Origin of the sequence: Streptomyces sp. NRRL F-6676, assembly GCF_000725625.1 — a bacterium.
Lineage (GTDB): Bacteria > Actinomycetota > Actinomycetes > Streptomycetales > Streptomycetaceae > Streptomyces.
Genome location: NZ_JOHS01000001.1, coordinates 228074 through 285744 on the forward strand (window position 1 = coordinate 228074; position 57671 = coordinate 285744).

General features: G+C 72.9%; 47 protein-coding genes, 1 pseudogene and 1 riboswitch (2 of these 49 running past the window's edge). Of the genes and pseudogenes, 22 read left to right on the plus strand and 26 right to left on the minus strand.

Annotation, left to right across the window (positions count from 1 at the left end; genetic code table 11):
• A protein-coding gene (locus tag IO29_RS00945; RefSeq protein WP_030378228.1) for an MMPL family transporter crosses the window boundary here: on the plus strand, window positions 1-441 show its 3' end. Its footprint begins 1731 nt before the window's first position; the window shows 441 of its 2172 coding nt (coding positions 1732-2172); the start codon falls outside the window, past its left edge; it ends in the stop codon at window positions 439-441.
• A 148-nt stretch (window positions 442-589) separates the two neighbouring features.
• Here the strand turns inward: IO29_RS00945 and IO29_RS00950 are convergent, their stop codons facing one another.
• From IO29_RS00950 to IO29_RS35415, 7 genes are all read right to left on the minus strand, one after another.
• Window positions 590-1405, minus strand: coding sequence for an ABC transporter permease (locus IO29_RS00950; protein WP_030378229.1), 816 nt, complete (start codon window positions 1403-1405; stop codon window positions 590-592).
• Between the two features lie 39 nt (window positions 1406-1444).
• Window positions 1445-2344: an ABC transporter permease gene (locus IO29_RS00955; protein ID WP_030378230.1), complete on the minus strand. Its 900-nt coding sequence runs from the start codon at window positions 2342-2344 to the stop codon at window positions 1445-1447.
• A gap of 1 nt (window position 2345) precedes the next feature.
• Window positions 2346-3548 (minus strand): ABC transporter substrate-binding protein, encoded by a 1203-nt coding sequence (locus IO29_RS00960; RefSeq protein ID WP_030378231.1) that lies wholly within the window; start codon window positions 3546-3548, stop codon window positions 2346-2348.
• A gap of 33 nt (window positions 3549-3581) precedes the next feature.
• Window positions 3582-4658, minus strand: a complete 1077-nt coding sequence (locus IO29_RS00965) for an ABC transporter ATP-binding protein (RefSeq protein ID WP_030378232.1) — start codon at window positions 4656-4658, stop codon at window positions 3582-3584.
• Window positions 4659-4919: 261 nt separating this feature from the next.
• Window positions 4920-5687: a hypothetical protein gene (locus IO29_RS00970; protein WP_030378233.1), complete on the minus strand. Its 768-nt coding sequence runs from the start codon at window positions 5685-5687 to the stop codon at window positions 4920-4922.
• A gap of 297 nt (window positions 5688-5984) precedes the next feature.
• Window positions 5985-6422: a response regulator gene (locus tag IO29_RS00975; RefSeq protein ID WP_030378234.1), complete on the minus strand. Its 438-nt coding sequence runs from the start codon at window positions 6420-6422 to the stop codon at window positions 5985-5987.
• The gene (locus IO29_RS35415; protein WP_051707094.1) at window positions 6419-6793 is read right to left on the minus strand and encodes a hypothetical protein; all 375 of its coding nucleotides are present in this window, start codon (window positions 6791-6793) and stop codon (window positions 6419-6421) included. Before IO29_RS35415 ends, IO29_RS00975 begins: the two co-directional genes overlap by 4 nt.
• Before the next feature lie 108 nt (window positions 6794-6901).
• Between IO29_RS35415 and IO29_RS00985 the strand changes: the two genes are divergently transcribed.
• From IO29_RS00985 to IO29_RS00995, 3 genes are all read left to right on the plus strand, one after another.
• On the plus strand, window positions 6902-8500 hold the full coding sequence (locus tag IO29_RS00985; protein ID WP_051707096.1) for a sensor histidine kinase: 1599 nt from the start codon (window positions 6902-6904) through the stop codon (window positions 8498-8500).
• Window positions 8497-9738 carry a PP2C family protein-serine/threonine phosphatase gene (locus tag IO29_RS00990; protein WP_030378237.1) on the plus strand — a complete coding sequence of 414 codons (1242 nt, stop codon included), beginning with the start codon at window positions 8497-8499 and terminating at the stop codon, window positions 9736-9738. The genes IO29_RS00985 and IO29_RS00990 overlap by 4 nt, the downstream gene beginning before the upstream one ends.
• A gap of 196 nt (window positions 9739-9934) precedes the next feature.
• Entirely contained in the window at window positions 9935-12472 is a 2538-nt protein-coding gene (locus tag IO29_RS00995; protein ID WP_030378238.1) for a discoidin domain-containing protein, read from the plus strand.
• A gap of 84 nt (window positions 12473-12556) precedes the next feature.
• Here the strand turns inward: IO29_RS00995 and IO29_RS01000 are convergent, their stop codons facing one another.
• From IO29_RS01000 to IO29_RS01010, 3 genes are all read right to left on the minus strand, one after another.
• Window positions 12557-13183, minus strand: a complete 627-nt coding sequence (locus tag IO29_RS01000) for a GNAT family N-acetyltransferase (protein ID WP_030378245.1) — start codon at window positions 13181-13183, stop codon at window positions 12557-12559.
• 194 nt (window positions 13184-13377) lie between these two features.
• Complete coding sequence (locus tag IO29_RS01005) at window positions 13378-13677, minus strand: hypothetical protein (RefSeq protein WP_051707098.1); 300 nt, start codon at window positions 13675-13677, stop codon at window positions 13378-13380.
• 68 nt (window positions 13678-13745) lie between these two features.
• Window positions 13746-14555: an SDR family NAD(P)-dependent oxidoreductase gene (locus IO29_RS01010; RefSeq protein WP_030378239.1), complete on the minus strand. Its 810-nt coding sequence runs from the start codon at window positions 14553-14555 to the stop codon at window positions 13746-13748.
• 86 nt (window positions 14556-14641) lie between these two features.
• Between IO29_RS01010 and IO29_RS01015 the strand changes: the two genes are divergently transcribed.
• Window positions 14642-15496, plus strand: a complete 855-nt coding sequence (locus IO29_RS01015; RefSeq protein WP_030378240.1) for a helix-turn-helix transcriptional regulator — start codon at window positions 14642-14644, stop codon at window positions 15494-15496.
• 7 nt (window positions 15497-15503) lie between these two features.
• On the opposite strand, the gene IO29_RS01020 is transcribed toward IO29_RS01015, so the two are convergent.
• The gene (locus IO29_RS01020) at window positions 15504-16373 is read right to left on the minus strand and encodes an NAD-dependent protein deacetylase (protein ID WP_030378241.1); all 870 of its coding nucleotides are present in this window, start codon (window positions 16371-16373) and stop codon (window positions 15504-15506) included.
• 60 nt (window positions 16374-16433) lie between these two features.
• Window positions 16434-17147: a GntR family transcriptional regulator gene (locus IO29_RS01025; RefSeq protein WP_030378242.1), complete on the minus strand. Its 714-nt coding sequence runs from the start codon at window positions 17145-17147 to the stop codon at window positions 16434-16436.
• 110 nt (window positions 17148-17257) lie between these two features.
• Here IO29_RS01025 and manD point away from each other — a divergent pair, with 110 nt between their 5' ends.
• The 7 genes from manD to IO29_RS01060 all read left to right on the plus strand — a co-directional run bounded on the left by manD (window position 17258) and on the right by IO29_RS01060 (window position 25941).
• Entirely contained in the window at window positions 17258-18466 is a 1209-nt protein-coding gene (manD, locus tag IO29_RS01030) for a D-mannonate dehydratase ManD (RefSeq protein ID WP_030378243.1), read from the plus strand.
• Window positions 18467-18473: 7 nt separating this feature from the next.
• Complete coding sequence (locus tag IO29_RS01035) at window positions 18474-19952, plus strand: mannitol dehydrogenase family protein (RefSeq protein WP_051707100.1); 1479 nt, start codon at window positions 18474-18476, stop codon at window positions 19950-19952.
• 208 nt (window positions 19953-20160) lie between these two features.
• On the plus strand, window positions 20161-21549 hold the full coding sequence (locus tag IO29_RS01040; protein ID WP_030377076.1) for an MFS transporter: 1389 nt from the start codon (window positions 20161-20163) through the stop codon (window positions 21547-21549).
• The gene (locus IO29_RS01045; RefSeq protein ID WP_030377077.1) at window positions 21546-22604 is read left to right on the plus strand and encodes an L-idonate 5-dehydrogenase; all 1059 of its coding nucleotides are present in this window, start codon (window positions 21546-21548) and stop codon (window positions 22602-22604) included. The genes IO29_RS01040 and IO29_RS01045 overlap by 4 nt, the downstream gene beginning before the upstream one ends.
• Before the next feature lie 229 nt (window positions 22605-22833).
• Window positions 22834-23053: riboswitch (cobalamin riboswitch) on the plus strand.
• A gap of 58 nt (window positions 23054-23111) precedes the next feature.
• A complete protein-coding gene (locus tag IO29_RS01050) occupies window positions 23112-24125 on the plus strand; it encodes an ABC transporter substrate-binding protein (RefSeq protein WP_030377078.1) in 1014 nt (337 codons plus the stop codon).
• The gene (locus IO29_RS01055; RefSeq protein WP_030377079.1) at window positions 24122-25135 is read left to right on the plus strand and encodes a FecCD family ABC transporter permease; all 1014 of its coding nucleotides are present in this window, start codon (window positions 24122-24124) and stop codon (window positions 25133-25135) included. The genes IO29_RS01050 and IO29_RS01055 overlap by 4 nt, the downstream gene beginning before the upstream one ends.
• Window positions 25132-25941, plus strand: a complete 810-nt coding sequence (locus IO29_RS01060; RefSeq protein WP_030377080.1) for an ABC transporter ATP-binding protein — start codon at window positions 25132-25134, stop codon at window positions 25939-25941. Before IO29_RS01055 ends, IO29_RS01060 begins: the two co-directional genes overlap by 4 nt.
• Here the strand turns inward: IO29_RS01060 and IO29_RS01065 are convergent.
• The 3 genes from IO29_RS01065 to IO29_RS01075 all read right to left on the minus strand — a co-directional run bounded on the left by IO29_RS01065 (window position 25932) and on the right by IO29_RS01075 (window position 30132).
• A complete protein-coding gene (locus IO29_RS01065; RefSeq protein WP_030377081.1) occupies window positions 25932-27446 on the minus strand; it encodes an MFS transporter in 1515 nt (504 codons plus the stop codon). The genes IO29_RS01060 and IO29_RS01065 overlap by 10 nt on opposite strands.
• Window positions 27447-27590: 144 nt before the next feature.
• Window positions 27591-29198 carry an MFS transporter gene (locus IO29_RS01070; protein WP_030377082.1) on the minus strand — a complete coding sequence of 536 codons (1608 nt, stop codon included), beginning with the start codon at window positions 29196-29198 and terminating at the stop codon, window positions 27591-27593.
• Window positions 29199-29484: 286 nt separating this feature from the next.
• A complete protein-coding gene (locus IO29_RS01075; RefSeq protein WP_030377083.1) occupies window positions 29485-30132 on the minus strand; it encodes a GntR family transcriptional regulator in 648 nt (215 codons plus the stop codon).
• 156 nt (window positions 30133-30288) lie between these two features.
• Between IO29_RS01075 and IO29_RS01080 the strand changes: the two genes are divergently transcribed.
• The 3 genes from IO29_RS01080 to IO29_RS01090 are packed head-to-tail and all read left to right on the plus strand — an operon-like array spanning window position 30289 to window position 34738.
• Complete coding sequence (locus tag IO29_RS01080; protein WP_030377084.1) at window positions 30289-31614, plus strand: FAD-dependent oxidoreductase; 1326 nt, start codon at window positions 30289-30291, stop codon at window positions 31612-31614.
• Between the two features lie 23 nt (window positions 31615-31637).
• Complete coding sequence (locus IO29_RS01085; RefSeq protein ID WP_199806814.1) at window positions 31638-33374, plus strand: dihydroxy-acid dehydratase; 1737 nt, start codon at window positions 31638-31640, stop codon at window positions 33372-33374.
• Window positions 33374-34738, plus strand: a complete 1365-nt coding sequence (locus IO29_RS01090) for an MFS transporter (RefSeq protein ID WP_033224329.1) — start codon at window positions 33374-33376, stop codon at window positions 34736-34738. The genes IO29_RS01085 and IO29_RS01090 overlap by 1 nt, the downstream gene beginning before the upstream one ends.
• A gap of 56 nt (window positions 34739-34794) precedes the next feature.
• On the opposite strand, the gene IO29_RS01095 is transcribed toward IO29_RS01090, so the two are convergent.
• From IO29_RS01095 to IO29_RS38785, 8 genes are all read right to left on the minus strand, one after another.
• Complete coding sequence (locus IO29_RS01095) at window positions 34795-37155, minus strand: ATP-binding cassette domain-containing protein (RefSeq protein ID WP_030377087.1); 2361 nt, start codon at window positions 37153-37155, stop codon at window positions 34795-34797.
• A 242-nt stretch (window positions 37156-37397) separates the two neighbouring features.
• Window positions 37398-38609, minus strand: a complete 1212-nt coding sequence (locus IO29_RS01100) for a carbohydrate-binding protein (RefSeq protein ID WP_030377088.1) — start codon at window positions 38607-38609, stop codon at window positions 37398-37400.
• A gap of 315 nt (window positions 38610-38924) precedes the next feature.
• Window positions 38925-39128: a cold-shock protein gene (locus tag IO29_RS01105; RefSeq protein ID WP_030377089.1), complete on the minus strand. Its 204-nt coding sequence runs from the start codon at window positions 39126-39128 to the stop codon at window positions 38925-38927.
• A 178-nt stretch (window positions 39129-39306) separates the two neighbouring features.
• The gene (locus IO29_RS01110; RefSeq protein ID WP_030377090.1) at window positions 39307-39972 is read right to left on the minus strand and encodes a response regulator transcription factor; all 666 of its coding nucleotides are present in this window, start codon (window positions 39970-39972) and stop codon (window positions 39307-39309) included.
• A 26-nt stretch (window positions 39973-39998) separates the two neighbouring features.
• Window positions 39999-41159 carry a sensor histidine kinase gene (locus IO29_RS01115; RefSeq protein ID WP_030377091.1) on the minus strand — a complete coding sequence of 387 codons (1161 nt, stop codon included), beginning with the start codon at window positions 41157-41159 and terminating at the stop codon, window positions 39999-40001.
• 160 nt (window positions 41160-41319) lie between these two features.
• Entirely contained in the window at window positions 41320-43662 is a 2343-nt protein-coding gene (locus tag IO29_RS01120) for an MMPL family transporter (RefSeq protein WP_030377092.1), read from the minus strand.
• 186 nt (window positions 43663-43848) lie between these two features.
• A complete protein-coding gene (locus IO29_RS01125) occupies window positions 43849-46527 on the minus strand; it encodes an NPCBM/NEW2 domain-containing protein (RefSeq protein WP_030377093.1) in 2679 nt (892 codons plus the stop codon).
• Between the two features lie 139 nt (window positions 46528-46666).
• Window positions 46667-48304: a protein kinase domain-containing protein gene (locus IO29_RS38785; protein ID WP_030377094.1), complete on the minus strand. Its 1638-nt coding sequence runs from the start codon at window positions 48302-48304 to the stop codon at window positions 46667-46669.
• 390 nt (window positions 48305-48694) lie between these two features.
• On the opposite strand from IO29_RS38785, the gene IO29_RS01135 reads away from it, so the two are divergent.
• The 6 genes and pseudogenes from IO29_RS01135 to IO29_RS35420 all read left to right on the plus strand — a co-directional run bounded on the left by IO29_RS01135 (window position 48695) and on the right by IO29_RS35420 (window position 54246).
• Window positions 48695-49564, plus strand: coding sequence for an SGNH/GDSL hydrolase family protein (locus IO29_RS01135; RefSeq protein ID WP_030377095.1), 870 nt, complete (start codon window positions 48695-48697; stop codon window positions 49562-49564).
• A 90-nt stretch (window positions 49565-49654) separates the two neighbouring features.
• Entirely contained in the window at window positions 49655-50890 is a 1236-nt protein-coding gene (locus IO29_RS01140; protein ID WP_030377096.1) for an acyltransferase family protein, read from the plus strand.
• A gap of 79 nt (window positions 50891-50969) precedes the next feature.
• Window positions 50970-51521, plus strand: coding sequence for a GerMN domain-containing protein (locus tag IO29_RS01145; protein WP_033224331.1), 552 nt, complete (start codon window positions 50970-50972; stop codon window positions 51519-51521).
• 67 nt (window positions 51522-51588) lie between these two features.
• Window positions 51589-52280 (plus strand): annotated as a pseudogene (locus IO29_RS01150) (response regulator).
• Window positions 52277-53749 (plus strand): ATP-binding protein, encoded by a 1473-nt coding sequence (locus tag IO29_RS01155; RefSeq protein ID WP_420705331.1) that lies wholly within the window; start codon window positions 52277-52279, stop codon window positions 53747-53749. The pseudogene IO29_RS01150 and the gene IO29_RS01155 overlap by 4 nt, the downstream one beginning before the upstream one ends.
• On the plus strand, window positions 53746-54246 hold the full coding sequence (locus IO29_RS35420) for a hypothetical protein (protein ID WP_051707104.1): 501 nt from the start codon (window positions 53746-53748) through the stop codon (window positions 54244-54246). Before IO29_RS01155 ends, IO29_RS35420 begins: the two co-directional genes overlap by 4 nt.
• Before the next feature lie 18 nt (window positions 54247-54264).
• Here the strand turns inward: IO29_RS35420 and IO29_RS01170 are convergent, their stop codons facing one another.
• Together IO29_RS01170 and IO29_RS01175 are read right to left on the minus strand one after the other, a co-directional pair.
• Window positions 54265-55101, minus strand: coding sequence for an SCO6745 family protein (locus IO29_RS01170; protein WP_030377100.1), 837 nt, complete (start codon window positions 55099-55101; stop codon window positions 54265-54267).
• Window positions 55094-55813, minus strand: coding sequence for a GntR family transcriptional regulator (locus IO29_RS01175; RefSeq protein WP_051707107.1), 720 nt, complete (start codon window positions 55811-55813; stop codon window positions 55094-55096). The genes IO29_RS01170 and IO29_RS01175 overlap by 8 nt, the downstream gene beginning before the upstream one ends.
• Window positions 55814-55942: 129 nt before the next feature.
• On the opposite strand from IO29_RS01175, the gene IO29_RS01180 reads away from it, so the two are divergent.
• On the plus strand, window positions 55943-56485 hold the full coding sequence (locus IO29_RS01180; RefSeq protein WP_030377102.1) for a YbhB/YbcL family Raf kinase inhibitor-like protein: 543 nt from the start codon (window positions 55943-55945) through the stop codon (window positions 56483-56485).
• Between the two features lie 88 nt (window positions 56486-56573).
• Here IO29_RS01180 and IO29_RS01185 read toward each other — a convergent pair whose 3' ends face one another.
• Window positions 56574-57671, minus strand: partial view of a sodium:solute symporter family protein gene (locus IO29_RS01185; RefSeq protein WP_030377103.1) — the 3' portion only. Its footprint extends 426 nt past the window's final position; only the last 1098 of its 1524 coding nucleotides appear in the window; the start codon falls outside the window, past its right edge — the gene reads right to left on this strand; the stop codon is at window positions 56574-56576.

Consider the following 57671-nt stretch of genomic DNA (forward strand, 5'->3'; position numbering starts at 1 on the left):
GGGCTGATGTTCATGCTCCCCGTGATCATGTATCTGTTCGTGGTCGCCATCGGCACCGACTACAACATCCTCATGATCGCCCGGCTCCGCGAGGAGGCCCGCGAGGGCCGCGATCCGCGCGAGGCCGCCGGCATGGCACTGCGGCACGCCGGCCCGACCGTGGCCGCGGCCGGCTTCATCCTGGCGGCGACCTTCGCCACGATGATGCTCGCGGGCAACGCGCTGCTCACGGAGATGGGCTTCGCGGTGTCGTTCGGCATCGCGATCGCCGCGTTCGTGATGTCGATGTTCTTCACCCCGAGCCTCACCGCGCTCATCGGCCACGCCGCGTGGTGGCCGGGCCACGGTGACCGGGTCGAGGGCACACCCGACACCACGGCCCCGGCCGTCGACACGGACCGCACCACACCCGCCCCGGACCCGTCGGGACGCGCCCACTGACCCTCCGACCCGCACCGCACCGCCGGCCCGCTCCCTCCCGGAGCGGGCCGGCTTTGCGTCGTACCGCTCGACCGGCAGGTCACGCCGCACCCCGCACCTGGACATCGAGGTGGACGACCTGACCGCCGGCCGAGGGCGCCCGGGGCCCTCAGATCCTGCTCGTCGTCGAGGTGTCGGCGGAGAGGCGCTGGGCGGCGTAGATCGGGAGGACCGACAGCAGGACCAGGACGGCGGCGACCACGTTGACCACGGGGGCCTGTTGGGGGCGGGTCATGTTGTCGTAGATCCACAGGGGCAGCGTCTGCACGCCGGGGCCCGCGGTGAACGTGGTGACCACGATCTCGTCGAAGGAGAGGGCGAAGGCGAGGAGCGCGCCCGCCAGCAACGCCGGGCGCAGCTGCGGGAAGGTGATGTCCAGGAAGGCGCGGAAGGTGTGCGCCCCGAGGTCCATGGCGGCCTCCTCCTGGGAGGCGGTGGTGCGGCGCAGCCGCGCGGCGACGTTGTTGAAGACCACCACGACGCAGAACGTGGCGTGACCGACGACGACGGTGAACAGCCCGAGCCCCACCCCGAGCGGCTCGAGGACCGTCCCGAACGCCGAGTTGAGGGCGATGCCGGTGACGATGCCGGGCAGCGCGATCGGCAGCACGACCACGAAGGACAGGGTGTTCCGGCCGAGGAACCGGTGCCGGGCGACCGCGAGGGCGAGCAGCGTGCCGAGCACCAGCGCGATCGCCGTGGCGCCCAGGCCGGCCTTCACCGACGTCCACAGCGCGTGCACCGCACCGTCGTTGCGGGCGGCCACCGACCACCAGTGGAGCGTCAGCCCGGACGGCGGCCAGCTCGCGCTGCGGTCGGGGTTGAGCGAGTTGACGAGGACCAGCAGCAACGGCACGTAGATCACGGCGAAGCCGATCCCCGCCCCGAGGCGCAGCAGGATCCGCGCGGTACGGCCCAGTCGCATCCGGCGACTCCCCTCCACGGGCGCCCGCGGGCGCGGTGGTCACAGACTGTTCAGCGCACCCGTACGGCGCACCGCGAACAGGTACAGCACGATCACGACGACGGGCACGGTGCCAAGGGCCGCCGCCATGGGCAGGTCCAGATCGATGTGGGAGTACACGACATTGCCGATCAGCTGCGTCTTGCCGCCGACGATTCCCACGGTGATGTAGTCACCGAGGCTGAGCGAGAAGGTGAACACCGACCCGGCGGCCACCGACGGCAGCACCATCGGCAGCACCACCGAACGGAACGTGCGCCAGGACCGCGCCCCGAGGTCGGCCGAGGCCTCCAGCAGACTGTCGGGCAGCTGGGCCAGCGCGGTGTGGATCGGGAGGATCATGTACGGCAGCCACAGATACGTCAGGGTGAGGACGACCGCGGGCAGCCCGTACCCGGGCCCGTGCGGGCCGAACGGCCGGAGCAGCCAGTCGGCGAGCCCGTCCCGGGACAGGATCAGCCGCCAGGCGTACGCCTTGACCAGGTAACTCGCCCACAGCGGGGTGAGGATGGCGACCACCAGGAAGGGCCGCCACCGGGGCCGGGCGACCCGCGCGGTGTAGAACGCGAGCGGAAAGGCGAGCACCGCGCACAGCACGGTGACCGCGAGCGCCACCCCGATGCTGCGCAGCACCACCTGGCGGTAGACGGGCTCGGTGAACAGCTCGCGGAAGTTGTCCGTCGACCACACCTTCACCACCTCGGAGGTGAAGGTGTCGGTGGTCCAGAACGCGGAGACGAACAGCACGGCCAGCGAGCCCAGATACAGCACGGCCAGCCACAGCAGCGGAGCGGTCAGCAGCAGGCCGAGGCGGAGCCGGGGCCTGCGGTGCAGCGCCCCGGCCAGCCACCGGACCGGGCCCGGGCCGGGCCGCCGGGCGGCCCGCGGCATGGTGGTCATCTCAGCCCTTGATCTCGGTCCAGGCCCGCACCCACTTCGCGTACGGCACGCACTTCACGTCCGTACGGCCGTCCAGGCACTGCTCGATGGGCGTGTTCCAGAAGGCGACGCGCTTCCAGTAGCCCTCGTCGTCGGCGTGGTAGGTCGCGCAGAAGTCCTTGTCACTGGTCCGCGCGCATGCCTTGGAGTTGGCCGGCGCCTCGCCGAAGTACTCGGCGACCTGGGCGTTGACCTTCGGCGAGACGATCCAGTCGAGCCACTTGTAGGCGCAGTTGGGGTGCTTCGCCTTCGCCGAGACCATCCAGGTGTCCGACCACCCGGTGGAACCCTCCTTCGGCACGGCCGCCTTGACGGGCGCGCCCTCGTCGGCGGCGAGATTGGCGATGACCTGCCAGGTGGTGCCGATGACGGAGTCACCGCTCTTGAAGGCGGAGACCTCCTTGAGGTAGTCGCTCCAGTACTCGCCGATGTCGGCGTTCTGCCGCTTCAGCAGACCGACGGCCGCTTCGAACTGCCTCTGGTCCAGGGCGTAGGGGTTCTCGATGCCCAACTCCGGCTTCGTGGCCTTGAGATACAGAGCGGCGTCGGCGAGGTAGATGGGGGAGTCGTAGGCGGTGACACGGCCCTTGTACCGGGCGGCGTCGTCGAAGACGGCCGACCAGGAGGTGGGCGCGGGCTTCACCCTCTCGGTGTTGTACATCAGCAGATTGGCGCCCCGGCCGTGCGGGATGCCGTACATCTGCCCGCCGACGGAGTTCCAGGCGCCGTTCTTGAGTCCGGCGAAGACGTCCCTGTAGTTCGGTACGAGGCCGGTGTTGACGGGCGCCGCGTCACCGGAGGCGATCAGCCGCAGGGAGGCGTCGCCCGAGGCGGAGACGGCGTCGTACTCGCCCGTCTTCATCAGCTTGACCATCTCGTCGGAACTGGCGGCCGTCCGCGCGTGCACCTGGCAGCCGGTGCGCTTCTCGAAGCCGCTGACCCAGTCGGCCTTCGGGTCGTTGGAGCCGTCCTCGACATAGCCGGCCCAGGCGATGAGGTTCACCTCGCCCTCGGTCTTCCCCAGCGAGGCGAGGGGCTTGAGGTCGGGCGGATCGAAGCCGGCCGAGGAGCCGCCGCCGGAACCGGAGTCGGCGGAGCCGCAGGCGGTCGCGGCGAGGAGCAGGACGGCGGCGGAGGTGACCTGGAGGGTACGGGCGAGGTGCACGACGGTCTCCTGGGTGGGGGAGGGAGGTGCGGGTCAGCCGGTGGAGCGGGTGGGGCCGGTGGTGGGATCGGCGGGAGTGGTGGACGGTACGGGGACGCAGTGACCGCGGTGCCACTGGAGACGGACCCGGGTGCCGAGCGTGGCGTCGACGTCCGCCGAGGAGGTCTCCAGGTTCTGCCGCAGCGCGGTGAGACGGCCGCCGCCGTCCAGGTCGACGACGAACCGTGTCGCGTCCCCGAGATAGACGGCCTCGGCGACGGTGCCGGTCACGGAGGCATGCTCCGGGAGGCCGGGGTCCTCGCCCTCCTTGGACAGGCGGATCTTCTCCGGGCGGATGCTGTACGTGCCCGCGGCGCCCACGATCCGCCGCGCGCCCTCGCCCGTGAGCATGTTGGAGGTGCCGACGAAGGACGCCACGAACGGGGTCGCGGGCCGCTCGTACACGTCGGCCGGGCTGCCCACCTGCAACAGCCGCCCCCGGTCGAGGACGGCGACACGGTCGCTCATCGTCAGTGCCTCGCCCTGGTCGTGGGTGACGCACACGAAGGTGATGCCGACCTCGCGCTGCAACGCCTTGAGTTCGCCCCGCATCGTCTCGCGCAGCTTGAGATCGAGGGCGCCGAGCGGTTCGTCCAGGAGCAGCACCCGCGGCCGGCCGACGAGGGCGCGGGCGAGCGCGACGCGCTGGCGCTGACCGCCGGACAGCTGCGCGGGGCGCCGCCGTCCGTGGTCCGCGAGGCGGACCGCGGCGAGCGCCTCCCCGGTGCGGCGCACCCGCTCGGCGCGGGGCACCTTGCGCACCCTGAGCCCGTAGGCGACGTTCTGCTCCACCGTCATGTGCGGGAACAGGGCGTAGTCCTGGAAGACGGTGTGCACCTCGCGGGCGAAGGGCGCCAGGTCGGTGACGTCCCGCCCGGCGAGCTCGATCCGGCCGCCGTCGGGCCGCTCGAACCCCGCGATCAGCCGCAGCAGGGTGGTCTTGCCCGAACCGGAGGGCCCGAGCAGGGAGAAGAACTCGCCGTCCCTGATCTCCAGGTCGACACCGGCCACCGCGGCCGTGTGCCCGAAGGACTTCCGTACCTCCCGCAGCCGGATCGCATTCCCCTCCATGGTCCGCAGCCCTTCCAGGCGCCCGCTGGGTCGAGTCGTGAGGATAGGAACGCCCGGTTCGTGCGGCAAGACCCCCGTGTGCTCCCCGTGTGACGATCGTGTGCCGGTGTCCGGTCCCATCGTGCCGGTGTGCGGCCGGAGTTGGCGGAGGGACGAGAGGGGTGCCGGGGCGGCGGTCTCCTGGAGGGGGGTGGCCCGCCGGCACCCGGCGCGGCCGGCCGCGCCGTGGGACGTGCCGTGCCGCGGTCGGCGGCGCCGCGACTAGGCGGGCTGCTTCTCCTCCGCGGGCTTGTCCGCCTCGGCGGTGACGGCGGTGTAGAAGACGGACGAGCCCTGCTTGGAGCGGTGCGCCTGGTCCTTGGCGACCAGCGCCTCCAGGGTGTTGCGCACGACGGTCGTCTTGACGGCGCGCTCGGGGTGGAGCTGCTCCAGCGCGGAGGCGATCTCGGCCGCGGACCGCGGTTCGCTCTGCCCGGCCAGGTGGTCCCGGACGAGGGTGACGAGCGTGGGCTGGGCGGGCTTGTCCGCCTTCGCGGCGCCGGCCGACTTCGCCGACGTCCTGGTGGCCGACTTGGCGGGCGACTTGGCCGACGCCTTCTTCGCGGTGCTCCTGCGGGCGGCCGGCTTGTCGGTCACCTTCGGCGCAGCCTTCTCGGCGGGCTTCTCCGTCGCCTTCTCGGCAGGCTTCTCCGCCTTCTTGGCGGGCTTGGCGGCGGTCTTCGCGGGCTTGCCCGTCGTCGCGCCCGACTTCTTGCGCGGCGCGGGCACCGGCGCTCCGGGCGTGACCGCGGGCGCGGGCGCCGCGGGCACGGGCGCGGTGGGCGCCACGGGCGCCGGCGCGAGACCGAGCGCCTGACGCAGGCTGACCAGCACCGCGTGGTCCTGCTGAAGTGCCGTCAACTGCTCCTGGAGAGCGGCGATCTCCGCTCCGATGCGTTCCTGTTCCTTGGCGTTGCGCTCGAGGTCGTCGGCGACCTGGGCGGTGTACTGCGAGGTCAACCCGGCCGCCGTGGTGGTGGTTTCGGACATGGATTCCTCCGACTTCCCTGCGGATCCGCACACCGGGGACGTGAGGTGTGCGGGCTGTGCGATGTCACATGCCGCTGCGTTGCGAGCCGGTGCGCCCTGGGCAGCACCGATGACCGCTGCACAGCAGTGTGGCAGTGATACTACGGAAGTGGGATGTGTGGCGCGCTTTTCCCCATGTCCGAGAACAGCCCGCACACATGTCCGGGCAGGTGCACCGGCGTGTGTGCGGGCTGTGAGCGGGTCCGTGTGAGGGGTGGGACGGGTGTCCCGGGCGGTCGGTGGGAGGTGGGTGGAAGGTCAGTTCTCCCGCGGCGGCTTGGCCGCGACGTCCAGGTAGAAGGAGTCGATGCTGCGCACGGCCTCCTCGAACTCCGCGAGGTTCACCGGCTTGGTGACATACGCGTTGGCGTGCTGGCGGTACGCACCCGCCACGTCGTCCGGCGCCGAGGAGGTGGTGAGCACCACGATGGGGATGGTGCGCAGCTCCGGGTCCTCCTTGACGATGGCCAGGAACTCGCGGCCGTTCATGCGGGGCATGTTCAGGTCGAGGACGATGAGGTCGGGCCGCGGGGTGCCGGGGGCGCGCAGGTGGTCGAGGGCGGCCATGCCGTCCTCGACCTGGGTGAGGTTGCGGGCCCCGCGCTCGGCCAGGGCGTCCTGGATGAGCATGGCGTCGGCGAGGTCGTCCTCGACCAGCAGCACGTCGTGAGGGTGGGTCGAGGCGGACGCGATCATGATGACGAGCTCCGGGTGATGGTGCGGGTGGGGGACTGGGGCATGGCGTTGGTCACAAGGCCCGGCCAGCGGCGGCGCGCGCCCTGGCGGCTCATGTTGGTGGCATCACCGATCTGGGGATAGCCGGCCCCGGCCGCGGCGGCCGCCTGTGCCGCGCCGTACTGGAGATGGTGCACGGCCTGCTCCAGATTGGCCAGCACGTGCAGGCGGGCCAGGGCCCGCGCGCGGGCGACGCCCGCCTCGTCGTCCGGGCCCGGCAGGGGGCGCAGCATCCGGTCGGCGAGGGTGCGGACGAGGGCGTCCGCGGCGTCGGTGACCAGAGCAGAGGTCTCCGCCGGGTTCATGCGGGAGGAGAAGGGGGTGCCGGTCATGGCGCCACTCTAGGCGGCTGCGACGCTGATCGACAACAAGCGTTGTCGTCCGCCCGGTAGAGTTGCCCTGCCGTACATTCGACGCGGCGTTCGAGTGGCGGTGTTCGAATGAGGGAGCAGTCAGGCGTGAGGGACAAGCAGGCGGCGGACGCCGGTGTGAGGCTGTCCGGCTGGACGACCCGGCGCTGGCTGCGGGTCGGGGTCGGCGTCACCCTGGCGGTACTGGCCGTCCTCGGCGGGCTCGGCGCGTGGAGCATGTCCCGCGCCTCGCAGCTCACCACCCAGGTCGTGGACACCAGCTCCCCGGCGCTCATCGACGCGGTGCGGCTGGAGGCGGCCCTGGTCAACCAGGAGACCGGCATCCGCGGTTACGGCCTCTCCGGCCAGCGGGACTTCCTCGACCCCTACCACCAGGGGGTCACCGACGAGAAGGACGCCCTGCGCCGGCTCCGCCCGCTGATCAAGGGCGACGAACTGGCCGGCAAGGACCTCGCCGAGGTCGAGAAGCTGGCCGGGCAGTGGCAGCGCCGCATCGCCCGCCCGGTGGCCGCCTCACCCGCCGGCGCCGCGGTGCCGCTGGCCACGGAGCGGGCGGACGAGGGCAAGACCACCTTCGACTCCCTGCGGCGTGCGCTGGACCGGCAGCAGACCCATCTGCGGGACACCCGCGCGGCCGCGAGCGCGGACCTCAGCCGCGCGGTCACCCTGCGCAACTGGGTGTTCGGCGTGATCGCCCTGAGCATCCTGGTCGTCGCCGCACTGATCTTCGAGGGGCTGCGCCGGGGGGTGACCACCCCGCTGACCCGGATCGCCGCCTCGGCCCGTGAGGTCGCCCGCGGCCGCTTCGACCGGCCGATCACGGCGGAGGGCCCCGCCGATCTGCGCCGGCTCGGCACGGACGTCGAGGAGATGCGCCGCCGCCTGGTGGACGAACTCGCCCTCGCCGAGCGCTCCCGGCAGCAGCTCGACGAGCAGGCGGCCGACCTCCGGCGTTCCAACGCCGAACTCGAACAGTTCGCCTACGTCGCCTCGCACGACCTCCAGGAGCCCCTGCGCAAGGTCTCCAGCTTCACCCAGCTCCTCCAGCGGCGCTACGGCGAGCAACTGGACGAGCGCGCCGACCAGTACATCGCCTTCGCCGTCGACGGCGCCAACCGCATGCAGGTGCTCATCAACGACCTGCTGGCCTTCTCCCGCGTGGGCCGGGTGCACAACGAGAGCCGCGAGGTCGACCTGGACGCGCTCGTCGAGCGCACCATCGGCACTCTCAGCATGGCCGCCGAGGAGACCGGCGCGGAGATCACCCACGACGAGCTGCCCACCGTGGTCGGCGACACCACCCAGCTCGGCATGCTCTGGCAGAACCTCCTCTCCAACGCCCTGAAGTTCCGCGAGCCCGAGCGTCCCCCGCGCATCCACATCGAGGCCCGCCAGGAGGGCGACATGTGGCACTTCGCCGTGCGTGACAACGGCATCGGTATCGCCCCCGAGTTCCGCGAGAAGGTCTTCGTCATCTTCCAGCGGCTGCACACCAAGGACGCCTACCCCGGCACCGGGATCGGCCTGGCCATGTGCAAGAAGGTCGTCGAGTTCCACGGTGGCACCATCGGCATCGACCCCGAGTACAGCCCCGGTACCCGGGTCTTCTTCACCCTTCCCGTCCTGCGTGCCGTTCCCCCGGCCACGACCGAGGAGCCGACCGCGTGACTCCCCTCCCACCCGGTGTCCGGGACACCGGCGATCTGCGCATTCTGCTGGTCGAGGACGACGCGGGCGACGCGCTGCTGGTCGAGGAACTGCTCTTCGACACCGATCTCGGCCACACCCTCGTGCAGTGCCGCACCATCGCCGAGGCGCGCGCCGAACTCACCGCCCGCCCGGCCGACTGCGTCCTGCTCGACCTGCACCTGCCCGACGTGTCCGGACTCGAGACCATCGACGCGGTCCGTGACACCGGCACCCAGGCGGCCGTCATCGTGCTGACCGGCCTGGCCGAGTCGCACGCCGGGGTCGAGGCCCTGGCCGCGGGGGCGCAGGACTACCTCGTCAAGGGCAAGGTGGACCCCGAGCTGTTGCAGCGCGCGGTCCGGTACGCCGTCCAGCGCAAGCAGTCCGAGCTCGCCGGGGTCGCCCTGCACGAGGGCCGGCTGCGCGCCCAGGAGAACGCGCGCCTGGAGCGGGGCCTGCTGCCCCTGCCGCTGCTCACCTCGTCCCGGGTGACCACCACGACCCGGTACTTCCCCGGCCGGGAACAGGCCCTGCTCGGCGGTGACTTCCTCGACGTCGTCCAGACCGAGGACGGACTCGTGCACGCCGTCGTCGGTGACGTCAGCGGCCACGGCCCCGACGCGGCGGCCCTCGGCGTCTGCCTGCGCATCGCCTGGCGCGCGCTGACCCTCGGCGGCCACCGCGGGCACGGACTGCTGCACCTGCTGGAACAGATCCACCTCGCCGAACGCGCCCACCACGACCTGTTCACCACCTGCACGCTCATCACCGCCGACCTGACCGCGGGCACCGCCACCATCCACCTGGCCGGGCACCACGAGCCCCTGCTCCTCGACCGGGACGGCCCCCAGGTGGTGAAGGCCGCCCACGGCCTCGCCCTGGGCATCCTGCCCGGCACCGAGCACTGGCCCGCCACCACCGTCGCCCTGCCGCCCACCGGAGCCCTGCTCGTCTACACCGACGGCCTCATCGAGGGGTACGCGGACGGCGGCACCGGCGAGGACGGCGCGGCCCCGGGCAGCGGGGGCGGCGCGGGCGGGGCCGAACGGCTGGGCACCGAGGGGCTGCTGCGCATCCTCGCCCGGACCGCCGCGGACGACCCCGGCACCCATCTGGACCGCCTGATCAGCACCGTGCGGAGGCTCAACGCCGACCGGCACACCGACGACATCGCCGTCCTCCGCCTGGACTGGTCCACACCGGGACAGACCGGCTGAACGGCGCGGCCGGGCGGCCGAGTTGAACGACGCGACCGATCCGACGGCGGAAAAGATTCCACGTCGCGAGGGTTGCCCCGGCGCTCAACTCATCAGTTAAATCAAGACGTGAACTAAGCGGACAGGGCGGCGTTCGCTCCTCTTCGGCGTGCCCGTTCGCGCTGCTGACCCCACGTACCCCACCGCAGGGAACCAGATGAGACTCAGAGTCCTGGGTGTCGTGCTCGCCGCTGCGGCGGCGCTCGTCACCCTCCCCGCGCACGCGTCGGCCGCCGCGGCCGACACCCCTCTCTCCCAGGGCAGAACGGCCACCTCCTCCTCCGACGAGACCGGCGCCACCACGGCAGGCAAGGCCGTCGACGGCGACATCGGCACCCGCTGGTCCTCCGCCGCCACCGACGACCAGTGGCTCCGGGTCGACCTCGGCGCCACCGCCTCCGTCAGCAAGGTCGTCCTCAACTGGGAGGCCGCCTACGGCAAGGACTACAAGGTCCAGATCTCCGCCGACGGCAGCTCCTGGAACGACCTGAAGTCCGTCACCGGCGGCGACGGCGGCACCGACACCCTCGACGTCTCCGGACAGGGCCGCTACGTCCGGATGCTCGGCGTCCACCGCGCCACCCCATGGGGCTACTCCCTCTACGAGTTCCAGGTCTTCGGCACCAGCGGCGGCACCTCGGCCGGCTGCGACACGGCCGACGCCGCCAAGGGCCGGCCCGCCTCCGCCTCCTCCACCGAGAACGCCGGCACCCCCGCCTCCGCCGCCTTCGACGGCGACACCGGCACCCGCTGGGCCAGCCAGTTCGCCGACCCGCAGTGGGTCCAGGTCGACCTCGGCTCGGTCCGCGACCTGTGCAAGGTGGACCTCAACTGGGAGGCCGCCTACGGCAAGGACTTCCAGATCCAGGCCTCCGACAACGGCACGACCTGGAACACCCTGCGCAGCGTCACCGGTGCCACCGGCGGCCAGGCCTCCTACGACGTCAGCGGCTCGGGCCGCTACGTCCGCATCAACGGCACGGCCCGCGGCACCGCCTACGGCTACTCGCTGTGGGAGGTCGCGGTCCACACCGGCACCACCGGCACCCCGCCCGTCGAGGGCGGCGGCGACCTCGGGCCGAACGTGATCGTCGTCGACCCCTCCACGCAGAACCTGCAACAGAAGTTCGACCAGGTCTTCGCGCAGCAGGAGACCGCCCAGTTCGGCTCCGGCCGCTACCAGTTCCTGCTCAAGCCGGGCACGTACAACGGCATCAACGCCCAACTCGGCTTCTACACCTCGATCTCCGGTCTCGGCCTCAACCCCGACGACACGCAGATCAACGGTGACGTCACGGTCGATGCCGGCTGGTTCAACGGCAACGCCACCCAGAACTTCTGGCGTTCGGCGGAGAACTTCGCCATCACGCCGTCCAACGGCACCGACCGCTGGGCCGTCGCCCAGGCGGCACCCTTCCGTCGCATCCACGTCAAGGGCGGCCTCAACCTGGCCCCCAACGGCTACGGCTGGGCCTCCGGCGGCTACATCGCCGACTCCAAGATCGACGGCACCGTCGGCCCGTACTCCCAGCAGCAGTGGTACACCCGCGACAGCTCGGTGGGCGGCTGGACCAACGGCGTGTGGAACATGACGTTCACCGGTGTCCAGGGCGCCCCGGCGACCAACTTCGACAGCGGCCCGTACACCACGCTCGACACCACCCCCGTCTCGCGTGAGAAGCCCTTCCTCTACCAGGACGGCGGCGCCTACAAGGTGTTCGTGCCTGCCAAGCGCACAGGCGCACGGGGCGTGTCCTGGCCGGCCAACGCCGGCACCTCGCTCCCGCTCGACCGCTTCTACGTGGTCAAGCCCGGCGCCACCGCCGCCACCATCAACCAGGCCCTCGACCAGGGCCTCAACCTGCTGTTCACCCCGGGGGTCTACCACCTCGACCAGACCCTGAACGTCACCCGCGCCGACACCGTCGTCCTCGGCCTCGGCTACGCCACGCTCGTTCCCGACCACGGGGTCGACGCGATGCACGTGGCGGACGTCGACGGCGTGCGGCTGGCCGGCTTCCTCATCGACGCCGGAGCCACCAACTCCGACACACTGCTCCAGATCGGCCCGGCCGGCTCGAGCGCGGACCACGCCGCGAACCCGACCACCATGCAGGACGTGTTCGTCCGCATCGGCGGCGCGGGACCCGGCCTGGCCACCAACTCGGTCGTCGTCAACAGCGACGACGTCGTCATCGACCACACCTGGCTGTGGCGCGCGGACCACGGCGACGGCGTCGGCTGGGACACCAACCGAGCCGACTACGGTCTGCGCGTCAACGGCGACGACGTTCTCGCCACGGGCCTCTTCGTGGAGCACTTCAACAAGTACGACGTGCTCTGGAGCGGTGAGCGGGGGCGCACGATCTTCTTCCAGAACGAGAAGGCGTACGACGTCCCGAACGCCGCCGCCGTCACCCACGACGGCATCGTCGGCTACGCGGCCTACAAGGTCGCCGACTCCGTCACCCAGCACGAGGCGTGGGGCCTGGGCAGCTACTGCAACTTCACGTCCGATCCGTCGATCGTCCAGCACCACGGCTTCCAGGTGCCCGTCACCGCGGGCGTGAAGCTGCACGACATCCAGGTGATCTCCCTGGGCGGCAAGGGCCAGTACGCCCATGTCGTCAACGACACGGGATCGCCCACGTCGGGAACGGACACGATTCCCTCCAAGGTCACGTCGTTCCCGTGACCTTGGCCGGGAGGGGATGAGTGCGCCCCTCCACGGCAGGTGCCCCGGGCGGAGCCGACTTCGCCCGGGGCACCTGCGTGTGCCTCAGCCCGTGACCTCCGTCGACCTGCCCAGGTAGGTGAGCGGGCCCGGGTCCGGGACCGGGATGACGTGGAAGCCGAGGCGGTCGTAGAAGGCGCGGGCCGGGGTGTTGGCGGTGACCATGCCGAGGTGCACCGCCGGGACGTCGCGGTGGTGCAGTGCGGTCAGGAAGGTGTGCATCAACCGGCGTCCCCAGCCGCGTCGTTGCCAGGCGGGGAGCAGGTCGATGTGCAGATGGGCCGGGTAGTCGCCGAGGTCGGGCAGGATCATCCGTTCGGGCGTGTGGAGCAGGGCCACCATGTGCTCGGTGGGCGTGGTGGGTGAGCCCTGGGGCCTCGGATAGCGGTCGGCGACCAGTGGCAGCCAGCGGTCGCGGAAGTCGGTCACGAACCGCTCGGTGTCCGCGGTGCCCACGACGTAGCCGCCGACCCGGCCGTGTCCGTCGTCGAGGACGAAGGCGAGCTCCGGGTCGAAGTGGCAGTACGGGTGGGCGAACAGGGTCGGCATCAGCGCGAGGTCGGGGTACAGGTGCCGCGAGTCGCCGCCGTTGTCGGCCGTGCGCACGCACACGTCGGCGACTCCGTCGCGGTCCGAACGGCGGTAGGGGCGCACCCTTGGCAGTGGGTCCATATGCCGTAGTCTCCTGCATATGGGAGCGCTCCCACAAGGGCGGTGCCCGCCCCTGCCGGCCGCCGGCGGGCGTGCGCCGGACGGAGACCGCCGACGTGGTGCGTGCCGACGTGGAACGGCCGGGGCCGTCCCGCCGGGCAGATGGACCAGCGCGAACTCGCCCGGCGTCCGGACCAGTGCCATGTCGCCCCGCGTCACCGCGACGGCGTCGCCGCCGGGCCTGCGCCGCAGCTCCCGCACCATGTGCGCGGACAGCTCGATCCCGGCGACGTCCAACCGCGTTCCCGCAGCGGCAGCGCCACCCGCCCGGTCCCGATCGCGAACTCCAGAACCGGGCCGCCCTCGGCGCGTTCGGCCAGGAAGGCGACCGTCGGCTCCAGGACCTCGGGGGCGGACATGAAGGCGGACGACTCGTCGCAGGACCGTGCCACCCGCTCGCCCCACGGCTCGGGTTCGCCGCTCGCGCGGGTGTCGTGCTCCTCGTCCCGTCCCACGGCAGGACAGGCGGACAGCCGGGCGGCTGCCTTCGCCGGCGCATTACGTTCCGCCCGGCACCGTCCGTTCAGGCGCGGGCGCCGCCGTCGACGCGCAGGACCGTGCCGGTCACGTACGAGGCGCGGTCGCTGAGCAGCCAGGCGGCGGCCTGGGCGATCTCCTCCGGGTCCGCCGCGCGCCCCAGCGGGTGGTGCGCCGTCAGCCGGTCCTGGAGGCCCGGCGAGTGCGTCTCCCAGGTGCGGATCATCTCGGTGAGCGTATTGCCGGGAGCGATGGCGTTGATCCGTATGCCCTCGGGCCCGTACGTCACGGCCGCCGACTCCGTGAGGCTGTTCACCGCCCGCTTCATCGCCCCGTACGCGGGCAGCTCGGGGTTGGCCATGAGGCTGCCGACGCTGGAGTTGTTGACCAGCGCGCCCACCTTCGCGGTGGCCCGGATCGCGGCGACCTCGGCGGCCATGGCGAGCCAGACCCCCTTGAGGTTGACGGTGTAGACATGGTCGAAGTCGGCCTCGCTCATCCGGTCCAGCGGGCCCGGCGGCACGAAGGTCGCGCCGTTGTTGAAGGCGACGTCGAGCCGGCCGTACAGCTCCACGGCACGGTCGACGGCGGCGCGCACGCTCGCCCCGTCGGCCAGGTCGCACACCATGTACGCGGCGGTTCCGCCCGCCGCCCCGATCTCCTCCGTCACCGCTTTCAGCTGCGCCTCCGTACGGGCGGCCAGCAGCACCTCGGCGCCCTCGCGGGCGAACAGCCGGGCCGCCGCGGCGCCGATGCCCCGCCCGGCGCCGGTCACGAAGGCGACCTTGCCGGCCAGCAGCCCGGAGCCCGGTGTGTCGTTCCCGCGGTCGGTCGTGTTGTTGCTCTTGTCGTCCATGGCAGCGAGCCTGCGCCCGGCCCCGGGGCTCAGCCAGGCACCAGCGGTACCTGGATGACGTGCCGGGACCCGCGCACACTGGGGGAGTGGACCGACGAGAACTGGGCGAGTTCCTGCGCAGCAGACGCGCGCGCATCACCCCCGCCGACGTGGGCCTGCCCGCCGGGCGGCGGCGCCGCACCCCGGGGCTGCGCCGCGAGGAGGCCGCGCAGCTGGCGTACATCTCGACCGAGTACTACACGCGGCTCGAACAGGCCCGCGCCCCCCGCCCGTCACGGGAGGTGCTGGCCGGACTGGCCCGCGCCCTGCGCCTGGACGACGCCGAGCGCGCCCACCTCCACCACCTCGCCGGCGCCTCACCGAGCCCGCCGCCCGGGCCCTGCCGCGAGGTGCGGCAGAGCATCCTGGAGCTGCTGAACCGGCTGCCGGGCACCGCCGCCCACGTGGTCTCCGCGACGTACGAGGTGCTCGCCTGGAACCCGCTCGCGGCCGCCCTGATGGAGGACTTCTCGGCCCTGCCGCCCAAGGAGCGCAACCTGCTGCGCAAGGTCTTCCTCGGCCCCCAGGGCCCGGGGGAGCGGCTGTACGGCGTGTCCGATGCCGACACCTTCGCCCGCTGCTCGGCCCAGCAACTGCGCGCCACCGCCGCCCGCTACCCGGACGACCCGGAGGTGCGGGAGCTCGTCGCCGAACTGCGCGCGGGCAGTGAGGAGTTCGCCAGGCTGTGGGACTCGCACGACGTACGGACGCAGCGCAGCCTGCGCAAGACGTTCCCGCACACGGTGGTCGGCCCGGTCACCGTCGACTGCGACGTCCTCGACGTCACCGACCGGGACCAGCGGGTCGTGCTGTACACCGCGCCGCCCGGGTCCCGCTCGGAGGAGGCCCTGCGGCTGCTGTCGGTCGTGGGCACCCAGAACCTGGACGTGAGCGAGGCGTAGGGGCTCCTCACGCCCCGAGGCGGTCGGCCAGACCGGTCAGGGTCCGCCCCAGCGGGAGGTCCAGCCGTACGGCGGCCAGGTCGTCGCCGCGGGTCGGGCCCTGGTTGACGACGGCGACGGGCTTGCCCGTCTTCGCGGCGTGGCGCACGAAGCGCAGACCGGACATCACCGTCAGGGAGGACCCGGTGACCAGCAGCGCGGACGCCGCGTCGACCAGGTCGAAGCAGTGCGCGACGCGCGGCTTGGGCACGCTCTCGCCGAAGAACACCACGTCCGGCTTGAGCGTCCCCGTGCCGCACACCTGACAGGACACCGTACGGAACGCCGCCTCCCGGTCGCGGGCCAGCTCCGCGTCGCCGTCGGGGTTGACCCGGGCGGCGAGGTCGCGGAACTCCGGGTTGGCCTCGTCCAGGCGCTGGTGCAGCTGCCGGCGCGAGACGATGTTCTCGCAGGTCAGACAGATCACCCGGTGCAGACTGCCGTGCAGTTCGACCGCCTGGGGCGTGCCCGCCGCGGCGTGCAGACCGTCCACGTTCTGGGTGATGACACCGGAGACCAGACCGGCCGCGACCAGCCGGGTCACCGCCCGGTGCCCCGCGTTCGGCCGCGCCCGCCCGATCGACTCCCAGCCGAGGTGACTGCGCGCCCAGTAGCGGCGCCGGTTCTCCTCGCTGCCGGTGAACTCCTGGTACGTCATCGGCGTGTGCCGGCGCCGGCTGCCCGAGGGGCCGCGGTAGTCGGGGATCCCCGACTCAGTGGAGATCCCGGCGCCGCTCAGCACGAGGACGCCCCCGCCCGCGAGCATCCGCTCCACCACCGCGAGCCCGTCGGCGGACTCGGTGCGGAGCGGGGGATCCGGAGTCACGGCTGTGTCCATGCAGGCAGGGTACGTCGCCGCCCGCCGCAGCGGCGGGGGCCCGGCCCCGGGGCCGCCGCCTCACTCCCAGACGACGACGTTCCGCCGCACGGGCACCGCGTCCGAGTTGGACGCGAACAGCTCCGGGGAACGGCTGCGAAGCTGCTCGATGTCCTCGAAGACCGCCCGCAGATGCCCGCGCATGGTCGTGCGGGCGCGCTCGATGTCGTGGTCGAGAACGGCGCGGAGGATGTCCTCGTGCTGGTCGGCGAAGAACCGCGGCGAGCCCACCTCGTACAGCCCGAGGCGCCGCGCCCGGTCGAGATGGCCCTTGGCGGAGACCACCGTGGACCACGCGCTGCCGTGGCTGCTGAGCCGCAGCAGCCCGCGGTGGAACTCCTCGTCGAGCCCGAAGAACTCCTCCACGTCGATCCCGGGCCGCTGCTGCCGGGCGATGTTCTCGCGCAGCTCCGCGACGAGCCCGGGGTCCGGGTCGGCGGGCAGGTCGTCGAGGGCCGCCAGCTCCACCGCCTCGCGCAGGAACTGGGCGTCGGCGACCCGCGCCGGGTCGACGCGCGAGACGAACGAGCCCACCTGCGGGAAGACCTGGACGAGCCCCTCCTCGGCGAGCAGGATCAGGCTCTCGCGCACCGGGGTGCGGCTCACGCCGAGGGCGGCGGCCAGCTCGTTCTCCGACAGCGCGCTGCCGGGCGGCAGCTCCAGCGTCAGCACCCTGCGCCTGAGCGTCTCGTAGACGACGCGGCGACTGGTGCGCCGCCTGTCGGATCCAGCCATGCCGTCACTGTAGTCGACAGCCCTGGTGCACTAGTACTCCACTCTTGACCACCCCGTCGGCCAGTGCTTGTATACAAGCACTGTTATGCCACTGCGACGGGAGTAGGACCATGAGCCGGATCGAACGTGCCGAGGTGTTCGTGGCGTCACCCGGACGCAACTTCGTCACCCTGCGGCTGACGACCTCGGACGGCGTCACCGGCCTGGGCGACGCCACCCTGAACGGCCGCGAACTCGCCGTCGCCAGCTACCTCCGCGACCACGTCGCCCCCCTGCTGATCGGCCGCGACCCGGCCCGCATCGAGGACATCTGGCAGTACCTCTACCGGGGCGCGTACTGGCGCCGGGGCCCGGTCACCATGACCGCGATCTCCGCCGTCGACACCGCCCTGTGGGACATCAAGGGCAAGGTCGCCGGACTGCCCGTCTACCAGCTCCTCGGCGGCCGCTCCCGCGACGGCGTCCTCGTCTACTCCCACGCCAGCGGCACCGACGTACCCTCCCTCCTCGACGACGTCGCCCGCTTCCGCGAGCTGGGCTACAAGGCGATCCGCGCCCAGGCCGCCGTGCCCGGCGTCCCCGGCAGCTACGGCGTCCGCGTCGGCCCCGTCTACGAGCCCGCCGCCCACTCCCTGCCCGAGGAGCAGCCCTGGTCCACCGAGGCCTACCTGGACTTCGCGCCCACCTACCTGGAGGCCGTCCGCGACCGCTTCGGGTTCGACTTCCACCTCCTGCACGACGTGCACCACCGGCTCACCCCGATCGAGGCCGCCCGGTTCGGCAAGCGGGTGGAGGACTGCCGGCTGTTCTGGATGGAGGACCCGACCCCGGTCGAGAACCAGGAGTCCTTCCGCCTCATCCGGCAGCACACCACGACCCCCCTCGCCGTCGGCGAGGTGCTCAGCTCCATCTGGGACGTCCAGCACCTCATCACCGAACAGCTCATCGACTACGTCCGCACCACCGTCGTGCACGCCGGCGGCATCACCCACCTGCGGCGCATCTTCGACCTGGCCGCGCTCTACCAGGTCCGCACCGGCTCCCACGGCGCCGCCGACCTGTCACCCGTCACCCTCGCCGCGGCCGTCCACCTCGACACCGCCGTCCCCAACTTCGGCATCCAGGAGTACATGCCGCACGTCGAGGAGACCGGGGAGGTCTTCCGCAGCGAGGTGCGCTACGCCGACGGCATGCTGCACGTCGGAGAGGCCCCCGGGCTCGGCGTCGAGTACGACGAGAAGGCCGCCGAGCGCTTCCCCTACGACCCCCGCTATCTGCCCGTCGCCCGCCGCCTCGACGGCTCGGTCCACGACTGGTGAGGACCCCGTGACCCAGCAGCACACCCCGAGCGACCTGAGCCGGGACAGCCTCTCCCGGCTCGCCCCCGCACACCGCCCGCTCGTCGACCCCCGCGAACTGCGGCCGCGCACCGTCCACTTCGGTCCCGGCGCCTTCCACCGGGCCCACCAGGCCCTCTACACCGAGACGGCCGCCGCGCGCTCCGGCGAACCCTGGGGCATCGTCGCCGTCGCCCCGCGCTCCGCGGAGACGACCGCCGCCCTGCGCGCGCAGGACTGCCTGTACTCGGTCACCGAGCGCGCGCCGGGAGGGGCCCGTACGCGCGTGGTCGGCGCCCTGGTCGGTGCGCTGACGATGCGCCCCGACGCCGGCCGCGTCGATGCGCTGCTCGCCTCGGCCGAGGTCACCACGGTCACCCTCACCGTGACCGAGAAGGGCTACGCCCGGGACGCCGAGACCGGCGGACTGGACGCGGCGGCGCCCGGCATCGACGCCGACCTCGCGGCCACGGCCGGGAGGGGCACGGCCGGCATGGTCACCGTCGTCGGCCGGCTCGCCGCGTCCCTCGCCGTCCGTTTCCGCGGCTCGGCGGCCCCGCTCTCCGTCGTCTCCTGCGACAACGCGGCGGGGAACGGGAGGGCACTGGCCCGTGTCCTGCGCGAGTTCGTCGAACGCTCCGCCTGGCCCGACCGGCGGCCGCTGCTGGACTGGCTCGCCGCCGAGGTCGCCTTCCCCGACACCGTCGTCGACCGCATCGTCCCCGCCACGACGGACGAGGACCGCGAGGGCGCGTCCGCGGCGCTCGGCGTGCGCGACGCGCTGCCCGTCGCCGGGGAGCCCTACCGGCAGTGGGTGCTCCAGGACTCCTTCCGCGCGGAGCGCCCGCCCTGGGAACACGGCGGTGCGCTCCTCGTGCCGGACGTCGCCCCGTACCAGCTCACCAAGCTGCGCCTGCTCAACGGGGCGCACTCCGCCATGGCCTATGTCGGCGCGGCCGCCGGCTGCCGGACCGTGGCCGAGGTGATGGAGACGGAGTGGGGGGAGCGGCTGGTCCGCGCCTTCTGCGCGGAGGTGGCCCCCACGCTGCCCCCGGGCGGTCCCGACCCGGCGCGCTACACCGACGACCTCGTCGAACGGTTCCGCAACCCGGCGATGCGGCACCTGTTGCGGCAGATCGGGTCCGACGGGTCCCTGAAGATTCCGGAGCGGTGGGTGGGGCCGTTGCGCACGCTTCGCGCGGCGGGGGCCGGCACGCCGGTACTCGAACTGGCGCTGGCGGCATGGGCGGACGCCACCCGCCCGGGCGCGGACGGCCGTCAGCTCCACGGCACGACCGATCCGGCGGCGGAGGCGCTCGCGCGGTGCGGGGAGGCCGGTGATCCGGCCTCAGTCGTCGGCCGGCTGCTGACGACGATCGGCGCGGCGGATCTGGCGGGCGCGCCGGATCTCGTCGCGGCCGTGGCCGACCGCCTTCCCGCGCTGCGCGCGGGGCGCGTCGAGCTCTGACGCGGAGCGTCGGGGGCGGGTGGGTTCGGCGGGTGCGGGTGCGGCGTGGCTGGTCGCGCAGTTCCCCGCGCCCCTGAAAGGCGCCTGCGGGGCCATAGGAGCGCGGGGAACCGCGCGAGCGACCACGACCTACCCGCACCCGCCCACCTGCCGTACCCCCCCACCCGCCGTACCCCCCACCCCCTTTGGCGATTCAAGGAGGCACACGATGACGCACACCACCCAGGCCCCGCCCGGCAGGGCGAGCCGTAGTACCCGGGACCTCACCCGCGCCGCCGTGTCCGGGTGGCTCGGTACGGCGATGGAGTTCATGGACTTCCAGCTCTACTCGCTCGCCGCGGCCGTCGTCTTCAACCAGATCTTCTTCCCGGACGTCAGCCCCGCCATCGGCCTGATCGCCGCGATGGCGACCTACGGCGTCGGGTACGTCGCCCGTCTCGCCGGCGCCGTCTACTTCGGTCGCCTCGGCGACCGGATCGGCCGCAAGAAGGTGCTGTTCGTCACCATCGTGCTGATGGGCGCGTCCACCACCCTCATCGGCGCCCTGCCGTCGTACGCCACCATCGGCATCGCCGCCCCGGTCCTGCTCGTCGCGTTCCGCCTGATCCAGGGCTTCGGCGCCGGCGCGGAGATCGCGGGCGCCACCGCGATGCTGACCGAGTACGCCCCGTCCGGCCGCCGGGGACTGATCTCCTCCCTGGTCTCGCTGGGTACCAACTCCGGCACACTGGCCGCCTCCGGGCTGTGGGCCGTGCTCCTCGCCACCCTCTCCGAGGACCAGATGCTCGCCTGGGGCTGGCGCCTGCCGTTCCTGTGCAGCTTCCTGCTGCTGCTCTTCGCCGTGTGGCTGCGCACCCACCTCAAGGAGAGCCCGGTCTTCGAGCAACGCCCCGACGTGGTCGACGGCGTCGCGCTCTCCCGCGAAGAGCTGAAGGCCGACGGCGGTGCCGGGACGGAGTCCGGCGCGCACGCCCTGGAGGCCGGGCTGCGCCAGCGCAAGGGCCGGGCCTTCTTCCTCGCGCTCGGTCTGCGCTTCGGCCAGGCCGGCAACTCGGGGCTCATCCAGACCTTCCTGGTCGGCTACCTCGCCACCACCCTCATGGTGGACCGCTCCGTGCCCACCACCGCCATCGTCTACGGCTCACTGCTCGGTTTCGTCACCGTGCCGGTCGTCGGGCTGCTCGGCGACCGCTTCGGCCGCCGGCCCGTCTACCTCGCGCTGACCGCGCTCACCATGGTCGTCGCCGTGCCCCTGATGTACGTGATCGCCAACGGCGGCACCGTGGCGCTCACGATCGCGGTCGTCCTCGCCCTCAACATCGGTGTCCTCGGACTGTTCTCGCTGGAGAGCGTCACCATGGCCGAACTCTTCGGCTCCCGCACCCGGTTCACCCAGCTCGCCGTCGCCAAGGAGATCGGCGGCATGCTGGCCACCGCCGTCGGACCCGTCATCGCGGCGTCGCTGACCGCCGCCACCCACCACTGGTGGCCGATCGCCGCGATGCTCGTCGGCTACTCCCTCATCACGCTCGTCTCCGCCTGGCTCTCACCCGAGACGAAGGGGCGCGACCTCGTCGGACTGGAGGACGCGGCATGAAGGCCGTCGTCGTACACGGTGCCGGTGATCTGCGCATCGACCAGCTGCCCGATCCGGTCCCCGGCCCCGGCGAGGTGCTCGTCGCCATGGAGTGGGGCGGGATCTGCGGCTCCGACCTGGCGTACTGGCGGCACGGTGGCTCCGGTACGGCCGTGCTCAAGCACCCCATGGTGCTCGGGCACGAGGTCGCCGGGCGGGTCGTCCGCACGGGGCCCGGTGTGCGCGGCTTCGAGGGCGGGCAGCCGGTCGCCGTCCATCCGGCCCGGGTGGTCGGGGACGAGGTGCTGCCGGAGCGGATCGCCGGACGCACCAACCTCCATGCCCGGGTACGGTACTTCGGCTCCGCTGCCTTCGATCCGCACACCGACGGCGGGTTCAGCGAGCTCAAGGCCGTGCCCGCCGAGCAGCTCAGGGTGCTGCCGGACGGGGTGAGCACGCGTGACGGGGCGCTGGCCGAGCCGTTGGCGGTCGCGCTGCATGCCGTGCGCCGTGCCGGCGATCTGCGGGGGCGGACCGTTCTGGTCAACGGGGTGGGGCCCATCGGGTCGTTGGTCGTCGCCGCGGCGAGGCTGCGGGGAGCGGGCGTCGTGGTCGCCGCCGACATCGCGGAACCCTCGCTCGGTATTGCCCGGGCGTTGGGTGCGGAGGAGGTGCGGAACACCGGGCGGGGCGAGCGGCTGCCGGAAGACGTGGAGGTGGTGTTCGAGGCGTCGGGGGCACCGGCCGCGCTCGGGCACGTGCTGCGGGCCACCGCGCGTGGGGGGACGGTGGTGCAGGTGGGAAATTTGCCGGGGACCGAGGTGCCCGCGGTGCTGGGGGAGTTGGTGACGCGGGAGATCACATGGGTGGGGTCGTACCGGTTCGTCGAGGAGATCGGTGAGGCGTTGCGGGCGTTGGGGGAGGGGCTGGATCTGTCGCCGTTGGTGACGCACGAGTTCGGCATCGAGCGGGCGGGGGAGGCGTTGGCGGTCGCGGGGGACCGGGGGAGTGGGAGCGGGAAGGTGATGCTGCGGCTCGGAGGTGGCGCGGGGGCTGTGGGGAGTGGGGTAGAGTAGATCTTGGAAGTGCCGCCGGGGTAACCGGGCGGTGGATTCCAGGCGTTGGTCGTCCAAGGAAAGACGCCCCGCTTCCTGCGGGGAGATGCAGGTGCAAGGCCTGCCCAGCGCTCGGGTGAGGCCCGCTCCGACTGGTGTCGGGGCGGGCCTCTTTGTGTCCCGCGTCCGCGCGGCGGAGGCGCGGCTTCGATACGGTTCCGCTCCCCAGCGACGGGCCCCGAGGGCGGTCTTGTACGCTGCGGGGGCCAGTCGTGCCGCACCATGGCCAGGGAATCCGGTGGGAATCCGGAGCTGACGCGCAGCGGTGAGGGGGACGGGCGGGGCATCTCTACGCCACTGGGAGTGGGCGGGTGCCGGCGGTGGCGCCGCCGGTGTCGACCTCTCCTCGGGAAGGCGCCTCGTCCGGACGAACCCGAGTCCGAAGACCTGCTGGCACCTCCGCGTCCGTGCGCGGCGGAAGTCCACCGGCCAGGCTCCGCGTTCGAGCCCCGACAATCGAGGCGTTCCATGTTCCGTCGTGCCGTGCTGTTCGTCGCCCCCGTGCTTCTCGTCACCGCATGCGCCGGCTCCGGCGTCCCGGGCGGCGGGGACACCGAGGGCTCCGTCACCCTCACCAACTGCGGGCACAAGGTGACCCTGAAGTCGCCGCCGCGGCGTGCCGTCTCCCTCAACCAGGGCACCACCGAGATCCTGCTCGCCCTCGGTCTCGCCGACCGCATGGCCGGGACCGCCACCTGGACCGACCCCGTGATGAAGGGGCTGGAGAAGGAGAACGCCACCGTGTCGCGGCTGGCCGACAACAACCCCTCCTTCGAGAAGGTGCTGGACGCCGAACCCGACTTCGTCACCGCCTCGTTCGTCTCCACCCTCGGCAAGGGCGGCGTCGCCACCCGCGGCCAGTTCGAGGAACTCGGTGTGCCCACCTACGTCTCGCCCTCCGACTGCGCCGCCGGCAAGGACAACGACAGCGGCGGCGACGGCTCCCGCAGCACACCGCTCACCCTCGGCACCGTGTACGGGGAAATACGCGACCTGGCCCGTGCCTTCGGCGTCGACGAGCGTGGGGAGAAGCTCGTCGCACGGCTCGAGAAGCGGGTCACGGACGCCACCGACGGGCTCGACGCCTCCGGGGTCTCCCTCATGTACTGGTTCGCCAACTCCCAGTCGCCCTACCTGGCCGGCTGCTGCGGCGCCCCCGGCATCATCACCCGTGCCGTCGGCGCGGAGAACGCCTTCGACGACACGCACGACGAGTGGCCGCAGATCAACTGGGAGACCGTCGCCGACCGCGACCCGGACGTCCTGGTCATCGGTGACCTGACGCGCACGTCGCAGACGGCGGAGTCCGCGCGGGCCAAGATCCGGTTCCTGGAGAGCAACCCCGCCACCCGCAATCTCACCGCCGTCCGCGAGAAGCGCTACGTCCGGCTCAGCGGGCAGGCGATGAACCCCTCGCTGCGCACCGTCGAGGGCATCGAGCAGGTCGCCGCCGGGCTGCGCGACTTCGGGCTCGTGAAGTGAGCGCGCGCGTCACGCTGTTGACGGGCGGCGGGCTGCTCGCGCTGGCCGTGTCGGTCGCGCTCGCCGTGACCATCGGGCCCGCCGACATCTCGACGGGGGACGTGTGGGCGTCGGTCGCCTCGCACGTCGGCCTGGGGGAGAGCGGGCTCGCGCCGCTGCGGGACGGCATCGTGTGGAATCTGCGGATGCCGCGCACGCTGCTGGCCGCGGTGTGCGGGGCGGGGCTCGCGCTGTGCGGGGCGGTGATGCAGTCGCTGCTGCGCAATCCACTGGCCGACCCGTTCGTCCTCGGTGTGTCCTCCGGTGCCTCCACCGGGGCGGTCGCCGTGGTCGTCCTCGGGGTGGGCGGGGGAGCGGTGTCGCTGTCGGCGGGCGCGTTCGTCGGGGCGCTGCTGTCGTTCGGCCTGGTGCTGCTGCTCAGCCACAGCCTGGGCGGCAGCACGGACCGGGTGGTGCTCTCCGGGGTCGCCGCCATGCAGCTGTTCTCCGCGCTGACCTCCTTCGTCGTGCTGACGTCGGCGGACGCCGAGACCACCCGGGGTGTGCTGTTCTGGCTGCTCGGCTCGCTGACGGGCGCGGGCTGGTCCGAGGTACTGCTGTGCTCCGGCGTCCTCGGCGTCGTCCTGCTGGTCTGCCTCGGTCACGCCCGCACCCTGGACGCGTTCGCCTTCGGCGAGGAGGCCGCCGCCGGGCTCGGCGTACGGGTGGCCCGCGCCCGCCTCGTCCTGCTGTGCGCGACCGCGCTCCTCACCGCCGCCCTGGTGAGCTGTGCCGGGGCGATCGGCTTCGTCGGCCTGGTGCTGCCGCACGCCACCCGGGTGCTCACCGGCTCCGGGCACGCCCGGCTGCTGCCCGTCACCGCGCTGGCGGGCGCCGTCTTCCTGGTGTGGGTGGACACCGCGGCCCGTACGGTGCTCGACCCGCAGGAGGTGCCGGTCGGCGTGGTCACCTCCCTCCTCGGCGTCCCGGCCTTCGTGGCCGTGCTGTACCGGGACCGGAGGAAGGCATGAGCGGGCGGGCGGGGGAGCGTACGGAGGGCCTGGCCGCCGAGCGGGCCACGCGCCGCACCGACGGCCGGCTCCTGGTCGACGGTGTCACGCTCACCCTGCGCCCCGCGGAGACCGTCGGCCTGCTCGGCCCCAACGGTTCCGGGAAGTCCACCCTGCTGCGGCTGCTCGCCGGGGTCCTCGCGCCGACCGCCGGTGTCGTCACCCTCGACGGACGGGAGCTGTCCCGGGCCGGCCGCCGTGCCGTCGCCCGCCGGATCGCCACCGTCGAACAGCACGCGCACACCCAGACCGAGCTGACCGTCCGCGAGGTCGTCGCCCTGGGCCGCATCCCGCACCGCCGCGCCTGGACGACGCCGACGGCCGCCGACGCCCGGGCCGTCACCGAGGCCCTGGAACGCACCGGACTGACCGGCCGGGCCGCCCAGTCCTGGCACACCCTGTCCGGCGGCGAACGCCAGCGCGCCCAGATCGCCCGGGCGCTGGCCCAGGAGCCGCGCGAACTCCTGCTCGACGAGCCCACCAACCACCTCGACATCCAGCACCAGCTCGACCTGCTCGACCTCGTCGCCGGGCTGCCCGTCACCACGGTGATCGCCCTGCACGACCTCAACCTCGCCGCGATGTACTGCGACCGGCTGCTGGTGCTGGAGGAGGGCCGCGCGGTCGCGGAGGGGACCCCCGGCGAGGTGCTCACCCCCGCACTCATCGAGCGGGTGTACGGGGTGCGTGCCGAGGTGCGGGAAGGGCCCGGGCACCCCGTCGTCCGCTTCCTGCGGCGGGAGGGCGGTGCCCGGAGTCAGCCCTGACCGGGGTGGGTGTGACTGTGGGACACCTCGGGCGCGCAGGGGTCGCGCTTCTCCGCCCGGCGGTCCCGCAGCCAGTCGAGCACGGCCAGGACCAGCGCGCCCAGCATCGGCAGCAGGCCGGACCCGATGGCGACCGCGACGGCGGTGCGGTAGTGATGGCCGGCGTGCCCCAGCACCATGTAGAACAGCCCGGGCAGGGCCGCCGTACCGACGGCTCCGCCCAGTCGCTGCCCGGTCTGGAGCGCGCCCCCGGCGGCGCCCGCCATCCGCACCGGCACGTCCCGCAGCGTCATGGTGATGTTGGGCGAGATGACGCAGCCACTGCCCAGGCCGCCGACGAGGAGCGCCGGGGCCGCCCACCACACCGCGGCCCCGCCGGACACCAGCCGCAGCACGGCGACCGCCGTCCCCAGGCCCGCCACCACACCGACGAGCCCGCACACCGTCAGCAGCCGGCCGAGCCGCTCCACCAGCCGCCCGGACACCACCGCGCCGAGCGCCGAACCGAGGGCGAACGGGGTCACCGCGAGCCCGGAGCGCAGCGGCGAGTAGCCCTCGCCGTTCTGGAAGAACAGCGCGAACACCAGCCACACCCCGCTGAAGCCCACGAAGTACAGGGTGGCGATGGCCGCCCCCGCCGCGTACCCGCGGGTGGAGGTGACCAGCCGGGGATCGAGCAGCGGCTGCCCGTCACGGGCGCCGACCCGCCGCTCCCAGCGGGCGAAGGCCACCAGCAGCGCCACACCGACGAGGAACAGCCACCACAGCCGCCGTACGCCGCCGGACTCGGCCATCACCAGCGGCAGCATCACGGCCAGGACGCCCGCGCCGAGCAGCGCGATCCCGGGCAGGTCGAGCCGTTCGCGCCGGCCGGGCTTCACATGGGGCAGCAGGCGCAGGCCGAGCACGAGCGCGAGGGCGCCGACCGGCACATTGAGGTAGAACAGCCAGCGCCAGCCGTCCTCCCCGCCGGCCAGGGTGAGGACCAGTCCGCCGACCACGGGGCCGATCGCGCTGGAGATGCCGACGGTCGCCCCGAACAGGCCGAACGCCCGGCCGCGTTCGGCGCCCCGGAACAACTGCTGGATGAGCGCCGAGTTCTGCGGCGCCAGACAGCCGGCGGCGGCGCCCTGCGCCAGCCGGGCCACCACCAGGAGCGTCACGCTGGGGGCCGCGCCCGCGGCCGCGCTGCACAGCACGAAGGCGGTGAGGGCCAGCAGGAAGATGCGGCGCCGGCCGAGGGCGTCCCCGAGCCGGCCGGCGGCGACCAGGACCAGGGCGAACGTCAGCGCGTAGCCGGAGACCACCCACTGGATGGCCGGGGCCGAGGTGTGCAGCTCGCGCTGCATGGAGGGCAGGGCGACGGCGACGATGGTGACGTCCAGCAGGCTCATGAAGCCGGCCACCAGGGTCACCGACAGGGCCTTCCACCGCCTGGGGTCTGCCCCCTCGGCCGTGTCCGCGGGGTGTCCGCCCCGTTCCTCCGCCTGCGCGCGCACGCCCACCCGAGCTCCCTTTCGCCGTCGCGGCACCGGCCGCGGGGTGTCCGTACCCCGCGGCCGGTGGGCCGCGCTCCACATTCCGCGACGGGTATCCCGTGACCACGTCCTACACTCCCGTCCACCGCGGTCACGGGCCAGGGCGGGCGGTCAGCCGGCCTCGGCGTGCTCCTCGGAGCGGGACTCCTCGGCGGCCCGCCCGTCCGCCGCGCGGGCCTTGCGGCCCGGCAGCACCGCGAGGACGATCAGCGCACCGGCGGCCATGATGATCCCGCCGACCAGGCTGGTGTGCGCCACGCCGTGGGCGAAGGCCTCGTGCACCGCGTCGACCAGGGCCTGGGCCTGCTGGGGGCCGCCGCTCGGGTCCTTGGCGACCTGTCCGGCGACCGCGAGCCCGCCGCCCACCGACTCCCCGGCGGCGTCCAGCGCGGCGGCCGGCAGCCGTCCGCCGATCAGCTCGCCCAGCCGGTCCTGGTACGCCGTGCCGAGGAGCGAACCGAGGACGGCGATGCCGAGCGCGCCGCCCAGCTCCAGCGAGGTGTCGTTGGCGCCGCCGCCCACGCCCAGCTCCGACTCCGGGAACGAGCCCATGATCGTGTCGGTGGCGGGGGAGACGCTCAGTCCGATGGCGAAGCCGAGCAGCAGCAGCGACGGCACGAAGTCGGCGTAGGTGGCGTCCGCGCCGATCGTGGTGAGCAGGAAGACGCTCACCGTGCCGATGACCATGCCGGGCACCACCGTCGCCTTCACCCCGAGCCGCGGGGTGAGCCGGCCGGTCACGGCGGCCCCGACGAACACCGCGCCGGCCAGCGGCAGCAGCCGGACGCCGGTCTCCAGGGGGCCGTAGCCGAGGACGAATTGCAGGAACTGCGTGAGGTAGTAGATCGAGCCGTAGGCGCCGAAGAAGAAGAACAGCACCGCGATCATCGAGCCCGCGAAGGGGCGCCGGGTGAACCGGCGGACGTCCAGCATGGGGTGCGGGTGCCGCAGCTCCCACAGGGCGAAGGCGACGAGACCCACGCCCGCGACCGCGGCCGCCGTGACCGGTCCGGCGCCCCAGCCGAAGTGCGGGCCCTCGATGATGGCGTACACCAGGGCGCCGACGGAGACGATGGACAGCAGACCGCCCACGTAGTCGATCCGGCCCATGTCCCGCGCCCGGGACGGCGGGACGAGGACGAGCGCGCCGAGCACGGCGACGACGGCTATGGGCACGTTGACCAGGAACGTCGAGCCCCAGGCGTGGCTCTCCAGGAGCCGTCCCGCGACCAGCGGGCCGACCGCGATGGCCAGCCCCGAGGTGGCGGTCCAGGCGGTGATCGCCCGGGTCCGCTCCCCCTTGGGGAAGACCGCGACCAGCAGCGAGAGCGTGGCCGGCATGACCACGGCCGCGCCCACACCCATGACCGCGCGGGCGGCGATGACCAGTCCGGTCTCGTGCACCAGGCTGCCCATCACCGAGCCGCCCGCGAAGATCAGCAGCCCGGTGACGAGCGCGCCCCGGCGGCTGTACTTGTCACCGATCGCGCCGAGCACCAGCATCAGCGCGGCGTACGGGACGGTGTAGCCGTCGATGACCCATTGCAGGTCGCTGCTGCTGAGATGCAGATCGGCGGTCATGTCCGGGGCGGCGACGATCAACGACGTGTTGGCCATGACCACGAGCAGCAGGCTCAGGCACAGCACGAGCAGTGCCCACCAGCGCCGTGGGTAGGGCCCGGTCATCTTCTCCACCGGTGTGTTCGCCATGAGCGGCATCGAGGGCTCCAGAAGCAACGTGAGCGTCGGGCAATTAATTACCCATCGATGTGCAGATTAGTTTGTTGCTCATGGGTGTGCAAATAGAGCGGGCCGACGAGAGCGCCGGACGTCGGCACCTGGGTCGGGGCATGGGCTTCGTGCGCGTCGGAGCTGTGCGCCGAAGGGGAGAGCGGCGGGCCCGGCTTCCAAGGCGGTGACGGCTTCCTCGGCCCGCTTCCGGCTGCCGCGCGGGGAGACGCGGGGGGCGAGGTCCGCCGCGGCGACGCCGTCCGCGGGCATGTCCTCAGCGGGAGCGGAGGGTCCGGTAGGCGAACTCCACCAGGTAGTCGTTGAGGCGCAGTGAGGCCGAAGCGGCCTTCTCCTCGTCCCCTTCGCGGATGGCGTGCAGCACGGCGCCGTGCAGGCTCGCCGCCGTGGCCAGTTCTTCGGCCGGGTCCTGGATGTGGGCGAACCAGAAGCGCCGGGAGAGTCCCTGCAACGGGGTCATGGCCACCAGCAGGTATTCGTTGTGCGCGGCGGTGGCTATCAGCTCGTGGATCTCCTTCAGGGCCCGGTCGAACGCCCTGAGGTCGGTGCCGGGAAGCGCGTCCAGGCGGTCGGCCAGGCGCAGCATGGCCTCTTTCTGCTCCGCGCCCGCCCGGTGCGCCGCCAGGCGGACGGCGAGTTCCTCCACCGAGCGGCGCAGTTCGAGGAGCTTGAGCTGCGCCTCGACCGAGGTGCCGGCCACGAAGACGCCGCGGTTCGGGTGGATCTCCACCATCCGCTCGCGCGCCAGCCGCTGGAGTGCCTCGCGGACCGGAGTGCGCCCGAGACCGGTCAGTTCCATGAGGGCCGCCTCGGACAGCATCGCTCCGGGCGGCAGCTCCTGGAACGTGATCATGCTTTGCAGTGCGTCATACGCCTGGTCGGCCTTGTTGACGCTCTTCTCCACGCGGCTGCTCCCGTCTTCTCACCCGCGGGCCGGGGCCGGAATCGCCCGCCGTCTCACCTCTGGACATGAGGCAGTCTACCGTTGTACGACTAGTACATGACCAATATATCGGCTGCGGGGGGTCATCTCCCGCAGCACGAATGGAAACTGTCCGCGGTGTTTCCGGCCGATGTGGACCTGCCGGTGCTGGCCGACGTGGACGTGCTCGTCGTCGGCGGCGGGGCGGCCGGAGTGGCCGCGGCCACCGTCGCGGCCGAGAGCGGACGCAGTGTCGTCCTGATCGAGAAGTACGGGTTCTGCGGCGGCGCCGCCGTGGCGGGGCTCTCCGGAACGCTCTGCGGCCTCTACCTCGCCACCGATCGCGATGCCCGGCCCGAGCAGGTGGTCTTCGGCTTCACCGAACGCTTCCGGTCCGCACTGGCCTCTCGTCATGGCCTGACCGAACCGCAGAAGTACGGCAAGACATGGACCAGCGCCCATGACCCCCTCGTATGGCGGGAGACCGCCGACTCACTGCTCGGACACGCCGGCGTGCGCGTCCTGTTGCACACCGCCGTCACCGGCGTCCTCATGGACGGGGACGTGCACCTGGGCGTCGTCGTCGAGTCCAATGCCGGCCGCGCCGTCATCAGGGCGGCCCGCACCATCGACGCGTCGGGAGACGCGGCGGTCGTGGCCCGTGCCGGGCACGGCTACACCTTCGGCGACGACGGTGTGATCCAGAACCCGACCATGTTCTTCCGTATCGGCAATGTCGACATGGACCGCTACCTGGACTACTACGGCACCGACACCATCTGCCCGCCCAAGGTCACCGAGGCGATCATGGCGGCGCGGTCCGCCGGTGAGGAGCTGCCCCGGCAGAAGATCTGGATCTTCCGCACCACCCGTCCCGGCGAACTCATGGTCAACGCCACCCGTCTGACGGCCCGGGACGGCAGGATGCTCAACGTCATCGACCCGGAGGACTTCACCGAGGCCGAGATCTCCGGCCGCCGGCAGGTGCGCGCCTACGCCCGTTTCCTCGCGCGGTACGTCCCGGGGTGCGAGGACAGCTATGTCGTCGACACGGGCGTCGAGGCGGGCATACGGCAGACCCGGACCGTCACCGGCTGCGAAACCCTCCGCAACGACGATGTGCTCGTGGGCCGCAAACGCCCCGACGGCATCTGCCGGGTGCCCTGGCCCATCGAACTGCACAGCGGTGACCGTCCCAGGCTGCACTGGCTGCTCGACGACTACTACGAGGTGCCCTACGGCACCCTCGTGCCCGCGACGGGCGAGAACGTCATCGTCGCCGGCCGCTGCCTGAGCGCCGAGCACGAGGCACTCGCCTCCGCACGCGTCACCGCCCAGTGCTTCGAGTACGGGCACGCGGCCGCCGTGGCCGCGGTCCTCTCCCTCGATCACGACATCCGATTCCGCGACATCAAGGGCGAAGCCGTCCGCGCCGTCATGGCCGCGAACGGAAGTGCCCTGTGAACCACCACCCCCAGGAGATTTCCGTGCCCGAGTCCGGCCCCACCCCCGGTCCCCTGTCCGATCCGACGCCGCTGCGCAGCAACTTCGAGCCGGGTACCACCCGTTGGGCCGTCCGGCGTGCCCAGTGGTCCGCCATGGGGCTGACCCAGGAGGAACAGCGGCGGCCGAAGATCGCCGTTGTCAACACCTCCTCCCGGCTGTCGGTCTGCTTCGCCCACCTCGACGACGTGGTCGGCGTCGTCTCCGAAGCGGTCCGCGAGGCGGGCGGGCTGCCGCTGGAGATCCGTACGACCGCACCCAGCGATTTCGTCACCAGCGCCGGCCGCAAGGCGCGTTACCTCATGCCCACCCGCGACCTGATCGTCAACGACATCGAAGCGGCCGTCGAAGGCGCCCAGCTCGACGCCATGGTCCTGCTCTCCTCCTGCGACAAGACCACCCCGGCCCATCTGATGGCGGCGGCCCGCCTCGACCTGCCCGCCGTCGTGGTGATCGGCGGCTACCAGCAGGGCGGCACCTTCGCGGGCTGCTCCGTGGACATCGACACCGTGTACGAGTCCGTGGGTGCGCTCGCCTCCGGGCGGATGAGCGTCGACGAACTGGGCCGCATGGCCGACTGCGCCATCAAGGGCCCCGGCGTCTGCGCGGGACTGGCCACCGCCAACACCATGCACATCCTCGCCGAGGCACTCGGTATGACCATGCCCGGCTCCGCCCCCGTGCGGGCCAACTCCGAAGCCATGCTCGCCCGTGCCGCGGAAGCCGGCCGCCGCATCGTGGAACTGGTCCACGAAGGCGTGACCGCCCGCCGCGTCCTGACCGCCGAGGCGATCGAGAACGCGGTCGAGGCCGCCCTCGCCCTGGGCGGCTCGGTCAACTGCATCCGCCATCTGACGGCGGTGGCGCAGGAGGCCGACCTCGGCCTGGACGTCGTGGCGATGTTCGAGGAGAAGGGCAGGGACGCGGTCCAGCTGGCGGCCATCAGACCCAATGGCACACACCAGGTCTGGGACCTGGAACGGGTCGGCGGCGCCCAGGCCGCGCTGCGGGCGCTGCTTCCCCGCCTGAACGGTGACGCCCTGACCGTCTCCGGCCGTACGGTGGCCGAACTCGCCCAGCGGGCACCCGCCCCGGACGGAGAGGTGCTGCGTCCCCTGACGGACCCGGTGAACACGGAGCCCGGCCTGCTGATCCTGCGGGGCAGCCTCGCGCCCGACGGCGCCATCGTCAAGGTCGCCGGAGTCGGCGCCGCCCGCAGGCAGTTCTCCGGACCGGCCCGCGTCTTCGCCGGGGAGGACGAGGCGATCGCCGCCCTGGGCGAGTCCGCCATCCGCCCCGGCGACGTGATCGTCCTGCGGGGCATGGGACCCCGCGGCGGCCCGGGCACCGTGTTCGCGGCGAGCTTCGTGGCCGCGCTCAACGGCGCCGGGCTGGGCGGACAGGTCGCCGTGGTCACCGACGGCGAGCTCTCCGGCCTCAACCACGGCCTGGTCGTCGGCCAGGTCATGCCCGAGGCCGCGGACGGCGGACCGCTCGCCGGTGTGCGGGACGGCGACCGCATCTCCGTCGACCTCGACGCACGGCTCCTCGACACCGGCACCCCGCGGAACGGCGCTCCGGTCACCGCCGGCGATCCCCGGGCCGAGCGGGGCTGGCTCGGCCAGTACGCCGCGCTCGTGAGTCCCATCCAGCAAGGCGCCGTACTGCGCCGTCCCCTCCAGACCGGGCAGGCCGGTCCGACCACCGGAGGAACCGAGTGATGGCGACGGCGTCCCAGTCGCGGCGAGCGGGTGTGGCGGCACTCGTCGGCACGGCCCTCGAATGGTACGACTTCCTGATCTACGGCACCGCGGCCGCGCTCGTCCTCAACGAGCTGTTCTTCCCCGCCGCGAACCCCCTCGTCGGCACCCTGGCGGCCTTCGCCACCTACGCGGTGGGCTTCCTCGCCCGGCCTCTCGGGGGCCTGGTCCTGGGCGCGCTCGGCGACCGGTGGGGACGCAGGGCCGTCCTCGTCCTCACCCTGCTCATCATGGGCTCCGCCACCGCCCTGATCGGTGTGCTGCCGACGTACGGCCAGGCGGGGGCCGCGGCCCCGGTCCTGCTCATCCTGCTCCGGCTCGTGCAGGGCTTCGGCGCGGGAGGAGAGTACGCCGGGGCGGTCGTCCTCTCCGTCGAACACGCCGACCAGCAGCGTCGCGGAGCTGCCGGGGCCTGGGCACCCCTCGGGTACGCCGCGGCCACGCTGCTGGCCGCGGGGGTGTTCCAGCTGTTCCTGCTCATGCCCGACGACCAGTTCCGCGCATGGGGCTGGCGCCTGCCCTTCCTGCTCAGTCTTGTCGTTGTCGCCGTCGGTTACCTGATCCGACGGCGGATCGGCGAGACACCGGCCTTCGAGAACGCGCAGGAGCCGGAGACGCCTCGGCGGCTGGAGCTGTTCGCGGCGCTGCGCAAGGAGCCCAGGAGCTTCCTGGTGGTCATCGGCGCCCGCTTCGCCGAGAACGGCTTCGCCTACCTGTTCCCGGTCTTCGGCGTCGCCTTCGTCACCACGGAGCTCGGCGTCGGCGAGGACGTGGCCCTGGGCTCCGTCGTCGCGGCGGCCGCGGTGGAGATGATCACTATTCCCTTCTACGCACGGCTGTCCGACCGGATCGGACGACGCCCCGTGTACACGGTCGGAGCGATCGCCTCCGCACTGTGGGTCGTCCCCTTCTTCCTGCTCGTCGGCACCGGCTCGACCTGGACGGTCGTGTGCGCCTTCGTCGTGGGGCTGGGGCTGGCCTACCCCGCGATGCTGGCTCCGCAGGCCGCGTGGTTCGCCGAACTCTTCGGCACGCGCACCCGGTTGTCCGGATTCGCGTTCGCCCGCGAGATCGGCTCCGTCCTCGCCGGCGGCCTCGCCCCCTTCGTCGCCACGGCGTTGTACGCGTGGGCCGGGCACTGGTGGCCCGTCGCCCTGTACATGGGGTTCATGACGATCATCACGCTGACGGCTCTCGCGGTCGGATCCGAGACCGTCCACCGGGACATCGAAACACCGGTGTCCGGTGAGACCCCGGCAGGCGGGGTCCGGCAGGATGCCGTTCCCGAGGCGGCGCCTCCATCGGTCGTGAACACCGAGCGGTGACCAGGCGACCGGCCGCCCCCGTGACGGGGACGGCCGGTCGGGAGAGGGACCGGGCGTCAGGCGCCGACGTACGCCGCGAGGTGCTCGCCGGTGACGGTGGAGCGGGCCGCGACCAGGTCGGCCGGGGTGCCCTCGAACACGATCCGGCCGCCGTCGTGACCGGCCCCGGGGCCCAGGTCGATGATCCAGTCGGCGTGCGCCATCACCGCCTGGTGGTGCTCCACGACGATCACCGACTTGCCCGAGTCGACCAGCCGGTCCAGCAGACCCAGCAACTGCTCGACATCGGCGAGGTGCAGCCCGGCGGTCGGCTCGTCCAGGACGTACACACCGCCCTTGTCGCCCATGTGCGTGGCCAGCTTGAGCCGCTGCCGCTCGCCCCCGGAGAGCGTGGTCAGCGGCTGGCCCAGGGTGAGGTAACCGAGCCCGACGTCGGACAGCCGCTGAAGGATCCGGTGCGCCGCCGGGGTGCGCGCCTCGCCCGCCGCGAAGAACTCCAGCGCCTCGGTCACCGGCATCGCCAGCACCTCGCTGATGTCCCGGCCGCCGAGCCGGTACTCGAGGACCGACGCGTCGAACCGCTTCCCGTCGCACTCCTCGCAGGTGGTCGCCACCCCGGCCATCATCGCCAGGTCCGTGTAGACGACACCGGCGCCGTTGCAGGTCGGGCAGGCGCCCTCCGAGTTGGCGCTGAACAGCGCCGGCTTCACGCCGTTGGCCTTGGCGAACGCCTTGCGGACCGGCTCGAGCAGCCCGGTGTACGTCGCCGGGTTGCTGCGCCGCGAGCCGCGGATCGCGCCCTGGTCCACCGAGACCACGTCCGCGCCGGCCGGGATCGACCCGTGGACGAGGGAACTCTTGCCGGACCCGGCCACACCGGTGACGACGGTGAGCACACCGAGCGGGATGTCCACGTCCACGTTCCGCAGGTTGTGCGCGTCGGCCCCGCGGACCGGGAGCGTGCCGGTCGGCGTGCGCACGCTCTTCTTCACGGACGCCCGGTCGCCGAGATGGCGCCCGGTGAGCGTGCCGCTCGCCCGCAGCCCCTCGACGGTGCCCTCGAAGCACACGGTGCCGCCGGCCGCGCCGGCGCCCGGGCCGAGGTCGACGACGTGGTCGGCGATCGCCACGACCTCCGGCTTGTGCTCCACGACGAGCACCGTGTTCCCCTTGTCCCGCAGCCGCAGCAGCAGGGTGTTCATCCGCTGGATGTCGTGCGGGTGCAGCCCGGTGGTGGGCTCGTCGAAGACATAGGTGACATCGGTGAGCGAGGAGCCGAGGTGGCGGATCATCTTGGTGCGCTGCGCCTCGCCGCCCGACAGCGTGCCCGCAGGCCGGTCCAGGGAGAGATAGCCGAGGCCGATCTCGACGAACGAGTCGAGGGTGTGCCGCAGCGAGTCGAGCAGCGGGGCCACCGACGGCTCCTCGAGACCGCCCACCCAGGTGGCGAGATCGCTGATCTGCATCGCGCAGGCGTCCGCGATGCTCACACCGTCGATCGTCGACGACCGGGCCTCGGGGCTCAGCCGGGTGCCCTCGCACTCGGGACAGGTGGCGAAGGTGACCGCCCGGTCCACGAACGCCCGGATGTGCGGCTGCATGCCCTCGCGGTCCTTGGCCAGCATCGACTTGCGGATGCGCGGCAGCAGACCCTCGTAGGTCATGTTGATGCCCGCGATCTTCATCCTGGTCGGCTCGCGGTGCAGGAAGTCGGCCAGCTCCCGCTCGGTGTACGCGCGGATCGGCTTGTCCGGGTCGACCAGGCCCGACTCGCTGTACAGCCGGTGGTTCCAGCCGCCCGACTTGTAGCCGGGCACCTCCAGGGCGCCCTCGTTGAGAGACTTGGTGTCGTCGTAGAGCTGGGTCAGGTCGAAGTCCTGGACCGTGCCCCGGCCCTCGCAGCGCGGACACATGCCGCCGGTGATGCGGAAGCTGCGGCGCTCCTTCACCTTCTGCCCGCCGCGCTCGATCGTGACCGCGCCCGCGCCGCTGATCGAGGCGACGTTGAAGGAGTACGCCTTGGGCGAGCCGATGTGCGGCCGCGCGAGGCGGCTGAAGAGGATGCGCAGCATCGCGTTGGCGTCGGTGGCGGTGCCGACGGTGGAGCGGGGGTCGGCGCCCATCCGCTGCTGGTCGACGATGATCGCGGTGGTCAGCCCGTCGAGGACGTCGACCTCGGGGCGGGCGAGGGTCGGCATGAAGCCCTGCACGAAGGCGCTGTACGTCTCGTTGATCATCCGCTGCGACTCCGCGGCGATCGTGTCGAACACCAGCGAGCTCTTGCCCGAGCCGGAGACACCGGTGAACACGGTCAGCCGGCGCTTGGGGATCTCGACGGCGATGTCCTTGAGGTTGTTCTCGCGCGCCCCGTGCACGCGGATCAGATCATGGCTGTCGGCGACGTGCGGCGTGGGCACCTGGTTCTGCGCGCTCGTGTCGATGCTCAACGTCTCTCCCTGTTTCCGTCCGCGGTCCCGGGGCCCCCGTCCCGGCCCCCGGCAGCCACACTATGCGGGCGCGGGCGGCCGGGGCTTCTCGAATACTGACCGATCGGGGCGGGCGGCACGGACGGCGTGGACGGCGGCACGGTGCCTGCCGCACGAGGCCGCCCGCCGTCCCCGGGGTGCGCCGGGGACGGCGGGCGGCTGCGGGGGTCAGGTCAGCAGGAGCCCTCGTCCTCCCAGGGGCCCCATTCGGCGGCTCCGGGCTTCTCGTTCTGGGTCCACCACTTGGCCTTCCAGTTGTGCTTGTCGTACGACACCTCGTCGCCCTTGACGTAGACCGCCGACGCGCTCCACGCCGACGTGCAGGCGGTGCCCGGCTGCGACGGCGTCGGGGTGGGCGTGGTCGTGGGCGGGGTGACCCCGGCGAACTTCACCGAGTACTTGGCGAAGTCCCATGCGTTCTGCGCCACGCTGGAGCAGGTGCCCGACGTGCGGCCCCCGTTGTCCGGCGGGCTGCACTGCCGGTCGCGGTTGAGCGACCAGAACGTGAAGCGGTCCATGTGGTGATTGGTGGCGTAGTCCAGCACCGTCTGGAAGTCGGACTGCGCGAAGTACTCGCCGGTGTCGCTGCGGCCGTTCATGCCGGAGAAGCCCTCGTGGGCGTAGGCGGTCGCCTCGTCCCAGCCGAACGTCGACTGAAGGATCTTGTTGAACTTGGTCAGCGCGTCGGTCTGGGCGGCGGCGCCGTTGAAGCCGCCGTCGAACGGCATGATGGAGAAGTTGTTCGGGGTGAACCCCTGGGACTTCGCCTCCAGCAGCATCTGCTTGCCGAACCAGCCGGTGCCGTCCGCCGTCGTGCCCGCGGTGGTGACGGAGACGTAGAGGCCGGGGTTGTTCTGCTGAAGGATCTTGGCCGCGCCGATCTCGTTCCTGATCGCGGCCGTGTTCTCGTACTCCGGCTCCTCCAGATCGAAGTCGATGGCGTGCAGCCCGTACTTGGTGATGACCTGCTGGTACGCGGCGGCGGTCGAGGCCGCGTCGGAGCAGGTCTGGCCGAGCTTGGTGCCGCCGTAGCCGCCGATGGAGACGGAGACGTCGCCGCCCTTGGAGCGGATCTTGTTGATCACCGCCTGCACGGCGGTGTCCGAGGAGACCGCGGAGGTGCCGCCCCAGGTGGGGGAGCAGCCGCCGCCGTTGGGCGCGAGGACGAACGCGAGCTGGAAGGCCTTCAGGCCGGTGGCGTCCATGATCGCCGCGGCGTCCGGCGGGTCGTTGTCCAGCGGCATCAGATAGGGGGCGGCCGCGTACCAACGGTTGCTCAGCGCGTTCGTCGCGCCCGAGGCGTTGCCCGCGAGCAGTGCGGTCGAGCCGGCCGCGGCGATTCCGACGGCGGCGGCCGCGCCCAGACATGCGCGAAGACGTCTCACTGTGTGCCTCCAGGTGGGGCTGTGGGGAGTCGTCCCAGCTTGCTGAGCCTGTTGGGGTCACGTCAATAGATTGGACTAGACCAAGTTCGTTTCGCTTTCCCCCGGGTGACCGTCTGTCAGCCCCGGCCACCACGCCGGAGGCCGCCGGCCGCGTCCGGCTGCCCGGCCGCTCCTGCCCTGCCGTCCGGCCGCCCGCAGGGGCCGGAAACGGCCGCGGTGCCCGGCGCCACGCCTGCGCGTGGGCCGGGCACCGCGACGGTGCTCACGGACGGGAACCGGCGGAGCGCCGGGGCCGTACGGAGGAGGACGGGGCGGTCAGCCCCGCGTGATGTTCTGCGCCTGCGGTCCCTTCTGCCCCTGCCCGATGTCGAAGGTGACGCTCTCCCCCTCGATCAGCTCGCGGTACCCGCTGCCGTTGATCTCGGAGTAGTGCGCGAAGACGTCCGGGCCCCCGTCGTTCTGGGAGATGAAGCCGAAGCCCTTCTCGGAGTTGAACCACTTCACGGTACCGCTGGCCATACGTTTGGTCCTTCGTTGGTGTCCTGGGGCGAGCCCGTCATGGGCGCGCCCCGGCCTCTGCGACGGCAGGAGCCCTGAGCTTTTTTACCCCTCGGCGCCGCGTTTATCCGACCGGCGACACGCCTTCCTGCCGGGGTGGTCCCATTCGGACGCGGTCCGGCGGCCGGACCGGGCGGCGTCAGCGCGGCGGCCGGGCCAGCCCCGACCGGTAGGCGATGGCGACCAGTTGGGCCCGGCTGCGGGCGTCCAGCTTGGTCTTGGCGCGCTGGACGTGCGTCCGGACGGTCAGCGGGCTCAGGAACAGCTGTTCGGCGATCTCGGCGTCGGATTTGCCGTCCGCGACCAGCGCCGTCACCTCGCGCTCGCGGGCGGTCAGGGCCCCCGCGTCCCTCGTCGTGCCGGCGTCGGCCTCGGGCGTGGCCAGGAAGCGGGTGATGAGGCTGCGGGTGGCCACCGGCGAGAGCAGCGCGTCGCCGGCGGCCACGGTGCGGATGCCGTCGAGCAGGGCCTCGGCGGAGACGTCCTTGCCGAGGAAGCCGCTCGCGCCCACCCGCAGCGCCCGGGCCACGTACTCGTCGGTCTGGAACGTGGTGAGGACGAGGACGCGGGTCTCCGCCAGCTCCGGGTCGGCGCAGATCTCGGAGGCCGCGGCGAGACCGTCGGTGCCGGGCATCCGGATGTCCATCAGCACCACGTCGGGGCGGTGGACGCGGGTCAGCTCGACCGCCCGCGCGCCGTCCGCGGCCTCGTCGACCACCTCCATGTCCGGGCAGGAGTCGATCAGGATGCGGAAGGTGGCCCGCAGCAGGGTCTGGTCGTCGGCGAGCAGCACGCGGATGGTCATGGGCACCCTTCCAGGGGGCTCAGGGGTCAGGAAGCCAGAGGGAGTTCGGCGGAGACGGCGAAACCGCCCCCGGGGCGGTGCCCCGCCCGGAGGCTGCCGCCGGCGGTCCGGGCACGCTCGCGCATGCCGATCAGCCCGAACCCGCCGCCGGGCGCCGGGCTGTGCGGGACGGCCCCACCGTCGTCGCTGACGGTGAGGGTCAGCCGGTCGTGGGAGTAGGCGAGGCGCACCTCCGCGGCACCGGCGGCGGTGTGCTTGGTGACGTTGGTCAGCGCCTCCTGCACGATCCGGAAGGCGGTCAGGTCCGCCCCCGGCGACAGCGGCCGTTCCTCCCCGTCGACCGCGATGCCGACCCGGAGCCCGGCGGCGGCGAACGCGGCGGCCAGCTCCGGGAGCCGGGCCAGTCCGGGGGACGGCTCCAGGGAGTCGTCCGGGTCGTCGGACTGGCGCAACAGGCCGACCGTGGACTGTAGTTCACGCAGCGCCGAGGAGGTGGTGGTGCCCAGCTCGGTGAGGATTCTCGCCGCCTGCTCGGGGCGCGTGCGCACGAGATGGGCGGCGGTGCCGGCCTGGGCGTTGGCCAGGGCCATGTGGTGGGCGACGACGTCGTGCAGTTCGCGGGCGATGCGCACGCGCTCCTCGGTGACGCGCCTGCGCGCCTCCTCCTCCCGGGTGCGTTCGGCGTGCTCGGCACGGGTGCGCACCGCCTCCAGATAGGCCCGCCGCGCCCGGACCGCCGAGCCCTGGACGACCGGCAGCGCGGTCCAGAAGGCGGTGAGGACCGCCGTCTGGGCCCACGGCTGGTCGTCGGGCCCCCGCGGCAGCGTCGGCAGCACGATCAGCGCGAAGGCGGCCAGCCAGAACGCGCGGGCGACCCGTTCGGGGCTGCGCACGGCCAGTTCGTACAGGGCGACGATGACGGGGATCAGCAGGAGCGCGGAGACCTCCGTGCTCAGTGCGGCCGCCACGCCGGTGCAGAGCGCGGCGACGAGCACGACCGGCCGCGGGTGTCCGCGCCGCCACAGCAGGGCGCAGCACGCGGCGGTGCTCGCGGAGACCGCCCCGGGCCACCGGCCGTGACCGGACCCGGCGCCCTGGGCCGCGGTGACGACGAGCAACAGCAGCAGGAAGGCCGACTCGACGAGGCGGGGGTGGCGGTCGGCGAACCGTCGCCAGCTGGTGAGCATGGTTCTCTCCGGAGGGGTGAGGTGGGGCCATGGTGAGTCACCCGGCGGCCCGCGCGCCAGCCGCCGCCCTGGCGGACGAGGCCGCCGGACACGGGAGCGGGCCGTCCGTGCCGAGGCACGGACGGCCCTGCACCCGGGCGCGCGGCGGGTTACGGCCCGGTCAGACGCGTACGGTGTCCCGCGCGCCGTCCTCCGCGGCCGGGGGAGCGGCGGGCAGGCGGGACAGGGCCTCGCCCTCCACGTCGACGCGCGGCAGCAGCCGGGCCAGCGGGCGCGGCAGCCACCATGCCGCCTTCCCCAGCAGCGCGAGCACCGCCGGCACGAACGCCATGCGCACCACGAACGCGTCGAACAGGACGGCGATCGCCAGGCCGAAGCCGACCATCTTGACCAGGGTCTCGCCGCCGGTCATGAACCCGGCGAACACCGCCATCATGATGATCCCGGCCGCCACCACCACCCGGCCGCTGTGCCGGAACCCGCTGACCACGGCCTGCGCGGGCCGCTCCCCGTGGAGGTACGCCTCACGCATCCGGGAGACCAGGAAGACCTGGTAGTCCATGGCGAGACCGAAGACGATGCCCACCAGGAAGATCGGCATCGTGCTCATGATCGGCCCGGTCTGGTCGATGCCGAGGAGCGAGGCGCCGTGGCCGTTCTGGAAGACCGTGACGAGCGCGCCGAACGAGGCGAGCACCGACAGCAGGAAGCCCAGGGCCGCCTTGAGTGGCACCAGCACCGAGCGGAAGACGAGCATCAGCAGCAGGAAGGCCAGACCCACCACGATCACCAGGTACGGGATCAGCGCGCTCATCATCTTGTCCGCGACGTCGATGTTGAGCGCTGTGGTGCCGGTGACCTCGAAGGTCGCGCCGGTGGCCGACTCGGTCGCGGGGCGCTGGTGGCGGATGGTCTCGACGAGGTCCTTCGTGCGTTCGCTGGTGGGCGCGGTGGCCGGGGTGGCCCGCAGCACCGCGGTGTCCTTCGCCTCGTTGAACTGAGGCGGGGTCACCGAGACGATGCCGTCGGTGCCGGCGATCCGCTTGGCCACCGTCGCCACCGCGCCCTGGGCGTCGTCGGCGTGCCGGGCGTCCACGACGATGGTCAGCGGACCGTTGAAACCGGGGCCGAAGCCGTCGGCGAGGGCGTCGTAGGCGCGGCGCTCCGTGGTCGTCGTGGGCTTGGCCTCGTCGCCGGGCATACCGAGCCGGAGGTCCATCGCCGGCACGGCCAGCGCTCCGAGGAAGGCGACCGAGGCGACCAGCACGAGCACGGGGCGCCGCACGACGAACCGGCCCCAACGGGCGCTCCACGCGCCCGTCCTGTCCGCCTCGCGGGTGCTCCGTCCGTCGGCCCCCGCGGCCGTCCCGCCGACGACCGTCACGCCGCTCGCGGAGGCGGCGTGCGCCTCGCTCCCGCCGGACCGGCGGACGAGCCCGCGGATCCGGCCCGCGCCACGGGCGGCCTTGGCGCCCTTGGCACCCTTCGCGCCCCGGCGGGAGAGGACCGCGTTCGGCCAGAAACCGAGGAGGGACGGGACCAGCGTCAGCGCGACCAGGACGCCGACCACCACCGTGCCCGCCGCCGTCAGCCCCATCTTCGTCAGCTCCGGCACCCCCACCACCGACAGCCCCGCCAGCGCGATGAACACCGTGAGCCCGGCGAAGACGACGGCGGAACCCGCGGTGCCCACGGCCCGCCCGGTCGCCTCCTCGGGGGCGTGCCCGTGCGCCCGCTCCTCCCGGTAGCGGGAGACCACGAACAGGGCGTAGTCGATCCCGATGGCGATGCCGATCATCATGGCCAGCTCGACATTGTTCGAGGACAGGCCGAGCGCGCTGCCCAGCGCCATGATCGAGGCGATGCTGACGCCCACGCCGACCACCGCGGTGATCAGCGGCAGCCCGGCCGCGGCCAGGGAACCGAAGGTGAGCAGCAGCACCACGGCGGCGACGACGAGGCCGAGGACCTCCCCGATCCCGTCCGACGGATCGCTCGCCACCGCGCCGCCGCCGGCCTCGACGGTCAGCCCCGTCTCCCGGGCCTCGTCGACGGCGGCCAGGAGGTCGTCCTTGCTCGCCTGGCTGACGTCGTCGTCCTTCACCTTGTAGGTGACCGTGGCGTACGCCGTGGACCCGTCCTCGCTCACTGCCCCTCCGTCGAAGGGGCTCGCCACGTCCGCCACCTGCGGCCCGTCGGACACCTGGGTCACGAGCGCGTCGACGGCGGCACGGTTCGGGGCGGCGGTGATCTTCTGCCCGCCGGGTGCCACGAAGACGATCCGGGCGCTCGCCCCGTCGGCCTCGGCGCCGGGGAACCGTTCGTTGATGAGGTCGAACGCCTTCTGCGACTCGATCCCCGGCATCCCGGAGGAGTCGTCGGACGCGTCGGACGCGTTGAGGGCGCCGAGGCCGACGACGGCCAGGACCGCCACCCACACCAGCGTCACCCACCGCCGCCGTCGGAAGGCGCCACGGCCCAGCCGGTACAAGAAGGTCGCCATGGAAAGGGTCTCCGTATCTCTCTCGGGAACCCCTCAAGGCTTTCCGGGCGGACCCCCTCCCGTCGTCGTCACCGCTGCGGCAATCCGGCTACTGAAGAACGAGTACCTCCGCGCCCCGCACACCGTCCTCAGGCATGACACACGGGGCCGGTGACAGTGCTCGCACACCGCCACCGGCCCTCCGCCTCACGGGAGCAGCCGTGCGTCCCCCCAGTCGGCGTGGTCGGAGTCGACGCCGTCCCCGCCGTCCGTGACCCGCAGCGTCAGCCGCCGCACCCCGCTCACGTCGACATCGAGGGCGCGGGCCGCGTCGGCAGAGGTCAGCACCGGTGTGGTGGCCAGCGTCCGGCCGTCACCGAGCACCTCGAAGACGACGCTGCCCTTGCCGCCCACCTCGTCGTCCACGCCCACGGCCGCGGTGAACCGCCGGTAGGCGCCGCCCAGATCGACCACGACCTCGCTCGCGGCGTGCACCCCGAGCCCCTTGTCGTGGACGGTGCCCCGGAGGGTGAGCGGGCCGCCGTCGCCCGCGGCCGTCTCCCCGTTGGACAGGTCACGCTCGACGGGCCCCCAGCCGTTGCTCTGCGACACGAACGGCAGATCGCTGACATGGTCGACGCCCGGCGGGGAGACGTACGCGCGGACGGTGCGCTCCACCGTCAGCACCCGGCCCCCCGCCCGGTACTTCGCGGTGACCACCAGATCACGGCCGCCCTCCGCGGCGTCCGCCGGGACCTCGACGGTCCAGTGCCCTGCCAGTTCCCCGCCGGTGCTCACCCGGTCGGCGCGCGCCTGGTCCCCCTGGACGGACCAGCCGTCCGGCGCGCGGAGGGTGACGGTGACGTCCTGCGCCGGTCCGGCCTGCTCCACCGCGAAGCGCGCGTCCACGCCGACCGAGGCGCCCGCGTCGACGTCCGCCTTCCCCGGCGACACGGTGAGCGTGGTCAGCGGCAGCCGGGAGACCGGCCGGTCGCAGGTGTCCTGGCCCGGGGCGGCACGGCACACCAGCGCGGCGAACCCGCCGTGTTCCCGCGTGGGCACGCGCAGGGTGTCGCGCCGGGTGAGGACGTGCCGCTCGCGGACCAGCCCGTCGTCGCCGTCCCGCACCACCTCCACCAGCCACTTCCCGCCGCCCAGGAAGTCCAGCGGCACCTCCCGCTGCCCGGCGGGACCGGCACCGATACTGCCCAGGAACCACCGGGCGCCCCGCCGCCGGGCGAACGTCGCGTCCTGCCCCGGCTCCCCGGACAGCAGCCGCGACTCGTCCCAGACGGTCGGCACCTGCTCCAGGAACCGCTCCAGCTCCGGCCGTTCCCGGTACGCCTCCACCGACCCGGCGAAGTTCTGGAACCCGGACTCGTACACCACCGACAGCGCCAGCTCGGCCGCGTCCGAGACGGTACGGGTGCCGAACTGGAAGCCCATCGGGGTGTAGTCCATCGACCCCACGGCGTTGCGGGTGTACGGCAGCGTCGCGAGGTCGGCGGCCGGAACGTCGCCCTGCTCGGCGCCGTAGACCGCCTCCATCGACATCACCTGCGGCCAGGTCCGCTGGACGCCCTTGGGCAGCGTGGCGCCGTGGAAGTTGACCAGCAGCTTCTCCCGGGCGGTGTCCCGCAGGATGTCGTCGTACCAGGCGAACCGCTCCTGGGAGTCGGAATCCATGAAGTCGATCTTCAGCCCGGCCGCGCCCCACTTCTTCACCTTCGGCAGCAACGCGGCGCGCTCGGCGGCCGTGTCCAGGTCGGTGTAGTGCACCCACAGCAGGATGCCGACGCCCCGTGCCCTGGCGTAGTCGATGAGTCGCGGCATCCAGTCGGTGGTCTTCCAGCCGTCGTCCACCAGCGTGTACGGCCAGCCGTGGGCCGCGCTGTAGTCGACGAAGCGTTCCTGGGTGGCGAGGCTGCGCTGGGCGGCGCCGAAGCCGGCCAGCCAGGACCAGGCCACCTTGCCGGGCCGGATCCAGGAGGTGTCGGCGATGCGGGAGGACGGCGCCAGGTCGTCCACCAGGGTCGACTCCGTGACGGTGGCCAGGTCGCCGATCACCGCGGTCCGCCAGGGCGTGGCGAGCGGCCCGGTGGAGGTGACGGAGGCGTCGGCCAGGGCGACCGTGTACTCCGCGCTGCCCTGTCGGTGGACGAGATGGCTGCCGTCGTAGCGGCCGTCCACGTCGGACTCGGTGAGCAGCGCGTACGTGCCGCCCACCCGGAAGAGCGCGGGGTAGGCGTAGGAGCCGTCCGGGGCGTCGGCCGCGCCCGACGGGGCGAAGGTGCGCTCGTAGTTCGGAGTGTAGGACGACAGCCAGGCCCGCGCGGCGGCGGGCGGCCGGAACGCGGACGCCTCGCGCACCACGGTGACGGCGCCCCGGGCGGGCAGCACGTACCGGTAGGCGACGCCGTCGTCGGAGACACGGACGAGGAGATCGAGGCGGGCCTTCCCGGCGCCGGTGAAGGAGAACCGGGTCTCGGTCGCGCGCACACTGCGGCGCAGTCGCTTGCCGGTGGTCATGGTGTAGTGGCCGGTCACCTGCCGGGTACGGCGGGAGGTGAGCCGCAGCCCCGAGGTCAGGTCGGCGGACCCGGTGACGAGGCCGACGGGGGCGGGCTCGAGCACGGTGGTGGCGCCCTTGCGGGCGGCGAGGGTCACCGTGCCGTCGGCGGGGTCGAGGCGGACGGCGGCCGAGACGCCGTCGCGCGCCCTCCCGGGCTGTCTCACGGTCCAACTGTCCCCGTCGCCGCGCCCGTTGCCGGCGGCGGCCGCGTGGGCCGGCGGGGCGAGCGGGCCGAGGGCGAGCAGAAAGCCGAGAACGAGAACGGTCCAGGCGGGCAGGAAGGGATGACGCGAACCGGGCGATGCTCTGCGCACCGAGGCCTCCGTCCAGAGACTGACATCGTTGTCCTGTCTGGTTCCGCGAGTACCCTTCCCCTCTCCCACACCCCGTCAACCCCCGCGCCCCCACGGGCACATGGCCCCGGAGGCGCGGGTGGACGTGACGGGGGGCGTCTCAGTGATCGGTGCCGGTCTGCCAGAGCACGTCGGCGCCCTGCTGGATGGTCACGTTGCCGTTCTCCAGGAACAGCAGGACCGAGTTCTCGTGCCCCGAGGTGTTGCTGGCCCACACCGGCTTGTGCTCGGCCGTGTAGACCACGAGGTTCCCGTCCTGCTGGAACTCGGCGGTGTAGTTCTCGCCCGAGGTCCGGCTCGCCCAACGGGCCCTGCCGTTCTCGTCGTACACGACGAGGTTGCCGTCCGCCTGCATGATCAGCTTCCGGTTCATGTTCTCCAGGAACTCGCCGACGGCCAGCTTGTGCGGGGCGTTGACGGAGAGGTTCATGGGCGCGTCCGGGGCCGGGGCGCTCGTCGGCCTGCTGGTGTCCGGGGAGGCCTCCGCGCCGGAGTCGCCGGCCGCCGGGTCCTTCGAGGCGTCGGCCGCCGGTGCCTTCGACCCGCCGGCGGCCTCGCCGGAGCCACGGCCGGCGGCCGCGGACGGCTTTTGCTGCCCGGAGTCGTCCCGCGAGGCCTGGTAGACCAGTGTGCCGGCCACTGCGGCCACCACCACGACCGCCGCGACGGCACCGGCGACGAGGAACCGGGTCCGGCTCCTGCGCGGCGGGGCCGGATACCCGGCGACGTCCGGTGCGGGTCCGAAGCCGGGGGGCACCGGGGTGCCCGCATCCGGGCCGTGCCCGGGCTCGAACCGGGTGGCCACGACCGTCGGCGCGGCGGCCACGCCCTGGGCGAGGTCCTGGCGGACGGCGGCGGTGGCCGCCCCGTTCTCCACCGGCGTCGCCGCCCCGCTCGCGACCAGCGCGCTCTGGTAGGCCGGATGCTGCACGAGGTCGAGACCCGACGCGCTCATCTCGATGATCCGCTGCGGTGTGGGCCGCTGGGCCGGGTCCCGGTGCATGCACGCCGCGATCAGCTCGGCGATCCCCGGGTCCACCCCGCTCAGATCGACGTCCTCGTGCACCGTCCGGTACGAGACCGTCGCCATCGAACCGTCACCGTAGGGCGGACGGCCCGTCACGGCGAAGAGCAGGGTGGCACCGAGGGCGAAGACGTCGGCGGCGGAACCGGTGTCACCGCTCGTGATGCTCTCCGGCGCCATGTAGCCCGGGGTGCCCAGCCAGCTGCCGGTCTGGGTGAGTTCGGAGGCGCCGATGGTCCGGGCGATGCCGAAGTCGATCAACTGCGGGCCGGTGGCGGAGAGGATGACGTTGTGCGGCTTGATGTCACGGTGCCACACACCGTGACCCTGGAGGTCGGCCAGCCCCTCGGCCAGCGCCGCCAGCACGGCCCGGCCCACTTCCGCCGGGAAGGGGCCGCCGTCCACGACCGCCGCGTGCAGCGTCGGCCCCGGCACGTACTCGGTGGCGAGCCAGTACGGGGGCGTCTCCAGCTCGGCGTCGATCAGGGCGGCGGTGAACGCGCTGCGCACGGTGGCCAGCGTCTCCACCTCGCGGCGGAACCGGCTCATCACCTGCGCGTCGGACTGCAAATGGTCGTTGATGACCTTCACGGCGGCGGGGCGCCCACCCGGTGAACGCGCCAGGTACACCCGACCCATGCCGCCCTGGCCGAGCCTGCGTATCACGCGGTAGCGGCCTATCTGCGCCGGATCCGTCTCATGGTGTGGATGCACCGGGTTCGCCTTCCCTTTGAGCATGTCCCGGAGCCGGCGGGGCCCGTGTGGCATCGGCTCGGCTGCGCGTCGACAACGTTCTCCATCGGTTCGGCCGTGCCCATGGGCTTTCGGCACCGAGCGGCTGCCTGGGCCCCTCGTCCACCCTGATGGAGGCAGCGTCATGATAGGCCACCAGCAGGTGCCGGTATGACAGACCAGTGGATAGGCGGGGGTCGTGTCGGGGGCTCAACGGGGTTGTAGGTAAAGGGCGTTGAGGTGCGAGGGCGTATCCGTTCGGGCGCGGTGGGTGACGCGTGCGCCCGCGGCGTTTGACGGCCGCTTTCGCGTTGTGTGAGCAACGGATGACAACGGGGCCGAGGGGGCGCTCGGCCTGGTGGGCTTTCCGGCATGCGCAACGAGACGAACTCCACTCAGACCGACGTGACTTCCCGCCCCGGCACGTTCACCTCCCGTACCTGGCGACGCCCTCGGGTCCTGCCGGCGGCCGTGCTGCTGGCCGTCGCGGGCGCCGTCGCCCTGGCCGGCTGCGGCGACGACGACGCGACGGGGAGCAGGGCCGCCGCCTCCTCCACCGCCTCCGCCCCGGCCTCGGGGGCCGGGACGGACAAGAGGGTGCTGTGGGTGGGTGACTCCATCGCGGGCGTCGAGGCCCCGCCGCTCGGTGCGGCACTCAAGGCGAGCGGCGCCGCCTTCAAGGACGACTCCTCCGACGGCGGCGGCACCGTCGTCGAGGGCGGGAGGATGAGCCGCGCGCTCGCCCGGTCGACGTGGAAGCGGCTGCGTGAGGACATCGCGTCCTTCCACCCCGACGTGCTCGCGTACCAGATCACCACGTACGACTGGGGCACCCCCGCGCAGCAGCGGGCCTCGTACCGGAAGCTCGCGAAGGCGGTGGGGGACGCGGGCGCGGACCTCGTGCTCGTGTCCGCGCCGCCGTACAGGATCGACGACTTCTACGCTCCGCACGCCGATGCCATCAAGAGCGCGCCCGAGGCCGCGCGGGCGGTGGCGAGGTCCGGCGCGGGCAACGCGCACTTCGTCGACGCGTCGAAGCTGTGGGGTACCGACGGCGCCGTCGACAGGGCGCAGCGGTCCTCGGACGGGATCCATTCGTGCCAGCAGGGGTCCGCCGCGTTCGCGACGTGGTTCGTCGAACGGCTCGGTGAGCTGTACGACTTCACGCCTGCCGCGCCGGGCCGGTGGGCCAAGGGGGCGTGGGTCGAGGACCGGGGGTACGCCGAGCTGGGGTGTGGGTGAGGCGCGCGCTCACGCGGCGGAGCCGCATATCGACACAGCCCCGCGCCCCTTACGGGAGGGGCGCGGCCCCCCTCTGACGAAGGAACCCCAATGGCTCATCAGCGTCTGGCTGACCGGCCCGTCCGCCTTTCCGGTACCGAACGCCGCGTGCACCTTGCTTCCCTGGACGGGTTGCGGGGGCTGGCCGTGGTGGCTGTGCTGCTCTTCCACGCGGGGCGGTTGCGTGGTGGGTTTCTCGGTGTCGATCTGTTCTTCGTGCTGTCCGGCTTTCTGATCACCGGGCTTCTGATGGGTGAGATCACGCGGTACGGGCGGGTTCGGGTGGTCGCCTTCTGGGGGCGGCGGGCACGGCGGCTGCTGCCCGCGCTGGTCGTCATGGGTGTCGGCGGGCTGTTGCTGGTGCGGGCCTTCGGTACCCCCGCCCAGCTCGCGTTCGCGCTCGACGACGCGCCCTGGGCGGCGGCGCAGGCGGTGAACTGGCACTTCATCAGCGAGCGGGTCGGCTACTGGAAAGCCTCGGACACCCGGCTCTTCTCCCACCTGTGGAGCATCGCGGTGGAGTGGCAGTTCTATCTGGTCTGGCCGCTGCTGGTCGCGTGCGTCGGGCGTGGCCGTGCGGGGCAGTGGCGGGTGGCCGGGGTGGCCGTCACGGGCGCGCTCGTCTCCCTCGTCCTGATGGTCCGCCTGGGGCAGGCCGTGGACACCACACGCGCCTACGAGGGCACCGACACCCGGGCGTTCGCGCTGCTGCTCGGCGCCGCGGCCGCCACCCGGCCGGTGACGCGAGTGACCGCCCGCATCCCCGCGGCCGTCTCGGACGCGCTGTCCGCGCTGCTGCTCTGCGGGCTCGTGGCCGCCTGGGCGCTGACCGACGGACAGCACGCCCCCGGGCTGTTCCGGGGCGGGATGTTCCTGCACTCGCTCGGCGCGGCGCTGCTCGTCGCGCTGCTGGCCGGCAGGCCGCGGGGGCGCACCGGACGGGCGGTGGGCAGCGCGGTGCCGGTCCGGCTGGGGGAGCTCTCCTACAGCCTGTACCTGTGGCACTGGCCGGTGTATCTGCTGCTGCCCGCGAGCGTGCTCGGTTTCGACGGGTGGTCCCGGACCGTCGTACTGATCGGGCTGTCGCTGGTGGCGGCCGTCCTGTCCACACGCCTGGTGGAGGATCCGGTACGGTTCCGGGCGCGCTGGGCCACCGGACGCCGGGGCACGGCGGCGCTCGTCGTCGCGGCCGTCGTCGCGGTGGGGGTGTGGGCGGTGATCCCGCGGCCCCACCCGGGCGCCGGGACGGTGGACGTGGACCGGCTCGACCGGCTGCTGGCACCGTAGGGACGTGCGGGGTGCGCGGAGACACGGGTGCGCGGAGACATGGATGCGCGGAGACACGGGTGCGGAGGGAGGCGGGCGGATGCGGAGAGGGCGAACTCTCGCGGGTCTGCTCCTCGCGGCTGCCCTGCTCGCCGGGTCCGGGTGCGGTGTCACGGACACCGGTCCGACCGCCGCCGGCGCGCCGGCCCGGGGCCGGCGGACCACGGACGGCAACGGGCTGCTCCGGGTCTACTTCCTCACCCCGCACGGCAGTTGGCCCGTCGCCCGCCCGGCGCCGGACGGGGCCGGGCCCCAGACAGCGCTCGACGCCCTGCTGGACGGTCCCACGCACGCGGAACGCGCGCGCGGACTCGTCACCGCCGTGCCCGCCGGTGCCCACGTGGTGCGCGCGCGGGCCTCGGCGGGGACCGTCGACCTGTATCTGCCGTGGGTGGTGGCGGAACTGGACCGGACGGCGGTCAACCAGCTGGTGTGCACGGCCGCCGCCGCGCCGGGCGTACCCGGCGGCGGGAGACCGGCCGACGTGGCCGTCCGCGTCCACGAGTCGGGCATCTCCGGCAGCCCGTGGTCCGTCCGGTGCGACGAGAACGGCGCCGCCGCCCCCGTCGGGACGGCGGACCCGGACCGCTGACGCCCGCCGCCCCCGGGCCCCGTGGCGACATGAAGACACCGCAGACGAAACGGAGATGCGCGCTCCCATGACACGAGTCCTGCTGATCGAGGACGATCCCGCCGTCCGTCGCGGTGTCACCCTGGGCCTGCGCCGGCGCGGCCACGAGACCGAGGCGGTCGGCACCGGCGAGGAGGGCCTTGAGGCGCTGGTCGACTGCCCTCCCGACCTCGTCCTGCTCGACCTGATGCTGCCCGGCATGAGCGGCCTGGAGGTGTGCCGGCGCATCCGCGAGACCAGCCAGGTGCCCCTCGTCATCCTCTCCGCGCGCGGCGACGACATCGACGTGGTCGTGGGCCTGGAGGCCGGCGCCGACGACTACATCGTCAAGCCCTCCAGCGACGGGGTCATCGAGGCCCGCATGCGCGCGGTGCTGCGCCGCCTCGCCCCGTCCCAGCCCGGCCCCCGGCGGGCGGCGAGCGCACCACGTACGGGGACCTGGAGATCGACCGGGTCGCCCTGCGGGTGCGCAAGCGGGGTGCGGACGTGCTGCTCGCGCCCTCCGAGCTCAAGCTGCTGCTGTTCCTGTCGGCCTCCCCGGACCAGACCTTCAGCCGTCAGCAACTGCTGGAGAAGGTGTGGGAGCACAGTTACTACGGCGACGCACGGCTGGTGGACGCGTGTGTGATGCGGGTGCGGTCCAAGACCGAGGACGACCCCCGCCATCCCCGCTACCTCCAGACCGTGCGCGGCTTCGGCTACCGGTTCGGCCCGCTGTGAGACGCCGTCCGGCCGTGCCGGGCGGGCGGGCCGTGCGGCGCCGCCGCCTCCCGGCCGGGCTGCGCACCCGGCTCGTCGTCACCTTCGTCCTGGTCTCCGCGCTCAGCGCGCTGACCACCGCCGCGCTCACCTTCCAGCAGGCGCGCACCGCGATCCTCCAGCGCGCCCAGGACAACGCCGTGCGCGAGCTGCGCGCCCAGGTCGACTCCCTCGCCCCGGACCTGCCCGCCCGGCCCGCCGCGGCCGACCTGCGCACCCTGACCCTGCAACTCGACCGCGCGGGCGGCGCGCGCGACTGGCGGGTCGCCGCCGCCTACCGGGACGGCGCCCTCGTCACCGCCCGGCGGCCCGCTCCCGCCCTTCCCGCGGGCCTGACGGACCGTGCCGCCCGCGCCACCACCGCCCTCGTGCAGCGCTACCACCGACGGGGCGAACCCCGGCTCGCCGTCGCCCTGCCCGTCACCGTCGCGGGCCACCCCGCGCGCTCCTCCGGGCTCGTCGTCTACGCCACCTTCTCCCTGACCGCCCAGGAGCAGGACGTCGGTTCACTGGTCCGCGCGGCCCGCGCCGGGGCGCTGCCCGTCGTCCTCGCCTCGCTGATCCCCGCACTGCTGGCCGCCCGCCGGGTGCTGCGCCCGGTACGGCGGCTGCGGTCGGCCGCCGAGTCCATGGCCACCGGTGACCTCGACACCCGTATCCGGGTCACCGGGCACGACGAACTCGCCGACCTGGGCGGCGCGTTCAACACCATGGCCGCCACCCTCCAGGCGGACGCCGCCACCCTGCGCTCCATGGAGGCGAAGGCCCGCCGGTTCGCCGCCGACGTCTCCCACGAACTGCGCACCCCGCTCGCCGCGATGACCGCCGTCACGGGACTCCTCGACGGCGACGCCGCCCTGGGCCACCTCGGCCCCGAGACCTCCGAGGCCCTCACCCTCGTCGCCGACGAGACCCGCAAACTCGCACACCTGGTGGAGGACCTGATGGAGATCTCACGGTTCGACGCCGGGGCCGCCCGGCTCGACCTCGACGAGATCGACGTCGGTGAACTCCTGCGCAAGACACTGACGTTGCGCCACTGGCAGGACCGGGTGGCGGTCGACGCGCCCGAGGGTCTGCGCGCCCGCCTCGACCCGCGCCGCATCGACGTCGTCCTCGCCAACCTCACCGGCAACGCCCTGCGCCACGGCGGGCCGAAGGCGGTCGTGCGCATCCGGGCCCGCGCCGACTCCGCCCGTCTCGTCCTCACCGTGCACGACGGCGGACCCGGCATCCCCGGGGAACTGCTTCCGCACGTCTTCGACCGCTTCACCAAGGGCGACACCGCCCGCACCCGCAGCGAGGGCAGCGGCCTCGGCCTGGCCATCGCCGCCGAGAACGCCCGGCTGCACGGCGGCACCCTCACCGCCGCCAACGCCCCGGAGGGAGGAGCGGTGTTCACCCTCACCCTGCCGCGCGACCCCGGATGAGACGGCCGTACCGCGCACTCGCGCCGGCCCTGCTGCTGGCGCTGACCGGCTGCGGTGTCACCGACACCGCGCCCGGACCGGCCGGCTCCCCGGCCGCCGGACTGCCCGGCCGCACCTCCGGGACCACGGCCGCCGTGCACGTCTACTTCTACTCCGCCCAGGGCCTCGAACGCGTCTCCCGCCTCTACCGCGGCCCCGACCCGCTCGGCGCCGCCCTGCGCCATCTCGTCCAGGGTCCCGACCCCGCCGAACGCGCCCGCGGCCTCGTCAGCTACGCACCCGGCCAGGCGCCCACCCCCGTCGGCGCCGCGGACGGGCCGGGCACCGTACGGCTCCACGCGCCCCGGGGCTGGGAGTCCCGCAGCGCCCTGCGCCAACTGGTGTGCACGGCCGCCGACGCGGTGGCCCCGGCCGGCGGGACGGGCCTCGGGAACGTACGGGTGACGGTGGAACGGACGGCGACCGGGGACACCGTCACCCAGGTGTGCCTGCCATAGGCCCCACCGCGCCGCCGGTCAGCGCGACCGTGGCCCGTAAGTGCCCGCCGCCCGGAACGCCTCGTCGAGGGGGGCGAGCAGCGCGGCGAGGCGGCGGGCGCCCGCGTCGCCGACCGGGGCCCACAGCGGGGCGCAGTGCGCGTCGGTCTCGGCCTCGATCCGCTCGCGCGCCGCCGTTCCGGCCTCGGTCACCGTGCCGTCGGGGGTGAGCCAGCCGCGGGCGGCGAGCCGGGCCGTCGCCGCGGCCCACTCCTCGTCGTCCCAGCGGCGGGTCGCCCGCGCGAGCGCCGTCGGCAGGCGGCCCGTGGCGGTCTGGAGGACCGTGCAGTCGCACGGGCCGAGGCGGTTGTCGGCGAGAACGACGAGATGGGCGTCGCCGCGCCATTCGCGCACCACCGTGAGCTGCTGCCAGAGCGCGACGAGCGGATCGTCCGGCAGCGCCACCGCCGCGTTGGCGGCGGCCAGCACCTTGCCGGAGTGGTCGGCCGCGGCGACGACCGGGTCGATCAGCGCCCGCGCCTTTGCGACCTGCTCGTCCGACAGCGGCACACCGACGCGCCGCAGCGCGCGCCCGACGGCCGTGAAGCGGGCCTCCTGCCACCGCTCCGGGGGTGCGACGTCCCAGACCCCGGTCATGGTCCGCACCGCCCGCGGGCTGAAGTTGTAGAAGGCGGCGTACGTCACCTGCCACGGGACGGCGCCCAGCGGGGCCGAGCGGAACGCGAAGTACGCGGGGCCGCGCTCGCTCACGCCGAGGGCGGCGGCCTCCTCGGCGGTCTCGGGGACGAAGTAGACGAAGGTGTGGGCGGCGCTGACGGCAGCGCTCACCTCACGTACTGCACTGGTGTCACGCACGGCGGTCGTCCTCCTCGCGGGCCGGTGAACCGTCGTCCGGGGCGAGGGCGGCGGCAGTCAGGGTCAGATGGCGGTCGAGGACGGCGGCGGCCCGGTCGGCGTCCCGGGCCAGCGCCGCCTCCTCCAGCAGGGCGTGCTCGCGGACGTGGTCGCGGCCGGGCGTGCGGTGCCCGGCCCAGCGGCGCATCAGCTCGCTCGCCGTCCACAGCCGGTCGAACGTGTCCAGCAGGACCGGGTTGCCGCAGCCGTCCAGCAGGGTGCGGTGGAAGAGGCGGTGCGCCTCGGCCCAGTCGGCGCTGTAGAACTCGCCCTCCCCGGGCACGAACGCGGGCGTGCGCGCCAGCCGGTGGTGGGCCGCGCGTACCCGCGCCTCCCAGTCGACGTCACCACGCGCGACGGCCATGCGCAGCAGCACCGGCTCGATGGTCCGCCGGGCCTCGCCGATCTCCTGCCAGCGCCGGTCGGAGAAGGCGGGCACCGCGAAGCCGCGGTTGGGCAGCCGGTCGGCGAGCCCGTCCCCGACCACCCGGACCAGCGCCTCGCGCACCACCGCCAGGCTGACCTCGTACGTTCCCGCCAGCTCCTGCGGTTTCAGGGCCTGCCCGGGCGTGTAGTCGCCGCGCAGGATCGCGTCGCGCAGGCGGGCGTACACCTGCTCGGAAAGCATGCGCTTCCCCGTGGGGGCCGGTGGGCCGGCCGTCGTTCCAGTCATGCGCTCATCATAGACGATCGCGCTGATAATCGATTATTGCTGTTATGGTCGATGACGTGGCCGACGCCGAACCGGCCCGCAGGGGCAGAACACTGCCCATTTCCTGAACTCTTGGAAGGAACGCACACGATGACCGGCAACGATCCCTTCGCCCGCCTCCCCGAGGCGGCCTCCTTCACCGTCACCAGCACCACCGTCGCCGACGGCGCCGCCTGGCCGATCGAGCAGTTCTCCGGCCTGTCCGGCGTCCCGGGCGGCAAGGACCTCTCCCCGCAGCTGTCCTGGAGCGGCGCGCCCGAGGGCACCCGCAGCTACGCGGTGACGGTCTACGACCCCGACGCCCCGACCGGGTCCGGCTTCTGGCACTGGGCCGTCGCCGACATCCCGGCCTCCGTGACCGCACTGCCGGAAGGCGCGGGCGACGACACCGGCTCGGGGCTGCCCGAGGGCGCCTACCAGCTGCCGGGCGACTCCCGCGCGGCCCGCTTCATCGGCGCGGCCCCGCCGGCCGGGCACGGCCCGCACCGTTACTTCGTGGTGGTGCACGCGCTCGACGTGGCGTCGATCGGAGTCCCGGCCGACGCCACCCCGGCCGTCCTCGGCTTCACCATGGCCGGTCACATCCTGGGCCGCGCGGTCCTGACCGCCACCGCCGAGACGCCCGCCGCCTGACCTTCCCGACGGCGAACGGCCGCGAGCGGCGCACCCGTGGAGACGGTTGAAGTCCCCACCCGGTGCGCCACTCGCGGCCGTTCGTCCCTCAGGCCTGCTCCACCACCGGCTGCTGCGCGGCGGCCGCGCCCGGCACCGGGTCCTCCGGGCCGCCGGAGACCGCGGCGACGACGGCGTCCGCCTCGGCGTTCGGCTCCGGCAGGACCAGGCCGAGCACCATGTAGACGACGAGCGAGGTGACCAGCGGGGTGACGACGACCGTGGTCTGCGAGGCCCCGTCGAGCCCGTACTTCACGAAGAAGTAGCCGCCGAGCCCGAGCGCCCAGGACGCGAGGGCCGCACGCGGCCCGCAGCGGCGGAAGGCGGGCAGCAGCCCGAGCAGCATCGGGATGGAGATCGGGCCCATGACGGCCGCGACCATGCCCACGATGATGCCGAGGACACCGCCGAAGTGGTCGGCCTCGATGGCCACGATCATGGAGCCGGCGATGAAGACGACGGTGAACACCCGCCCCGCCAGCAGACCGCGCTCGCCGCTCGCGTTGCGGAAACTCGGGAAGAGGGCGGGCAGGATGTCCCGGGTGACCACCGCGGAGACGGCGTTGGCGTCGGAGGAGGCCATCGCCATGGTGTGCGAGAACATGCCGGCCAGGGTCAGGCCCACCAGACCCATCGGCAGATAGGACTGCGCCATCAGCGCGTACGTCTGCTGCGGGTCCGCGATGTGCGGCATGAGCACCGGCGCGGCCACCGCGGGCAGCAGCAGGATCGCGGGCCAGACCAGGTAGAGCCCCGCCGACAGACCGGCCGAACGCCGGGCGGACTTGGGGGAGTCGGTGGCCATGTACCGCTGGGCCAGGTTCCACATGCCGCCGTTGTACTCGAAGAGCTTGACGACGATGTACGCGGTGAGGAAGCCGGCCGTGTAGGGGCCGACGAGCGGGTCGGTGTGGTGGGCGGGCAGCCGGTGCCACAGGGTGCCGAGCCCGGAGATGCCGCCGAGCCGGTCGAGGACCACCCACATCATGGACAGCGCGGCCACACCCTGGATGATGAACTGGCCGAACTCGGTGAGGGCGTCCGCCCACAGTCCGCCGACCGTGCAGTACAGCAGGGTGATGACGCCGGTCAGCAGGATGCCGTTGGTCATGGACATACCGGTGAAGACCTTCAGCAGCACCGCCAC

Excerpts from the sequence above, each read along its gene's own strand:
- IO29_RS01040 (WP_030377076.1), top strand. The coding sequence starts at position 20,161 with ATGACGCACACCACCCAGGCCCCGCCCGGCAGGGCGAGCCGTAGTACC.
- IO29_RS01175 (WP_051707107.1), bottom strand. The coding sequence starts at position 55,813 with ATGACTGGAACGACGGCCGGCCCACCGGCCCCCACGGGGAAGCGCATG.
- IO29_RS01060 (WP_030377080.1), top strand. The coding sequence starts at position 25,132 with ATGAGCGGGCGGGCGGGGGAGCGTACGGAGGGCCTGGCCGCCGAGCGG.
- IO29_RS35420 (WP_051707104.1), top strand. The coding sequence starts at position 53,746 with ATGAGACGGCCGTACCGCGCACTCGCGCCGGCCCTGCTGCTGGCGCTG.
- IO29_RS35415 (WP_051707094.1), bottom strand. The coding sequence starts at position 6,793 with ATGACCGGCACCCCCTTCTCCTCCCGCATGAACCCGGCGGAGACCTCT.
- IO29_RS01090 (WP_033224329.1), top strand. The coding sequence starts at position 33,374 with ATGGCGACGGCGTCCCAGTCGCGGCGAGCGGGTGTGGCGGCACTCGTC.
- IO29_RS01110 (WP_030377090.1), bottom strand. The coding sequence starts at position 39,972 with ATGACCATCCGCGTGCTGCTCGCCGACGACCAGACCCTGCTGCGGGCC.
- IO29_RS01180 (WP_030377102.1), top strand. The coding sequence starts at position 55,943 with ATGACCGGCAACGATCCCTTCGCCCGCCTCCCCGAGGCGGCCTCCTTC.
- IO29_RS00985 (WP_051707096.1), top strand. The coding sequence starts at position 6,902 with ATGAGGGAGCAGTCAGGCGTGAGGGACAAGCAGGCGGCGGACGCCGGT.
- IO29_RS00975 (WP_030378234.1), bottom strand. The coding sequence starts at position 6,422 with ATGATCGCGTCCGCCTCGACCCACCCTCACGACGTGCTGCTGGTCGAG.
- IO29_RS00995 (WP_030378238.1), top strand. The coding sequence starts at position 9,935 with ATGAGACTCAGAGTCCTGGGTGTCGTGCTCGCCGCTGCGGCGGCGCTC.
- IO29_RS01115 (WP_030377091.1), bottom strand. The coding sequence starts at position 41,159 with ATGCTCACCAGCTGGCGACGGTTCGCCGACCGCCACCCCCGCCTCGTC.
- manD (WP_030378243.1), top strand. The coding sequence starts at position 17,258 with ATGAGCCGGATCGAACGTGCCGAGGTGTTCGTGGCGTCACCCGGACGC.
- IO29_RS01070 (WP_030377082.1), bottom strand. The coding sequence starts at position 29,198 with ATGCCGCTCATGGCGAACACACCGGTGGAGAAGATGACCGGGCCCTAC.
- IO29_RS01135 (WP_030377095.1), top strand. The coding sequence starts at position 48,695 with ATGCGCAACGAGACGAACTCCACTCAGACCGACGTGACTTCCCGCCCC.
- IO29_RS01105 (WP_030377089.1), bottom strand. The coding sequence starts at position 39,128 with ATGGCCAGCGGTACCGTGAAGTGGTTCAACTCCGAGAAGGGCTTCGGC.
- IO29_RS00970 (WP_030378233.1), bottom strand. The coding sequence starts at position 5,687 with ATGTCCGAAACCACCACCACGGCGGCCGGGTTGACCTCGCAGTACACC.
- IO29_RS01045 (WP_030377077.1), top strand. The coding sequence starts at position 21,546 with ATGAAGGCCGTCGTCGTACACGGTGCCGGTGATCTGCGCATCGACCAG.
- IO29_RS00965 (WP_030378232.1), bottom strand. The coding sequence starts at position 4,658 with ATGGAGGGGAATGCGATCCGGCTGCGGGAGGTACGGAAGTCCTTCGGG.
- IO29_RS01025 (WP_030378242.1), bottom strand. The coding sequence starts at position 17,147 with ATGGCTGGATCCGACAGGCGGCGCACCAGTCGCCGCGTCGTCTACGAG.
- IO29_RS01145 (WP_033224331.1), top strand. The coding sequence starts at position 50,970 with ATGCGGAGAGGGCGAACTCTCGCGGGTCTGCTCCTCGCGGCTGCCCTG.
- IO29_RS00950 (WP_030378229.1), bottom strand. The coding sequence starts at position 1,405 with ATGCGACTGGGCCGTACCGCGCGGATCCTGCTGCGCCTCGGGGCGGGG.
- IO29_RS01120 (WP_030377092.1), bottom strand. The coding sequence starts at position 43,662 with ATGGCGACCTTCTTGTACCGGCTGGGCCGTGGCGCCTTCCGACGGCGG.
- IO29_RS01000 (WP_030378245.1), bottom strand. The coding sequence starts at position 13,183 with ATGGACCCACTGCCAAGGGTGCGCCCCTACCGCCGTTCGGACCGCGAC.
- IO29_RS01020 (WP_030378241.1), bottom strand. The coding sequence starts at position 16,373 with ATGGACACAGCCGTGACTCCGGATCCCCCGCTCCGCACCGAGTCCGCC.
- IO29_RS00955 (WP_030378230.1), bottom strand. The coding sequence starts at position 2,344 with ATGACCACCATGCCGCGGGCCGCCCGGCGGCCCGGCCCGGGCCCGGTC.
- IO29_RS01140 (WP_030377096.1), top strand. The coding sequence starts at position 49,655 with ATGGCTCATCAGCGTCTGGCTGACCGGCCCGTCCGCCTTTCCGGTACC.
- IO29_RS01010 (WP_030378239.1), bottom strand. The coding sequence starts at position 14,555 with ATGGACGACAAGAGCAACAACACGACCGACCGCGGGAACGACACACCG.
- IO29_RS01050 (WP_030377078.1), top strand. The coding sequence starts at position 23,112 with ATGTTCCGTCGTGCCGTGCTGTTCGTCGCCCCCGTGCTTCTCGTCACC.